This is a genomic window from Moraxella tarda (assembly GCF_035181405.1).
In the GTDB taxonomy this organism is placed as follows: Bacteria; Pseudomonadota; Gammaproteobacteria; order Pseudomonadales; family Moraxellaceae; genus Moraxella.
Genome location: NZ_JAYGGV010000006.1, coordinates 1 through 57,671 on the forward strand (window position 1 = coordinate 1; position 57,671 = coordinate 57,671).

The following is a 57,671-nucleotide window of genomic DNA, read 5'->3' on the forward strand; positions in this document are numbered from 1 at the left end:
TGCTTGTCTGCTTGAGTGGTGCGTATTATACGCTAATTTTAATGGTTGTAAAGTGGTTTTTTGGGGGAAATGGGAGAAAGTTTGTATGTTGTTGATTTTAATTAATTTTTTAATTTCAATCAAATCAACCCACTTTGCCATCATCTTATTACACCATTAATTGAGATGGTAGTCATTTTTAACTACCGTATTATAAAGACCAACATACTCATTATCTCGATGAATACCTACATATTCTAGGCTGGCATCTTCATAGCGTTTAAATTTATACACCGCATCATTCATCACACTTTCATTAAAGACATTCAGCGATACCAAAAGTGCAAAATCTGCTTGGCTAAGCCCTGTTACTCTGGTGAATAAATCAGGCTCAAGCTCGGTAATCACATCTAGCAAAGTGTGCTCACGATAATCGCTTAGATACATAAAAATTGGAATGCGAGTGGCGAACTTAACAAGCTTATCTTGAATTTGCTTGCGTAGACTTTTTTCTTTTTTCTCTTCTTCTGTCAATGCTTTTTTATCTTCTTTGGACAGCTCGCCGTCATTTTCTTTGGCTTTTTCTTTTAAGCCTTTTACTTTATCAGAGCGAGCGACAACCAACTCAATATCATCATTAAGACTACGAAATTCTTCAATTTTCATCAAAGCATCCATCGCATCTTGATTTGCCATCAAGGTTTTTAAAGTAAGGTCATCTACATTTACCAACATGGCCGATTGCCAACGGCGAGCCAATAGCGTCGCGGTAGTACCACTCATTGCCATATCTAAAAGCAATTTGGCATCCACTTGTTGCATCGCAGAACCATCATAAGCAAGCACAGGCAAAAAGGCAATGAATTCAGCAACCTTATTCTCAGGGCTGACATCCTTGGTATTTAATCGCCCTGCATATTCAGCGATTTGGCATAAGGCGCGGTTGGGTGCAAAATCAAACACATAGCATTGCTCTTTGATAATTTGGCTGTCGTTTTCGCCACGCACCACCCATGGGGTCTGCACACGAAACGCCGATTGAAAATAAGTCTCTGGGCTTGTCATGTTTCTTAACATAAAAATCCCTGTCCACGCAGGCACGCTCACGCCTGTCATAAGCTTACCACAAGACAAGGTAATCGATTTGGTCGCCAACGGATTATCGCCCATCGCCTGATTAACAGGAATTAACGCATCTGCCCCCATGCCTGCATCATTTCCTGCCGATACAATAACCTTGTAATCGTGATAAAATTTGTTATTGACAGAACCCAATAAATTCGCCATGGCAAAACAGCTTGCTATATTTGGCAAATACCAAATACTATGCAATAAGCTGTTTAATAAATTGGCATCGCTAAATGGCATGGGCGGTTTGGCATTGCCTTGTTTTAAATTGGTAACTATCATTTCATCAAGATTATCACGAATTAAATCCAGCCATTTTTGCACTTCATCTTGATATTTAAATTTGGCTTTTTTGCCTGTGCCATCGGCTTTGAAAAACTCGTTCAAATCAAATTCATTAAACTCACCACCTGTGGCAATTTGGCGGATATGCTCTGGCAGTTGATAGGTCAAAAGCATCATCTGTGGCAAGGACAAATAAGGATTGTTCTCACCCTGCCAAGTCAGCTTGGCTTTTTGTTCATCTGAATATGTCCAGTTAAAAATCTGCTCTTCAATAAATTCACCACTGGCAATCGCTCTAAATGGCGTACCCGACAAATACAAATAATGCTCTGTGGTAATGGGCAATTCATTTTCATCAAAACTTTCTACCCCAATTTCCATTTCTTGATATTCATTTTGCATTTTTGCCAATTCATCATCTTTGGCAAAAAGCGATTTGGCATTATCACGCCACGCCCCAAAATGGTATTCATCAAATACCACACAATCCCAATTTATGGTGTGTAACCATTCGTTTTTGGGCTTAATATTGCCAAATTTGTCTTTGCCAAGCACATCTTGAAAAGACGCAAAATACACCATTGGGCGATTTTTATCATAATCATCTATTTTCAATTCACTATCACGGCTGATAAATTGCCAACCATCAAAATCGCTATGGCTAACCAAATCTTCTTGCCACGCATTTTTGACCGCAGGCTTAAAAGTTAAAATCAATATTTTTTGCCAATTTAATTTCTTGGCTAATTGATAAGTGGCAAAAGTTTTGCCAAATCGCATTTTGGCATTCCACAAAAAATGTGGTGTACGATTTTGTGCTTCTTTTTTGATACAATTAAAATAATGGGCGGTTTTATTCACCGCCAATAATTGCTCTGGACGCATTTTAAAATCTTGCGTTCTTTGTTTTTCAAAAGTTTTGGCTTGCTTGATATTTAAAATGGCGTTTTTTATGGTATCAATATCGCAGTCAAACCATTCGCCTGCAATGCGGTTAATGCCCATTTTCTTTAATTCATTAAAAACAGCAAAATCTTTAAAATAACTGCCATCATCTTTAATCGCCAACGACTCAAATTCTAGTTTCCAACTTTGGCTTGGCGTAACGGTTGGATAATGCTGTTTCATTCGCTCCATAACCGTTTCTTGGGCGGTATAGCCAACTTTAAGACAATTTGGATAACGGCTGTCTGAATACACATAAATCTTTGGGGCGTGAATTTGGGCAAAGGTTGGGTGGGTCATTTTATTTTCTCAACTTTAATTCAAAAAATAATTCGGTTGCAACTTTGTATTGATAGAATTCAATAAATTCTTGGTTTAAGAATTTATATTTTTCCGACAAATAAAAAGCGTTATTTCCTTTAAAATTTTCGGAAACAACTTCATCTAATTTCTCGCCAATTTCTTTAAATTCAATAAATTCATCAATTATTTGTTTGGTTGTTGGTTTTTTGTGCCATAAATCATATTCATTATAATCAATGCCAAGATGTTCAGAAAATTTTCTACGATATTCAAATTTTAACCACATAATTGTATAACGACAAAATGAATAAAAACCAGTTTTTGCATCAGGCGGATTACCAAAATCATAAACACTAAGTTGCTCTTGATTACCTGTATTATTATCAACAATAAATAGACACTTTGTAGTATAATCTGGCGATTTTTTGACAATGAAATGGCAATTATCCAAATCAAAAATATCTAGCAATCGCTCAGATTTGTCGCAATAATCTTGAATAAAATCTTTTAAATCCAAAATATCATTATCACAATCAACCAAGCCACTTTTATTTGCTTTAGCTTTGTCATAAATGCTTTTTAGGTGCTTTTGAAAGGCTCCTTTTGTAGGAAAAGATACATTTCTTGTTTTTAACAAATGTGGAATTGCTTTACTCATCACCACTCTCCAAATCCAACTCTGATTGTACAGTCTTTTTACCACGAGATTTTTTAGGTTTTACACCAGTATCATTATCCATTGGGCGTATCATTTCTTGTATATATCTAATATCGTCATTATTAAACCCATACTTTGCAAACAACTCTTCATCTGTCCAAGATTTAGAAAAATCTTGCGTAGGTATAAGTTCATAAACTCCTCTTAATGCGTCTTGTGTATTCTTTTTTAAAGTTAGCATAAAATGAAAAAATTGTGTATTTATATAACTAATTACATTGTTGCACATCTTTTCACTTTCAAAAGCACCAATAACAATATAAGTTTCTGTACAAGCAGAATTAACCCCTGCATAGATTGGGTTAACTTTATCAGTTTTTCCATTTCCACTACCAATCGCCTTTGGTGTTAATACTTTATGCTTTAGTACCAAATCTCTATTTTTTGTTATCTCCGACATTTTTACATAGCCAATACCACTATTTTGATACAAAACAACATTTTCATTGCAATTTGCATAGGGCTTAAAATTTCCTTTAAAATTCGTTGGAAAACCAAAAGGTTTTTGTGAACTAATATTATCGCTAAAGCTTTTTTCTCCTAGACTTCTAACTTTATTTAAAATAAAAACTGCTTGATTATAACGAATAAAAATACTCATTCCTTTTTCTTTTAAAGGTCTTTTGGCTTGTGATATACAATGCCCATTTTCATAAGTAAATACTTCACAATCGCCATTATAATTTTTATCCCATAAAAAATAATTTACACCACCTTTGATTTCCACATTATCAAAACAATCTTTGGAATTGGGAAAGTCGTGAATCTCTTTAATGCGTTTATCATTTATCATACCATCTCTAAAAGAATTTAATCCCATTCCTCCTGTAAACCAACGACTTGGGGTAATCATAATTAAAAATTCAGGATTTAATTTTTTGGCTTGCTCTACAAACAAATGATATATTGGTGTTGCCTGAGCTCCGTGACCAGTAGTATTTAATTGATAAGGCGGATTGCCAATAATCACATCAAATTGCATTTTTAAAATCTCTTTAAATTCATTGTCTTTATTGCTATGAATAAACGCATAAGCGTGGTTTTCTAGCCCTTGTCTATTGCCAAAAACATCGTAACTTGCACCGCACTCACGGCATTTGCCGTTTTCAAATATATGATTGGCATTACCAAAAATGATATTGCCCATTTCATTGTCAAATTCATCACAAATGGATAATGGTGAATTGGCAGTTTTGGCACAATACACGCTACGCCGTGATAATAGGGCGGTCAATCCAGTAATGGCAATGCCAAATACTTGGTTTTTGAGAATGTGGTTGATGCGAATTTGTTTGTTTGGGATTTGTTTTTGTAAACCTTTGTCTAGGCGTTTGACGATTTCTCTTAAAAATACGCCTGACTTACACACAGGGTCTAAAAACTTAGCATTTTTATTTTGCCAAATACTATCAGGCAATAAATCCAGCATTTGATTGGCAAGCCGTGGCGATGTAAATACTTCGTCATTGGATAGACTGGATAGACAATCAAGCACATCAGGGTTATAAACTTGTTCAAAAAATGACAACTGACCTTGGTTGATGTTATCCAAATCAGGAACGATGTTGCTATCTACTTGAATGTTTTCTACTTGCATACGCTTATCCTTGTTCATATAGCGTTAAAAAATGAATCGGAAAATATTCTTTAATGGGTGTAGGAATGTAGGCCTCTTCGCCCAAATCAGAAAATAATGGCAATTCTCGATCACTGGCTTTATCAATCAAATCACGGTAAATATAATCACGGCGATTGATTTGAATGTCGTTAATGAACTCCCACTCGCTAAATATGATGGGCTCATCATTTAAATCTTTTAAAGTGAGTGCATCGCCATTGATGATGTTTTTAGTTAATAAAAATTCAGCCACTCTTATGACCTCATCATCAATATCTTTAAAATAGGTTTGATAATGCGTGCTGAATATATCCAGCAGGCGTTTTCGACATTCGTTACAATTATCCAATAACAATTCGATACCATAAATTGATGATATGGCATAAATCGCATTTCGTTCATAATGAAATTTTGAGTATTTGGGGGATTTTTGGCTTTTGTTGATTTGTGCAGATTTCAAAACAATCGCAAGTTTTCGGCTCAAAATCTCTGCCAAAAAATTGCCCGTACCGCAAGCGGGTTCCAAAAAAGTATTGGTAATTTTATTCCAAATGGTTTGGGGCAATAGATTCAGCATTGCGTTTACTTCTTTTTCGGCCGTAAACACTTCACCAAAATCCGCCACTCGCTCTTTGGATTTGGTTTGCTTGGGTTTTTTGGTGGTTTGGGCGGTGTCAGTCATTTTGCACCGCCTGTTGAGTGATTTTAGACAACAAAAAAAGCCCATGCAAAGACGGACTTTTTTTGAAAAATAGAGAATTTACACCGCTAAAAGCTTGACTTTTAGCGGTATTTAGGAATAATTTGGCTGAACGCTGAACGCTGAACGCTGAACGCTGAACGCTGAACGCTGAACGCTGAACGCTGAACGCTGAACGCTGAACGCTGAACGCTGAACGCTGAACGCTGAAGTAAGATACGATCATTTTAATGTTTGTCAATACTAAAATTACTAATAAAATCAAATTTAAACAACCAATCATTACGCCTTAATCACGAATTTTTGGCAAAAAATGTCGTCCACAATCCTGATAAGGCATAAATCACACCAATCGCCAACACCCCCACAGGAATGTCATATAGCACAATCGCCATAACAAGCACGCCCAAAATCAAAGCAACAAAAGGAACTTTTTGGCGATCAAATTCTTTAAAGCTGTAATATTTGACATTACTCACCATCAATAGCCCACAGATGACCGTCCACACCGCACAAGCGATGGCCAAGATTTGAGAAATGGCACCGATATGGTCTTTAATAACCATCACGCTTGATGCCACCAATATTGCCGCCAAAGGACTTGCTACACCAATAAAGTATTTTTTATCAACGATGTTGATTTGCACATTAAATCTGGCAAGACGAAATGCTGCACAAGCTGAAAATACAAACGCACAAGCAAGTCCAATCCGCCCCAAATCATGCAAAGCAAAATGATACATGAGTACCGCAGGTGCAAGCCCAAAGGCGATGCAGTCAGCAAGGCTATCAAGCTGTTCACCAAAAGGGCTTTGGGCATTCAACATACGAGCAGCACGCCCATCCATACCGTCCAAAAATGCCGATATAAAAATGGCAAGACTTGCTTGATAAAACCGCCCTTCACTGCTGGCGACAATAGAAAAAAATGCCGAAAGCATAGAGGCAGTGGTAAAAAGATTTGGCACAAGATACACCCCACGACTGACCTTTTTGTTGTCGCCGTCTTGCTCTGCTTCCACCACCTCAAAGGTGATGCCATCATGCTCATCAGGGTGCTTAGGATTTTGGTTTGTCATGATAATCTTTGTCGTTATTAAAAACTATTCACCCACAAGCCACTTAACCACCACCATCTCATCAATGGTCATGGCAGGGGCGTCTTTTGGTTTTAAGATGGGAGCAAGCGTTTGTAAGATATTTTTGGCGTGTTCTTCAAACTGCCAAGGTGGGTTGATGATGTGCAATCCTGTGCCATTGATACCAACCGCCACATCATTGGGATATAGATTTAGCTCGCAAATAAGCTGGCGACGAATGGCGGTTCGTTTCATTTTTTTATAAAACAGCTCAACCGCTTCTTTGTTTTTAATCGGATACCATAATACAAATGTGCCTGTTGAAAACTTTTTATGACTTGCCACAAGCAAATCCACCAAACGGCCAAAATCCTTATGTTCTTGCTCAAAGGGTGGATCAAGCAAGATCATGCCTCGCTTTTCTTTAGGTGGCAACACCGCAGGCACACCTTCAAAAGCATCTCGATGATGAATACCGATGGGTAATTGATACAACTGATAATTTAGTGCATCATACTCGTCTGCTACCGCCTCAAATGATTCAGCCCTAATGGGTGCATCGGCTGAGTGATTCAAAGCGTGGTTAGCAATCCACCAAGGCGACCCTGGATAGACATGCTCATCATAAATTTTGCGGGCGATTTGCAAGTCTAACAGATATTGAGCAATGGCCTTAGGTGGGGTTGTTAATGTGGCACGCTCCAAAGCACGAATGCCTTTATCGGATTCTGCTGTTTTATTTGCCTCATCACTGTCCAACGAATACAGCCCCCTGCCACCATAAGCATCTAGCACATAAAAAGGCTTGCCCTTGGCAGAAAATTGAGCAAGTAGCTGTAACAGCAAAATATGTTTGGCAACATCAGCAAAATTGCCAGCGTGATAAGCGTGTTTATAATTCATAATAAAAGTGCGTGTTATTTTAAATGACTTATGGTAGCATAACTGACGATTTTTGGCTATTTTTTATTTATCTGTATGATGACAGCTTTTGATATCGATTGGCACACCCTCATCAACCCAAAACTCGATGACTTTATTACCACAGGCACGATGGTCATTGATGATGTCTTTGCCACTCAAGATTTGACCATCTTGCAAGCTGAAAGTGGCTTTATTGATTACAAAGAAGCAAAACTGACACATGGTGAAAGACAAACAGAGATTCGTGGTGATAGCATTCGCTGGATTGATGAATCTTGCCCTGTGGGCATGGCATATCTTAGTGCCATTGATGAACTTGGGCGATATTTTAATCAGACGCTGTACGCAGGCATTCGCTCGTCAGAGGCTCATTATGCTTGTTATCCACCAGGCTTTGGTTATCAATGGCACTCAGACAACCCCAAGGGACGAGATGAGAGGGTTATTTCGGCAGTTTTTTATCTTAATGACAACTGGTCCAATGACGATGGTGGCCAGATTACGGTCATAAATAAAGCAGGCAACACCACACAACTGACACCACAACTCAACCGCCTTGTTATTTTTGATAGTAATTTACAACACCAAGTAGAAATCACCAACCGCCAGCGTTTTTCTATTGCTACTTGGCTAAGGCGAGATGATGGGGTCTGACAACTAAAAACCCCATGGCATTTGACTTACCCTTAGGTACTGCATGATAAGTCAAATACCAAAACAAAAAAACAGTGGGGCTTACTTGGTTTAAAATCCCCAAATCCCAGCAAGTCTCATGCCGATGTTTGGGGTATTTTGACGCATACTAAAACTTCATTTCTGCTGCCAAGCTTATATTTCGTCCTTGTTGCGGAACAAAAGGCAAAAATGAGTTGTGAATATAGATTTTTTCATTCAACAGATTATTGCCACGAATGGACCAAGTTGTATCGGTATTGCCGATACGGCGATGATAATCCAAACCTAAATTCAGCAGATTATAACCTTTGGTTGCATCTTCTTGGATAAAAATAGGACATAGACGCTCATTGCCGTATTGGTGGTGGGTACATTCGCTGTTATATTTGGCAGCAACAGAGTTGGAAGTACGGTTTTGGTCAAAAACACGGATAAACTCTAGCGATGGCGAGAAGTTGCCATACTCGCCGTTGATACGCATACCGATACGGTCAGGGGATAGACGTGGTGGGTGGCGGTCAGGGCGTGCGATGGTGTCTTGACCAATAACATCTTTACACTCATCTTCATACTCGCCATCTTCGTCTTTTAATATACACTTATAAGGCTCGCCCAAAATGTTTTTACCAACAAGCGGAGCAAAATCATATAATTTGCCACGCACCATATCGCCAAATACACTGATATTTAAATTTGGATTAAATTGATAGCCAATTTCTAGTTCTGCTCCTTTTAATTTCGCTTTGGACTGGGTAAAACGACGCAGAGTTAAATTGCCAAGTTTGTACAGATTTTCTGGGTGAATATAATTATCAAATTTATTGGCATAAATACTGCCTTTGACACGCCATTTATCGCCTTTAAAGGTTAACCCCAGCTCACCGTTGTCCGATTTTTCTTTGTCTAAATCTTTTTTGCCATATAAAAATGAATTGGTCGCCAAATGTTTACCATGATAGTAAAGCTCCATAGGCGTTGGTGTGCGTTCATTGTGCGAAAAAGTGGTATCAAGGCGAAGTTTTGGTGTAACGTCCCATATTGCCCCTACGGCATATGAAGTGGCGGTGCTTTGATAAGGTGTTAAATCGGGCAATTCTTGTTTGCCCTCACCTTGTGCGATTGCAGCATTAATTTCGTCCATGTTATATTCTATAGGAATACTGGTATGTTCACGACGTAGGGCGGTGTGGAGTTTTACATTGCCGATTTTGTATTCACTAAGCCCAAAAATGCTGTGCGTTTTTTGGGTATTTTTTACCAAAAGACGACGGTTTTCCTTTTTTTCTTTATTGCTTGGGATAAGGGCATAGGTTTTATTGTTTTGATTATCAAATCCCCAAACAAAGGATAGGCGGTCGGTAGGTGATTGGTGAATAGACAATTTTGATGTTAAACCTTTATTACCCCAATACGAAGTATTACCCTGTACAAATACCTTGCCAAAGGCAGGGTCAGGAATGTGTTTGCCGTCGTCGTATTCTTGATGTTTATAGTCGCTGTGGCTGGCTGTTAGGCGGATTTTGTCAATGCTTGGGATTGGGTGATTAATTTCGCCTTGCAGAGAAAAAGTTTTTGATGTCATATCTACCCAAGGACCTTTTTGGGTATGGTCATGAACATGTCCATAGGGGTTTTTATGGCTGTGGCCTGGGTCTGAAGTAATATCTCTTGGACAATGTACATGCAGACCCTCTGCAATAATCAAATCCTCATCACGCATTAGGTGTGGATAAGGGGATAGATATTTACGTTCAGACCCTCCCCATGTGCTGTTGGAGCTCGTGTCAGAAACATGTCCACTACATTCATCAAACTTATGATTATGCCCAACCAGTCCATATTTATCTTTGCGTTCGCTATATGCCAAGCCAATATGCCCTTGATTGCCAATATAAGACAAACCCAATGTACCAACGGTAGATTTATTATAAGAATCTGGCAAATAATTTAACACTTTACCAAAGTTAATGGCAGGCACATTATAGGGGTTGGCGTCTCGTCCCATGGCTTCCAATCTTAAAACGAGTTTGTCATTCAAAGGAGCAGAAACCCCTGCTATGGCAAGTTTTTCATCGCTCCCAGCATTAAAACGCAACATCGTCTCACCTGTGATACCTGCTGGCATTTTGTCTGGAATACGATTGTCAATGACATTAATCACACCTGCAGGCGAGGCGTTGGCGTGCATGAGTGTGGACGCACCACGCACCACTTCCACACGACTGGCAAGGAGCGTATCTACGGCAACAGCATGGTCAGGGCTAACCGTGGACATATCGGCAACTGCAGAGCCGTTTTGCAAAATCTTAACCCGCACACCTTCCTGACCACGCACGACAGGAGCAGAAGCCCCACCGCCAAACGGATTGGAATGAATGCCACTTTCAGCAGCCAAAGCATTGCCCAATGTTGATGAGCGGTGCTTGAGCTTATCCTTAGTAACTGTCATGTCGCTTGCTTTTTTACTATCATCAAAAGCATCACTAGATGATATAGTCCTGTTTAATGTGATTGCCATATGCCCCAGTTTTAAGTCGGGTTCATCAGACACCACATCGGCATAGGCTGCTTGGGCCAAAAGCGTCAATACGGCCAATGGCAAGGCCTTATAAGTTGTCATTCATATTTCTCCTATGTTATTTTGTAATATAATAACATAATGTTGGTTTACAATAAAATATTATTTTGTATATTCATCAATCTTTGTAATGCCAATGAATACAAAATGAACACAAATAGACACCTTGTTACGCTCCTTACTTTTTTCTTAGAATCTGCTACAATATATCTTTTTCAAACATTTTTTAAAATCTTTTTGCCCAATCTGTGTTATCACAGTCATTTTAATCATTAAGACCGATCATATGAGCCCCACCTTATCTTTATCTACCGCCCTATTAAAACAGCCCTCCGTTACACCCAATGACTTTGAGTGTCAAAATATTTTGGCTCATGAATTGACCAAATTAGGCTTTGAATGTGAGTTTTTATATTTTGGCGATCCTAACGATACAGGTAACAACGCCCAAATTAAAAATCTTTATGCCAAAAAAAAGGGGGCTAGCCCCACCGCACCGCACTTATGCTTTGCAGGGCATACTGATGTGGTGCCTGCTGGCGATGAAAGCCTGTGGACTTATCCACCTTTTTTGGCAACTGTCGCCGATGGCTATTTATGGGGTCGTGGTGCATCTGACATGAAGACTGCGATTGCGTGCTTTGTTGTGGCATGTAAGCATTTCATCAATAACAATCCCCATCACCAAGGCAGTATCTCTTTGTTGATCACCGCTGATGAAGAAGGCGTAGCAATCAACGGCACAAAAGAGGTGGTAAAAGCACTTGCTGAGCGTGGTGAACGCATGGATTATTGTCTTGTGGGTGAGCCATCTAGCACCAAAATATTGGGCGATGTCATCAAAAATGGTCGGCGTGGCTCATTAAGTGGCAAGCTCATCATTACAGGCAAGCAAGGGCATATCGCCTATCCGCATTTGGCGGTTAATCCCATTCACGCACTTGCACCAGCCTTAGCCGAACTCACCCAAACTCATTGGGATAACGGCAACGAATATTTTCCCGCCACCAGTATGCAAATCAGTAATATCAACGGTGGTACAGGAGCAAATAATGTCATTCCCAATAGTGTAGAGGTGCTATTTAATTTTCGTTTCTCCACCGAATCCACCGCTGAGAGCCTAAAAGCAAAAACACACGCCATCATTGACAAATATTTTGACAACAGCCAAGCACATTATCAAATACAATGGAGCTTATCAGGAGAGCCATTTTTGACACCAAAAGGCGATTTTGTTGATGCCGTGGCGTATGCCATCAAAAGCGTGACAGGCGTAGACACCCAGCTTTCTACATCTGGCGGTACATCAGATGGTCGCTTTATTGCCCCAATCATGAATGCCCAAGTAGTAGAGCTTGGCGTACTCAACGACACCATTCACCAAATTGACGAAAAAGTGGCAGTTGATGATTTGGAAAAATTGACGCTGATTTATGGAAAAATTTTGACGCAGCTGGTTGGCTAACCCACCCATCACGACAAAAAAATCCCCTAAATTTGGGGATTTTTTTATATCAATCATCATTAAGGTGCGTAATAAGTTGCCGAACCTGGTCCAACAGGTAATCCTAATACAAATACCCAAACATAAAATGCAAGCGTCCACACTGTCAAAAACGCCACCGAATATGGCAACATCATTGCCATTAAAGTACCGACGCCTGTGTCTTTTTTGTAGCGGATTGCCACCGCCATGATTAGCCCAAAATAACTAAGCATTGGCGTGATGATGTTGGTGGACGAATCGCCAATCCGATAAGCTGCTTGAATGACTTCTGGGGCATAGCCTGTCAGCATAAGCATTGGCACAAAAATAGGAGCGGTAATTGCCCATTGTGCCGATGCCGATGCCAGCATTAAATTGACAACTGTGCAAATCAAAATAAAGCCAACAAGGAGCATAGGACCTGTCAAACCAATATCTTGCAATAAAGTTGCCCCAGATACTGCCATAACCTGCCCAATATTTGACCAATTAAAAAAAGCAATAAATTGGGCGGCAAAAAACACCAGCACAATATACTGGCTAAGCGATGCCATTGACGCACTCATTGCACCCACAACATCGTTATTATTTTTAAATGAACGGGTTATCTTGCCATACACCAAACCAGGCACTGCAAAAAACACAAAAATAAACACCACAATACCCTTTAAAAATGGCGAGCCTGCTACTAAGTGGGTTTGTGGGTGGCGTAAAATACCGTCAGCTGGCACAACTGTCCACGCAAGCAGTCCACAAAATATCAACGCTGATACCCCTGCCCAAATCAGTCCCTTTTTTTCAAGATTGGTCAGTCGCTCAATTTTGTGATTTAGCACGCTTTTGTCGTCTGCATCATCAGGATTATACACGCCAAGGCTGGGTTCAACGATTTTTTCGGTAATCACATAACCTAAGCCACTAATTAAAAAAGTGCTAAATGCCATAAAATACCAGTTGGCTTCTGTGCCAACCACATAATCTGGGTCAATAATCCGTGCTGCTTCTTGGGTAATGCCTGACAACAAGGGGTCAACCGTACCAAGCAATAAATTGGCACTATAACCGCCTGACACCCCTGCAAAGGCAGCGGCAAGTCCTGCCAAAGGGTGGCGACCCAGTGAATAAAAAATCATCGCCGCCAGCGGAATAAGCACCACATAGCCAAGTTCGGCTGCCGTGTTGGACATAATGCCAGCAAAGACAACCACAAGCGTAACCAGTTTTTTTGGGGCATTTAGCACAAGCCCACGCAAAGATGCTGAAATAAGCCCAGAGCTTTCGGCAATGCCCACCCCAAGCAGTGCCACCACCACCGTACCAAACGGCACAAAGCCTGTAAAATTACTGACCAAATGCTCAACAATGCGTGCCAACCCTTCGCCATTTAGTAGATTAACTACATAAATCATACCGTCTTCGCTACGACCCTTAGCACCCATAGGGCGTGGGTCGGCAACCGACACGCCTAGACTAGCAAGCACCGCCGACAAGACAAGCATAATGACCGACATCCACACAAATAAAATCGCAGGGTGGGGCAATAGATTGCCAAGCCATTCAACGCCCTTTAAAAACCGTTGCATACGGTTATGGTTTTGTTGATTTTGTGTCATGATTGTTTCCAATTCTTAAATCTTAAACTAAATTAACAAATTAGCCATTTAAGCATGATTAAAATTGCATGACAAATGGTAATTTTTCAAGCAGTTATGCCATTTTTGCATAAGCAATACACCTGAACGAACGGCATAAATAATTTTTTACTTATAATTACAATTTAGCTCGCCCTACTATGCACAAACCATGAACAAAAAACCACACCGTGAATGGTGTGGTTTTTTATGAGTGGACTTTGCCACATCAAACAAGCAATTGCAATTATTGGTATCCTACCTTTTTCATCAGCATGATTGCTCGCTGTTGGTTTTGACCTGCGATAGAGACATTGATGAAGTCTTGTTTAAAACTTCCCCATTTTGCCACTTTTGGATCTGGTGCAATTCTAGGATTGGCAGGATATTCATGGTTTAAATCAGCAAATAGATTTTGAGCATTAGAGCTACTTAGCCACTCAATAAATTTTTGAGCCTCAGCAGCGTTATCGCTATATTTGACCACGCCAGCCCCAGAGACATTAACATGCGTACCACGACCTTTTTGGTCAGCAAAGAATACTTTTACATTAAGATCAGGGTTTTTGTCAAGCAATCGGCCAAAATAGTAAGTATTACCAATACCTACATCACATTGCCCTGCATCAATGGCTTCAAGCATACTGGTGTCATTGGAAAACGGCTTGGTTGCCAAGTTATCCACCCAGCCTTTCACTACTTTTTCGGTGGTTGATTTGCCGTGGTTGGCAAGCATCGTACCAACCAAAGATTGATTGTAGACATTGTTAGAAGTTCTTAGGCACAGCTTTCCTTTCCACTTTGGATTGGCAAGGTCGGCATAGGTTGATAACTGGCTTGGCTGAACTTTTGTTGGGTTGTAAAAAATCGTTCTAGCACGCACAGACAGACCAAACCACTGATTTTTTGGGTCTCTTAAATGTGCAGGGATATTTGCTTTTAGAGTGCTAGATTTAATTGGTTGAAACAACCCCATCTGAGCTGCCTGCCAAAGATTGCCACCATCAACAGTAATGAAAACATCGGCTGGCGTATTTTTACCCTCAGCTTTTAGTTTTTCCATCAATGGGCCTGCTTTGTCATTAACCAAAATAACTTTGGTGCCAGTTTCCTGCTCATATTTTTTGACGATAGGTTGTAAAAGCTCTTGAGAGCGTGAAGAATATACCACTAAGTCATCAGCAAATGCAGGAGTGGCCATTAGTACCGCCACACTTAGCACAGATAATTTTTTTAACATTTTTAACTCCTTAGTTTAAATTTAATAGTCATAAACCAAAAAACGATAAGCATAGGAAAAACAAACTACCGTTTGTTTTACTTTTCATAACATATCGACACTATATTAAATCATTTTAAGAATTTAAACAAGAAAAATTATCATTATTGATGTATAATGTGTCTTATTTTTACAGCATAACTCAATAGATAGCAATGAAATTTTCAAACAATTTGACAAGCAGATATTCAGCCCTAATGACTGCCAATATTTGGCTCACGCTTTGTGCTTTTTTGGTCATCATTCCACTTGGTGTTATTGTGGCATCGCTGGGGGAGTTTGATGCTGAGATTTGGGAATTTTTACTAGACTATCAGCTCCCAATTTTGCTTAAAAATACAATATTTTTAACTGTATCGGTCGCCTTTGGTGTCATTACACTCGGTACAAGCACTGCTTGGCTTGTCTGTATGTATCGGTTTCCTTTACAGCGGATATTTCGCTGGACCATGATGTTGCCACTTGCTATCCCTGCTTATGTTTTGGCATTTGTACAGTTGGGTATTTTTGAGTATTCTGGAACTATCAGTACTTTTTTAAGGCAGAGTATGGGGTTTGAAAATGGATTGCCAGATATTAGAAATGGCTTTGGTGTAGCAACCATAATGAGCTTAACTTTTTATCCTTATGTGTATTTACTTGCCAAAAATGCCTTTGATAGTATGGGGAATCGCTCTTTGGAGGTGGGGGCTTCATTAGGGCTGTCGCCATTACGCTCATTTTTTAAAATTGCCCTACCTATGGCACGCCCTTGGATTGCTGGGGGTGCGATATTGGCATTGATGGAAGTATTGGCGGACTTTGGTACAGTATCTGTTTTTGGATTTGAGACTTTTACCACCGCTATTTATCAATCTTGGTTTGGATTTTTTTCACTACAAACCGCCAAGCAGTTGGCAAGCTTGTTGATTGGCTTTGTGTTCATTTTAATCGCCTTAGAGCAACTTAGCCGTGGCAAAAAACGCTTTGAGACAACAGGTCGTGGCACTCATCACCAACAAACGACACTTACAGGCAAAGGCAAATGGCTCGCTTTTGCTTATTGCTTAACGATTTTATCACTTAGTTTTATTATACCTGTCATACAGCTTATTATTTGGGCGGTGAATACATGGCAAAAAACAGATATATCAGAACTATTTACCCAAATTTGGCATTCTATGGCAACTGGTGGTATCGCTGCGTGTTTAATTTGTGTGTTTGCGTTTGGTATTGCGTTGGCACATAGACAAGTAAAGAATACTTGGACAAATGTGCTAAGTCGCATATCTACGCTTGGCTATGCCATTCCAGGTACAGTGCTGGCGGTTGGGGTGTTTGTGCCAATCGCATGGGTAGATAATGTTTTAATAGAATACCTAGCACTTGAAGATACACAAATACTTAGGGGCACTTTATTTGCACTTTTGTTGGCTTATTTGATTCGTTTTTTGGCCTTGGGCGTATCGTCCATACAGTCAGGTATGCAACGGCTAAAACCAAGCCACATAGAAGCAGCACACACCTTAGGCTCGGTAGGAATTCACAACATCAGACGCATATACCTACCGCTTCTATCAGGTTCTATGAGTACCGCCTTATTGATCAGCTTTGTTGATGTGGTCAAAGAGATGCCTATTACCTTGATGATGCGTCCTTTTGACTGGGAGATGCTGTCGGTAAAAATATACGCCCTTACCAGTGAAGGGATTTATGACCAAGCAGCATTACCTGCACTCATCATTGTACTGATCGGCTTGATTCCTGTGATTTTATTTGCTCGTATGGAGACCTCTTAATCTCATCACAAACAAACACCACATTCAGTTAAAAACTCATTGGGATAATCTTAGCCTTAAAAAAGAAACTCGGTTGATGACACTCATAAAAACAACCAGCAAATACCCAATTAACCACCATGCCAATCAAGCATGATGGATATTTTAGGAGCGATGTCATGACACTTACTGTCAATAATTTAAGCTTGCAGTTTGGCAACAAAACCATTTTTAGCGATGTCAATTTTCATCTAGAACAAGGGCAAATTGCCTGTCTTTTAGGGCATTCTGGGTGTGGCAAAACCAGCATTTTAAGATGCTTGCTGGGGTTTGAAACCCCAAAAACAGGACAAATTGTTCTCAATGACCGCACGCTCTTTGATGAATCTATTTACATTGCTGCACACAAGCGTAATATCGGCATGGTATTTCAAGATTATGCACTGTTTCCGCATTTAACCGTTGCCCAAAATATCGCTTTTGGACTGACAAACATCAACAAAGCCGACCAACGCCAACGAGTATCCGAACTGCTTGAGTTGATAGAAATGACAGGCTTTGAATCTCGATATCCACACCAACTATCTGGCGGTCAGCAACAAAGGGTGGCGTTGGCAAGATGCCTTGCCCCCAAACCAAGTCTCATTTTGCTAGATGAACCATTTTCCAATCTTGATGTGGATTTAAGAATAAGCTTATCTCACCAAGTCAAAGAACTGCTAAAATCTCAAAATGTCATTTCCATCTTGGTTACGCATGACCAAAATGAGGCATTTTGTATGGCAGATATGGTAGGAATCATGTCTGATGGTAAACTACAAGGTTGGGATACGCCGACCAATTTGTATTATCGCCCTGCCAACGAGCAAATTGCCAAGTTTATTGGTAATGGGGTCATTGTCACACTTGATGATTATGCCCAGCATTGTCAAAGCATCGCCACCAATCCTAACGGCAAAAAACTACTCATTCGTCCAACACAGACATCATTTTGTAGCCATACAGCCCAAGGAGCACTGCAAGCCACCATTACCGACAAATCATTTATTGCAGGAGATTGGTTATACAGACTAAGTCATGTTCAAAACCAAAAAACCACCTTTTTTCTTATTCAGACACAAGGTCCTATGGCGACACATCAAGTCGGTGATGAAGTTCATTTTGTCATCAATGAAGGTACTGTTGTCTGATGACTATTAAAAGCAAGTGAATGGTTTTTTAACACCATACAATGTGAATGTCAGTGATGAGTATAAAGCAAATACATAGTATGTACTAATAAAAACAAACAACACAAAGCAGCACAGGATATCACAACAGTTATGATATCCACATTACCAAAGCACCAACGAACAAGTTAGAATCAATCTAACTCATCAAGCCACGCCATTTGAATGGCTTCTAAGGTGGCTTCGTTGGATTTGTCAGGGTCGCCCACAAAGCCGTCAAGCTCACACACATAGCGGTGCAAATCGGTAAAGCGAATGTATTGCACATCTTCATCGGGGTATTTGTCGCACAAGGCAATGGCGATATCAAGGGTGTCGTGCCAGTCTAGTTTCATATAAAAGCCTTGGTTAAGCTAAAAGTTAAAGTAAGATAAAAATTGCTAAAAATCAATGACTCATGCAGGCAAATTTTAGCAAATTTTTCTAATCAATGCTATAATATCTGTTTACTGATATCAACGCAAAAGACTGTTATGACTGTACACACCCACACGGCCAATAAAGCCCAAATCGCCAAAGCCGACCCAACAAATCCACACCTGACACCGATTGACCGCCCAATTTTGACCCCACCAAATGGACACAAAAAGGTGCTTTTGCATTCGTGCTGCGCCCCTTGTTCGGGCGAAGTGATGGAGGCGATGATTGCCAGCGGTATTGAATTTACCATTTATTTTTATAATCCCAATATCCACCCCAAAAAAGAATACGACATTCGCAAAAACGAAAACATCGCCTTTGCCGAAAAACACGGCATTCCCTTTATTGATGCAGACTATGATATGGACAACTGGTTTGCTCGTGCCAAGGGTATGGAACAAGACCCTGAGCGAGGTCGTCGTTGTACCATGTGCTTTGATATGCGTTTTGAACGCACTGCCTTGTATGCTTATGAGCATGGCTTTTCGGTGATGACCAGCTCTTTGGGGATTAGTCGCTGGAAAAATATGTCCCAAATCAACGACTGTGGTCATCGTGCGGCCGCTCCCTATGAGGGGCTTGAGTATTGGGATTTTAATTGGCGTAAAGGCGGTGGTAGTAGTCGTATGATTGAAATCAGCAAACGAGAGCATTTTTATCAGCAAGAGTATTGTGGTTGTGCTTATTCTTTGCGTGATACCAATAATTTTCGTCGCAGCCAAGGGCGTGAACCCATTAAAATTGGGGTTAAATACTATGGCGATGATGAGGAATGAACCCCAAAATCATAAGACCGCTTACTTTGGCGGTCTTTTTTTTATGTTGATATATTGACATCTTTATAGATCAGTTTTCTAAATAAAAAACTATTTTTTCAAGTTTAGTAAATTTAAAATTTAAATCAAAAAATTAAAAATAATATATTTTACTAATTAAAATGTGATATCTATAATCTCTTACAGACATTTAATCTTAGTTAAATGTTTTCATTCATATATTTGTATTTATCAGCCAACCAAAAAGAAGGTAAGCATATGAGTAACCCAAACACCCCCCAAGACATCGTCCTAGACGAACTCAACGACAGCCAAAAGCCCTTTGCCCCACAGCACGGTGGCGGTTGCCCATTCCACGGTAGCAACACCAAAGACGGCGAAACGCCAATGGCGTGGTGGCCCAAGGCACTAAACCTTGATATTTTGCACCAACACGACAAAAAAGTAAACCCACTGGGCGAAGATTTTGACTACGCCCAAGAGCTTAAAAAACTGGATGTGGACGCCCTAAAAAAAGACTTAGAAGAAGTTTTGCGTAACAGCCAAGACTGGTGGCCTGCTGACCACGGCTACTATGGCGGTTTGATGGGTCGTTTGGCGTGGCACTCAGCAGGTAGCTACCGTGCGGCAGACGGTCGTGGCGGTGCCAACACAGGCAATATCCGCTTTGCCCCCCTAAACTCTTGGCCAGACAACGCAAACCTTGACAAAGCACGCCGTCTATTACAGCCTATCAAACAAAAATACGGCAACAAAATCTCGTGGGCGGATTTGATTGTACTGGCTGGCACAATGGGCTATGAAGCGGCGGGTCTTAAAACTTTTGGTTTTGCCTTTGGTCGTAAAGACATTTGGCACCCAGAAAAAGACACTTATTGGGGTAACGAAAAAGAATGGCTTGCCAAAACAGGCTCAGAGGGCAACCGTTGGTCTGGCGACCGTGATTTGCAAAACCCACTGGCAGCGGTAATGATGGGTCTAATTTACATCAACCCAGAAGGCGTGGACGGCAACCCTGACCCAATCGCCACCGCGCGTGATATGAAAATCACCTTTAAGCGTATGGGCGTAACCGTAGAAGAAACCGTTGCCCTTGTGGCAGGTGGACACACCATCGGCAAACAGCACGGCAACGCAGACGCCAGTAAAGTCGGTGCAGAGCCTGAGGGTGCGGACATCGCCAATCAAGGCTTGGGCTGGAAAACCGATGCCAAAGATGTTGCCAAAATCACATCAGGTATTGAAGGGGCGTGGACAACCAACCCTGACCGTTGGGACAATGAGTTTTTTAAATTACTCTTCAAATACGAAGACAAATTTGTCAATGTCAAATCGCCAGCAGGGGCTCATCAATGGGAACCGTCTGAAATGGACGAGGAAGATATGCCTGTTGACCAAAACGACCCGTCTATCAAACGCAAAATCACGATGAATGATGGCGATATGGCACTTATCAAAGACCCAGAATACCGTGCGATTTCTGAAAAATTCTTGAACGACCAAGCGGCGTTTGACGATGCCTTTGCGCGTGCGTGGTTCAAACTGACCCACCGTGATATGGGACCAAAATCTCGCTATCAAGGACCACTTGTGCCAAGCGAAGACTTGATTTGGCAAGACCCAATCCCTGCCCCCAAATATGTGCCAACCACTGATGAGATTAACTCTTTAAAAGAAAAAATCTTGGCATCTGATGTAAGCATTGGCGAGCTTGTGGCAACTGCTTGGGACAGTGCTCGCACTTTCCGTGGGTCGGACTATCGTGGTGGTGCCAACGGTGCACGCATTCGCCTAGCACCCCAAAAAGACTGGGCAGGCAATGAGCCAGAGCGTCTACAAAAAGTGCTAAGCGTACTTGAGGGCATTCAAAAAGCCTTTGCTGATGACAACGGTGGCAAAGAAGTCTCAATGGCGGATTTGATTGTATTGGCAGGTACAGCAGCCGTTGAAAAAGCGATTAAAGACGCAGGGCTTGATGTAGCAGTGCCATTTGATGCAGGGCGTGGCGATGCAGTACAAGAGATGACCGATGCCGAGAGCTTTGAGTACTTAAAGCCAGTTCATGACGGTTTTAGAAACTTCCAAGAAGCCCACTATGCCCCACAACCAGAAGAGCTTTTGCTTGACCGTGCACAGCTTTTGGGCTTGACAGCGGTGGAAATGACCGTGCTTGTGGGTGGTTTGCGTGTGCTGGGTGCTAACTTTGAGGGTAACAAGCACGGCGTGTTTACCGACAAAGTGGGCGTATTGACTACCGACTTTTTCCGTAACCTTGTGGATATGAACTACACTTGGGAGCCAACAGGTCGCAACAGCTACAACATCAATGAGCGTAAATCTGGCGAAACCAAATTTACCGCCACTCGTGTGGACTTGGTGTTTGGCTCAAACTCAATCTTGCGTGCCTATGCTGAGCTATACGCCCAAGACGACAGCCGTGAGAAGTTTGCCCGTGACTTTGTCAAAGCGTGGACAAAAGTAATGAACGCCGACCGTTATGACCTAGGCTACAATTGCTAATTGCGTTACCGTTAGTTTGTTCTAAAAAAACACTCTCAGAAATGGGGGTGTTTTTTATTGCCTAAAATCTTGTCTTTTGCGTTTAAATGGTTTAAAATACAATCAAAAGTTGTAAAACAATCATAGGTTGTATTATGAAGATATTAAAAGAGCTAAGACAGGCTTATAAATTTACCCAAAAAGACATTGCAATTCGTCTAAAAGTAACCCAGCAAACCGTTGCAAAATGGGAAAATGGAAAATCCGAACCCAGTATTGCTCATTTACGAGATTTGGCATTGCTGTACGATACTAGCGTTGATGAATTAACTAGAGAAAAGATAACGATTGATACAATACGGAGTAATCGTTATCATTATACAGGCAGGAATGATAACTGCTTTTGGGGTCATATTGGGCTTGGCATTCCCAGCCAAGAAAAGTCCATTTGGTATCCAATTAGCTTAAAAACCGCCAATCAAGTCATTAGCAATTTAGATGACGGATTTTCTGATTTTATTCATATCGACACAATCAATAACCGAACTTTGTTTTTTAATAAAAACCACTTATCACACATTCATATATTGGACGATAATGCTGACTACCCAGAGGATGATTGGGAGTTAGGGTGGGATAGTTATCAAGGTTTGCCTGCTGAAATATACCTTGCTTTATCAGATTATCTCATAGAAGGTAGTCTTGATTCAGAAAATTATTCTTCAACTTTTATTGAAAATGTTAAAGCAGTTTTAAACGAATATCCTAATATATCGCAAGAAGATATTAGTGATAGCAAGGTTTATACCTTATCAAAAAAATATCAATATTATATGGATACAGACTGCTTTGAAAATTTTATGTGTTTGGATTATGCAAATGATAAAAATGATAGCGTGTGGTTAAATATGAAAAATTTTGGTCTTGGTATGGATACTTTTATATCCAGTCATCAGGTTGTTTTGATTGATGTGCCAACGCATTTGTTTAATAGGCATTTATTGAGTTGAGTATATGCCAATTTATTAAATGGTTTATCTAAGGGCTAATTTGGAGAATACAAAGATGGCGGATATGAAAATTATTGACAACATCAATCATCTATTGGGAGATGACTTAAAAGAGCAATTAATCAATCGGCAAAATACACGCCTAAAAATTGCTTCGTCTTATTTTTCTATTTATGCGTTTTCAATGCTAAAAAATGAACTTCAAAAAATTGAAGAGCTGCAATTTATCTTTACTTCTCCTACTTTTTTGGCACAAAATTCACTTGATAACATAAAAAAAGAAAAAAGAGAATATACCATTTTTGAAAACAAAACAAACGATGCAGAAGACAAGTTTTGTGGTTCGGTTTTTGAATTGCATCTAAAAAATAAACTTACCCAAAAATCGATTGCCAAAGAATGTGCAGAATGGATAAAACAAAAGGCAACATTTAAATCCAATCTTAGTAATGCCCCAATGCAAGAATTTTTGCATATGGGTAATAAGAATCAAAGTTTTGTATATATGCCCATTCAAGGATTTAGTCCTGTTGGCTTGGGCTATCAAAAAAGCAATGCCATCTCCAATTTGGTCAATCGTTTTGAAAGTCCTTTTGCCGAACAGTATTCACATTTATTTGACCAAATTTGGCAAGACAATCAAAAGGTTGAAGATATTACCAATGCCATTATTGAGCATATTTCATCGGTATATCAAGAAAATCCACCACAAAAGATTTATTTTTTGATACTTTATCATATTTTTAAGGAGTTTTTGCAAGATATCAATGAAGATGTGTTACCCAATGATTTGACTGGATTTCAAAACACTTTGATTTGGCAAAAGCTGTTTAATTTTCAAAAAGATGCCGTTAAAGGCATTATCAATAAATTAGAAACTTATAATGGCTGTATTTTGGCCGATAGTGTTGGTTTGGGCAAAACTTATACCGCTTTGGCGGTCATTAAATATTATGAACTTCGCAATAAAAGTGTATTGGTATTATGCCCCAAAAAACTTGCCCAAAACTGGACAACTTATAACACCAATGTACTTACCAATGTTTTTGTCAAAGACAGATTTAATTATGATGTGCTTTATCATACCGATTTGTCTCGTCAAAGCGGAGAAACACTAGGCATTGATTTGTCCAGGATAAATTGGGGCAACTATGATTTGATTGTAATTGATGAATCACACAATTTTCGTAATAAAGATTATTATAAGGATAAGCAAACACGCTATGACCGCCTAATGAATCAAGTCATTCGTCAAGGGGTAAAAACCAAAGTGTTGATGTTGTCCGCCACGCCTGTCAATAACCGTTTTAATGATTTAAAAAATCAGCTGGCATTGGCATATGAAGGCGACAGTCAAAACCTAGACAATAAATTGGACACCGAACGAGACATTGAGACCATCTTTCGGCGAGCACAAGCCAGTTTTAATGCGTGGGCAAAATTACCGCCCGAAGCACGCACCACGACTGCCATTTTAAACTCATTGGATTTTGACTTTTTTAAATTACTAGACAGTGTAACCATAGCGCGTTCTCGCAAACACATTCAAAGTTTTTATGACACCACAGACATCGGGCAGTTTCCGACACGCCTGCCCCCATTGTCCTTTAGAGTACCGATTTTTATTGGCGACACCCTTTCAATCAACCATTTGTACCAAAAATTGTCATTGATTAAAATGGCGGTTTATGCTCCTGTTGCTTATATTCTAGACAGTAAACTTGCAAAATACGAAGCGATTTTTGATACTTTGACCGAAGGTGGGGGTAAATTTCGTCAAGCCGACCGTGAAAAAAGCCTGCAAGCCTTGATGAAGGTCAATCTATTGAAACGCTTGGAAAGTTCTGTACACGCCTTTGCTTTGACACTTGGGGTATTAAAAACCAATATTGAACAGATTTTGAGTAAAATTGACGATTATCAACAGCGTAAAATAGATGATGAAGTCAGTTTGTCGCCTGATTTTGGCTATGATGAAGAGGAAAATGACCAAGCACTCAATGACGAAAATTTGATTGGTAGAAAACTTAAAATTCATCTTGAAGATTTGGATTTGCTGAGTTGGCAAGAGGATTTATACCACGACTTGACCGTTATTAATGACATTGTGTCTGCCATCGCCCCAATCAATGAGCAGGCGGATGCCAAATTACAACACTTATATGACCATATTTGCCAAAAAATTAACAATCCTATCAATCCAAATAATCAAAAAATGATTGTATTTACTGCTTTTGCCGATACCGCCAATTATTTGTATCAATACATTGCTCCTTTGATGATACAACAATTTGGCATTCATACTGCGTTAATTACAGGCTCACAGCATAAATCCACGCTAGGCAAAACAAAAGACGGTCGTCAAAGTTATGATATACAAGGTTTATTGACGCTGTTTTCGCCAATATCCAAACAAAAATCGCTGATTTTCCCCAGTGAAACTCGCCAAATTGATTTACTTATTGCCACCGACAGTATCTCTGAAGGGCAAAATTTGCAAGACTGCGATTATCTTATCAATTATGACATTCATTGGAATCCTGTGCGTATCATTCAGCGGTTTGGGCGGATTGACCGCATTGGCTCGCCCAACAAGGTCGTGCAACTTGCCAATTACTGGCCCGACATTAGCCTAGACGACTACATTCGTTTGCGTGAACGGGTAGAAAATCGGATGGTGATTGTGGATGTGGCAAGCACAGGCGATGATAATGTATTGTCCAGCAAAGACAATGACATTACCTACCGCCTTGAACAGTTAGAACGCTTGCAAAGCGAAGTACTGGACTTAGAAGACACCCATACAGGTGTGGCGATTACCGACTTGGGGCTAAATGATTTTCGTATGGATTTGCTTGGCTATTTGGAGCAAAATCCAAAGCTACCACGCCTACCCAAAGGACTGCACGCTGTCGTTCCTGCTTGTCCCCAAAACGGTTTGCCAGCAGGGGTAATTTTTGCCTTGCAGGTACAAGAGTCGCAACACACAAATCTTGCCAACCGCCAAAATGCCCACTTTCACACCAACCGCCTTTATCCTTATTTTTTGGTGTACATCAATGAAAAAGGGGAGATTATCAATGATTATAGCCAGTGCAAGACTTTGCTAGACAAAGCCAGAAAAGCAAGTCGCCAGTTTGACACGCCCCTGCCATCTGTTTATGAAAAATTTAATGAACTAACCAAAGACGGCAAAAATATGACGCATTATTCAGATTTGCTTGACCAAGCCGTTGCCAGCATTCAAACCATCAAATCTCAAAAAGATATTGACAGTCTATTTGCCAGCTCCACCACCAGTGCATTGGTGAATGATGTGTCAGGGATTGATGATTTTGAATTGATTGGTTTTATTGTGCTAATTGATATGGCATAGGAGCGATAGAATGTTATTGAATTATCCTATCAGTGCCAAAGTAGATAAACTCATTGCCAAAACCACTTTTTATCAAAAAGGCAATGCCAATCGCCATATAGAACGCTTATTTGTAGAACAAATCCAAAGCATTCATTGGGCGTATAAGTTGTCTGGCGACACCATTAATCTGTCCAGTACAGATAAAATGCCTGAAATACAAATTTTTGTGATAAATAGCCGTGTCGCAGATTTGTCATTAGAGATTTTGGCATTTATTGATAAGCTCATACCATCTTGCATTATTTTTGAAATTGTATATCAAGATAAAATCAAAGTTATTGCTACCAATAAACGCCCAAACGAAAACGACCCACAAAAAGTGGTTTTGGGAGCGTATTATGCCTCCGACTGGCAAATGCCAAATACTCGTCAGGATTTGCCAATGGTTTTGACTTTGTCCGCCTTGTATGAATGGATGATTGAGCAATTATTGATAAATGCGTCTGGACTGTCTGGCAAGCAGCTGTCGCCAAGCGACCCAAAGACAAATTGGACGATTGATGATAAAATACAGCAAGCCCAAAAAATTGCAACCTTAACCAAAGAAATCCAAGCCTTACAAAACAAAATCCATAAAGAAAAGCAGTTTAATAGGCAAGTTCATATGAATTTGGTGTTGCAGAAACTCAAAAGGCAGTTAAATGATTTAACGAGTGTGCTATGATTTTACCAAAAGAAATTTTAGACTTATTTGATGTATTGCGTGAATTTGGCGAAACCGATACCCTAGAAGCAAAAAAGACCAATCAAGCGATTGGCGATTCGGTAATGCAGACTATTTGTGCCTTTGCCAACACCGCAGGGGGATATTTGCTACTTGGTGTGTCTGAGCCTGACGAAAAACACGATGAATTTTGGGCATCGGGCATTAGCGATACCGACGAGATGCTTGGTCAAATCCAAAACAACTGTCGTACCCAATTCAACCAAAGCATTGCCATTGATATGGGATTGGCTACGATTGATGGTGAGACGGTCATTGCCATTAAAGTTGATGAACTGCCAAACACCAATAAGCCTTGTACCTTTATTGCCAAAGGCAAAAATGGCAAAAACTTTACCAAAACAGGGGTTTGGCTTCGTGGTGTTAATAACGATTATGAAGCCACTTTTGATGAATTAAAACCCTTGCTTGTGGCGTCAGCTGGATTGTCTTATGAGCAAATGGTGCTAGATGGTGTTGGTTTTGATGACATTGACCCCAAACACTTAGAACGCTATCGCAAACTTAGAAAACAAGTCAAACCAAACGCCACCGAGCTTGAGTTTAATGATGAAGAGCTATTATTAGCCTTAGATGTTGCTGTCAAAAAAGATGGCAACATTTATCCCAATGTGGCAGGGCTTTTGTTGTTTGGTTGTGATATGGCATTAAGGCGGTTAATGCCAATGGCAAGGGTGGATTATATTCGCCACGCAGGTACGGTTTGGGTAGAAGATAGCCAACAGCGTTTTTTGCATACCAATGATTTGCGTGAAGCGATTATCACAATGATACCCAAGTTAGAAGCAAACATTATTGATGATTTGCCCAAGCATTTTTATTTACCGCCCAATTCTTTAAGCCGTGCCGATACACCCATATTGCCCCAAGCGGTTGTGCGTGAAGCGGTGGTCAATATGCTAATGCACCGTGATTATGCCACCAATCGCCCTTCTCAAATCAACAGATTTAGCGACCGCATTGAATTTACCAATGCAGGCTATTCACTCAAACCCGTGGCACAAATCATTGAAGGACAAAAAGGCTCAGAGCTTAGAAATCCCATCATCGCCCAAGTGCTGTATGATTTAACCTTTGCCGAAACCAAAGGCAGTGGCATTACCATTATGAATCGTGGTCTACAAAATGCAGGACTTAGCCCCATTGTTTTTAAAAGCGTGCGTAAATACAATGAATGCGAAATCGTACTACGCCTACAAAAACTCATTGATGAAGAGGATATGGCGTGGCTTAAACGCTTTGGGGTTTTGACGGACAAAGAAGCCGAAGTGTTGATTCTTGTCAAAAAAATGGGGCAAATCACCAATAAAGACATTCAAATCAACATCGGACTAGAAACCCTAAAAGCAAGCAGTATTTTAAAGAAATTCTGTGCCAAAGGTCAGCTTATCAAGCACGGTAAGGGCAATGCAATGTCCTACACCTTGCACCCTAGCTTGACAGATAACACCCCAAACACTGGCCTTAACGAGCCCAGCACTGGTCTTAATGAGTCTAACACTGGGATTAGCTTGGCAGGTAACGAGTCTAGCTTGATAGATAATAACCCAAGCTCAACAGGTAACGAGCCTAGCTTGGCAGGTAACGGAGAGTCAGCTCCACAGGTAATCACTGATTTATCTATATTACCTACCGAGCTACAACAAAAATTTATTGAGATTACAAAGCCCGCCAAAGACAAAAAACGCTTAAAGCCAGAACTTATGCAAACTTTAATCATAGAGCTATGTTCAAATCACTACCTAACAAGCAAGATTTTGGCTCAACTGCTTGATAGAAATCAGCAGTTTTTGCGAGCGGATTATTTGTTGCCAATGGTAAAAAATGGCAAGCTAATGCTCGCTTATCCCAACCAACCAACCCACGAAAACCAAGCCTACAAATCCACCCAAAAGGAAACACCCCAATGACCGCCCCAAAAATGCACACCCCAAACTTCACAGATGAAAACATCAAACAGCTTGCTACGCTGTTTCCCCATTGCGTGTGTGAAACCCAACAAATCGATGACAATGGCAAGCCCCTTTTTGACAAAGACGGCAAGCCCATCATCACTCTTGGCGTGGATTTTGAGCTACTCAAACAAGAGCTTAGCCATCATATTATAGACGGCAGTCAAGAGCGTTATCGCCTAGACTGGGTGGGCAAACGAGCGTCCATACTCACCGCCAACAGCCCCATCACCAAAACCCTACGCCCAAGCCGTGATGAAAGCGTGGATTTTGACAACACCGCCAATCTATTTATTGAAGGCGACAATCTAGATGCCCTAAAACTACTCCAAAAAAGCTATCAAGGGGCGGTCAAGATGATTTATATAGACCCACCCTACAACACAGGCAATGACTTTATTTATAATGACGATTTTAGTGAAGACACCGACCGCTTTTTGGAGCGGTCTGGGCAAACAGACGAAGACGGCAACCGCCTAGTTGCCAACACCGAGAGCAATGGGCGTTTTCATAGTGATTGGCTGTCTATGATGTATAGCCGTCTTAAGATTGCCAAAAATCTATTAAGCGATGATGGCGTGATTTTTATCAGTATTGATGACAATGAAGTGCATAATTTAAGAAAAATTTGTGATGAGATTTTTGGGGCTAGTCATTTTGTTGGTCAATTTCCTTGGCGAAAAAGAACCGCAAAATCTGATGTGCCTTTTGGCGTATCATCAGATTATGAATACATTTTAACATTTGCAAAATCAGATAAATTTATCGCAAGTATTGAAGGTAAAGAAAGAAAATACTTTGAAACGCCCGATTTTCCAAACCGCCCTTGGCGAGTTCACGATTTAACTAAGCAAACAACTGCAACGGAACGCCCTAATAGTTTTTTTGACTTAATTGACCCTAAAACAGGTAAAGCATATCCAGCAAACCCATTAAGAACTTGGGCTATTACCAAAGAAACATTTGATGAATATTATAACTTAGGAAAAATTGTTTTTCCAGATGATTATGATTTTCTAAACATCAAAAATCCCGTAATGCGTTATTTTAAAGATGATGATATGAAAAAAGCAGGGGAAAGTTTTGGGAGAATTGCAGTTAGCACAAAATTAAATGATGACATTGGAATGTCTTTAAATGGCACAAAAGAAATTACAGAAATTTTTGATGGTAAAATTTTTAGCTTTCCAAAACCTGTAAATTTAGTTAGGTTTTTTGCCGAAATTATTTTTGACAAAAACGCCCTAATCCTAGACTTTTTTGCAGGGTCAGCCACCACCGCCCACGCCGTAATGCAACTAAATAGCGAAGACGGTGGCAATCGCAAATTTATTATGGTACAACTGCCTGAACAAACCGATGAAAAGAGCGAAGCCCATAAGGCAGGTTTTCACACCATTAGCGAGATTTCCAAAGAACGCATTCGCCGTGCAGGGGCAAAAATCAAAGCGGATAATGTGGATAAAGACGGTATAGATACGCTAGACACAGGCTTTCGTGTGCTAAAAATAGATAGTAGCAATATGACCGATGTGTACTATCGCCCCAATGAATACAGCCAAGATTTGCTAGATGGTTTGGTGGATAATATCAAAGCCGACCGAAGCGATGAAGATTTGCTGTTTGGCTATATGCTGGATGTGGGCGTGCCGTTGTCTTTGCCCATAGAGCGTACCCATATTGACGGACACACCGTCTATCAAGTAGGCGGTAATAGCCTTGTGGCAAGCCTTGATTATATTGACACTCAGATGATTGACAAGATTGCCAAGCTAAATCCTGTGCGATTTGTCAGCAGTGAGCGAGCGATTGCCACAGACAGCGATAAGACCAATATCATTGAGCGGTTTAAACAGCTTAGCCACTCTACCGATGTCAGATTTATTTAGGAGGCGTTGATGAAAATTGTATTTAAGCCACTTAATTATCAATTACAAGCGGTCAAAGCGGTGGTGGATGTTTTTGCAGGACAAGAACAGCTTATAGGCACAACCCGCTATACCCTAGACCGTGGCACAGCACCGACACCGCCAAAGCAAGGTTCGCTTTATTCTGATGATGATTGGGACGATGTGGGACTTGCCAATGCCCCTTTGTTTGATACCAATGAAATCCTAAAAAATATCCAAAGGGTGCAAATTCATCAAGGCTTGATAAAATCAGACACGCTTATCACAAGCGACAGCAGTCAAGGCAAAAATCTGACAACCAGTCCACTCAATCTAAATATAGAAATGGAGACAGGCACAGGCAAGACTTATACTTATTTACGCACGATGTTTGAACTTCATCAAAAATACGGCTGGTCAAAGTTTATCATCGTTGTGCCAAGCATTGCCATTCGTGAAGGGGTCAATAAAAGTATCCAAATGATGGCGGATGATTTTTTGGCAGAATATGGCAAAAGACCCAAGGCGTTTATTTACCATTCCAAATCCTTGCACCATTTGGAGAGTTTTAGCTCGGACGGCGGTATCAATATTATGATTATCAATGTTCAAGCCTTTAATAGCACAAGCAAAGACAACAGACGCATTTATGAGATACTTGATGATTTTAATTCACGCCGTCCGATTGATGTGATTAGTAAGAACCGCCCCATTTTGATACTGGACGAACCGCAAAAAATGGGGGCGGACAAGACTTTGCAAAGTTTGGCAAATTTTAATCCGCTCTTTATTTTGCGTTATTCTGCTACGCACAAAAAAGACTACAATTTGGTGTATCGCTTGGACGCATTGGACGCTTACAACCAAAAATTGGTCAAAAAAATCACCGTCAAAAGCATTGAGGCACAAGGGTTTTCAGGCACAAGCGGTTATGTGTATTTGCAAGAAGTCATCGTGTCGGCACAAGCGCCCATTGCTCGTTTGGAGTTTGAAATCAAATCCAAAAAAGGCACTTTTCGCCGTGAAATCCGCCAAGTCAAAAAAGGCGATGATTTGTATGTAGTGTCAGGCGAGTCCGAGCAATACAAAGACCGCTATGTGGTGAGCAATATCACCCATCAAAGCATAGAGTTTGCCAATGGCATTCGCCTTGGCGTTGGACAAGGCAATCTTGATGACACCGATTTACGCCGTATCCAAATCCGTGAGACGGTGCGGTCGCATTTACAAACCGAACAAAGGCTGTTTTATAAAGGCATTAAGGTGCTAAGTTTGTTTTTTATTGATGAAGTTGCCAGATACCGCCAATACGACACCGATGGCAAGGCAGTCAATGGCAACTATGCCCAAATGTTTGTGGACGCCTATCAGGCGGAAGTGGCAAACTATTTGGATTTGAACTTAGAAAACGACCCTTACCAAAACTACCTAAAATCCATTGATGTGAATGACACGCACAACGGCTATTTTAGTGTGGACAAAAACCGCCATTTGGTCAATCCAACCACCAAAAATGTCAAAGATGAAGAACTGGGCAAAAGTGTGGCGGTGGCGGACGATGTGAACGCTTATGACTTGATTTTAAAGGACAAAGAATCATTGCTTGCCTTTTCTGAGCCACACGATGATGAAATGACCAAAAAACGCAAAAATGTGCGGTTCATCTTTTCGCATTCTGCGTTGCGTGAAGGTTGGGACAATCCCAATGTTTTTGTGATTTGTACACTCAAACATTCTGACAACATCATCTCACGCCGTCAAGAAGTGGGGCGTGGACTTCGCCTAGCGGTGGACAAATTTGGCACACGAATGGACAGTGGCTATTTGCCATTGGGTGAAGTGCAGGTTTTGAATAATTTGACCGTGATTACCAATGAAAGCTATGCCAATTTTGTGGGCGGACTACAACAAGAACTCAAAGACAGTCTAAAAAGTCGCCCAAATCGTGCCAATCCACAGTATTTTACAGGCAAAGTATTATTAAGCGATTTGGGTGGGCAAATGGTGGTCAATAGCGATACCGCCAATCAGATTTATAAATATTTACTCAAAAATGAGTATCTTGACGATGACGACAATTTGCTTGCCAAATTCCAAGATGATAAGGACAATGGCAACTTACCAACACTGCCTGAAGACTTAAAACCCTTTACCCACAGCATTATCAATCTCATTGACAGCGTGGTAAATACCAAGTTGCTGGCAGGGATGATTGATAATGGCAATAAACCCAAAAACCGCCTAAACCCAACCAATATAGCACGCAAAGAATTTCAAGCCCTATGGCGACGCATCAACCAAAAAGCCATTTTTCAAATCAATCTAGACAGTCAAATCTTGATTGAGGCAAGCATCAAAGCGGTGGACAACACAAGCCGTGATAAGGGCGGTAAATTTGTGCCGTCTTTGACTTATACCATCAAAACCGCCGAGCAAAAAGACCAGCTTGATTATGATACGCTAAATGCAGGCGAAGGCTTTGAAAAAGCCAATACACACTACAAACGCTACGCCATCAATGTGCATACGCCCATTACTTATGACCTTGTCGGACAAGTTGCCAAATCAACCAAACTAACACGCCGTACGGTGGTGGCTATTTTAAAAGGCATCAACAAAGCGGTGTTTGCCCAATTTACACACAATCCAGAGACTTTTATTGGCGAGATAAGCCGTATTATCAATGAAGAAAAAGCCAGATTGATTGTGCAAAAAATCAGCTATGAACTAACCGCCCAAAGTTATAACAGCAACGAGATTTTTGTGGACAATGTGCCACTGCCTGACAATGCCACGCCTGCCACACGCCATATTTATGATTTTGTGCCGACCGATTCTAAGATTGAACAACATTTTGTCAAAGCCCTAGAAGAGGCGGTGGACGATGTGGTGGTCTATGCCAAATTGCCCAAAAACTTTGAAATACCCACCCCTTTTGGCGGTTATAATCCTGATTGGGCGATTGCTTTTAATCAAGACAAAGCAGGGCAAAAAATTCGCAATGTCTATTTTGTTGCCGAGACCAAAGGCGGTATGAGCCAAAGCGATTTAAGAGACAGTGAAAAACACAAAATACAAAGTGCCAAATTGTTTTTTGAAAAACTTGGGCAAGCCCAGTCACAAGACGACACGCTACTCACCCAAGACAAACAATCAGGTGTGGATAGTGTGCCGATTAGCTATCAGGTGGTGGATAGTTTTGAGCGGTTGATACAGATTGTGCAATAGCGTGTAAGCACAAACCCTTACAAAACCCAACAATCTTAGCACCCAAATAATGTTATAATCAATTTTTAACCCTAGCCATCGCCAAGGATTTTTATGACAGACAAAAAAGCTATGAAAGACAACAAAATGACAGACAACAAAACCAACACGATTGACCCCCAAACGCTTGAACCACAAGACGCCCACAAAGCCGTTTGCCCTGTTACCCACCTGACACGCCAAAACGGTGCGCCTGTGGTCTCAAATCAAAACAGTATGACCGCAGGGGCAAGAGGTCCTATCCTACTGCAAGATTTGTGGCTTAACGAAAAACTTGCCGACTTTGCTCGTGAAGTCATTCCAGAACGGCGTATGCACGCCAAAGGCTCTGGGGCGTTTGGTACTTTTACAGTAACCCACGACATCACAAAATACACCCGTGCCAAAATTTTTAGCCAAATTGGCAAAAAAACCCAAATGTTTGCACGCTTCTCAACGGTGGCAGGCGAGCGTGGGGCGGCGGATGCCGAGCGAGACATTCGTGGCTTTGCCCTAAAATTTTATACCGAAGAGGGCAACTGGGATATGGTGGGCAACAACACACCTGTGTTTTTCTTGCGTGACCCCCTAAAATTCCCTGACCTAAACAAAGCGGTCAAAAGAGACCCACGCACCAATATGCGTAGTGCCACCAACAACTGGGATTTTTGGACGCTACTGCCAGAGGCTTTGCACCAAGTAACCATCGTGATGAGCGACCGTGGCATTCCCAAATCCTACCGCCATATGCACGGATTTGGTAGCCATACTTACAGCTTTATCAATGACAAAAACGAACGCTTTTGGGTCAAATTCCACTTTCGCACAAAGCAAGGCATCCAAAATTTGACGGATAGCGAAGCAGAGGCGGTAATTGCCAAAGACCGTGAAAGCCACCAAAAAGATTTGTACGAAGCCATTGAACAAGGCGATTTTCCCAAATGGACGATGTTTATCCAAGTTATGCCAGAAGAAGAGGCTAACAGTGTGGATTTTCATCCCTTTGACTTGACCAAAGTGTGGTCAAAAAAACAATTTCCTTTGATTGAAGTGGGCGAGTTTGAGTTAAATAAAAATCCTGACAACTACTTTTTGGATGTGGAGCAAGCCGCCTTTGCCCCAAGCAATCTGGTGCCAGGTATTAGCGTATCGCCTGATAGAATGTTGCAAGCACGCCTTGTCAATTATGCCGATGCCGAACGCTATCGTTTGGGCGTAAACCGCCATCAAATTCCTGTGAATGCCCCCCGTTGCCCTGTGCATACCAACCACCGAGACGGTCAAGGGCGAGTGGATAGCAATTATGGTAGCCGTCCGCATTATGAGCCAAACAGCTTTAATCAATGGCAAGAACAGCCACAATTTGCCGAGCCACCCTTAAAAATTGACGGACACGCTGCGATTTTTGATTTTCGTGAAGATGACAATGATTATTTTAGCCAGCCACGCGCGTTGTTTAATCTGATGAACGACACGCAAAAGCAAGCCTTGTTTGACAATACCGCAGCGGCGATGGGCGATGCCTTAGATTTTATCAAATACCGCCATATCCGCAATTGCCACTTTTGCGACAAAGCTTATGGCGAGGGCGTTGCCAAAGCACTCGGCATGAGTGTGGATGAGGCGATACAAGCCTATAACAGCGACCCTGCCAAACACTTGGCGAGCTGTCTAAATCCCAAAGATTTTGCGTAAAATTAAAAAATATGTTGCGTAAAATTAAAAAAACCACTCTTTATGGGTGGTTTTTTATGGTTCAACAAATTAAAATAGATAAAATTTAAAGGAGGCTTTATGAAAAAATATCTTATCATTGCGTTCATGCTTGCCACACCTGCTTTTGCTAGTGATTGGGTGCAGACAGGCGAAACCAAAGATTTTAAAGATTATTTAGACAAAGACAGCGTGCGTGTCGAGTCTTTTACAGGCGGTGGGCGGTATGTCAGTGCGTGGGTACGATTCGATTTTAAAACCGCTCAAAAAGAAGCAGGTGGCAAAACCTATTGGCAAATCAAATCTCTTTACCATTTTGACTGCACCCATCAAAAACGGGATTTTAGTAGCGCGGTGCTTTATGACAAGCAAGGCAACAGCGTATGGAGCGAAACCTATCCCATTAGCTTTTATAGTTCGCAAAATTGGGATGATGTAATCCCAGATTCGGCAGGCGAAGTCAATTTTAAGATGGTGTGCCAGATTGGTGGGCTGTGAGAGCGATCCTATCCGCCACTTGCCAAGCTGTTTAAATCCTAAGGATTTTAAATAAAAGTATTAGCAATTTTTTATAGATGTTTATAGTGATAAAAACCGCCTTTTTTTGGGGGCGGTTTTTTTTGGAACACGCAAAAACCTCACAACCCATAAGCCAGCCTGCAAATGCACAAAACATAAGAATTGGTAATTTTAACTTTGTATTTTGACAAATTTTACCTATAATAAAGTAAGTTAGTTTGAATAATTTGGAAAATTGTCATGTATTTTTTATTATCTCCTGCCAAGAATCTAGACGAAAAAACACCCATTCCAGTCAGTCTTAATCGTCAATACAGCCAGCCTGCTCTTATTGAACACGCCATCGAGCTGATGAAAACTCTAAAAACCAAAGATGTGCTAGATTTGCAAGAGCTCATGCATATTTCTGCCAAAATTGCCGAACTTAATGTCGCACGCAATCAAATTTGGGCGTATCCTTTTGATGATAATGCCAAACCTGCCGCTTATTTATTTGATGGCGATGTCTATACAGGGCTTGATGCCTATTCACTCAATGAGACACAAATCTTGTATCTAAACAAGCATTTGGGCATTTTGTCAGGACTGTATGGATTGCTCAAACCACTGGATTTAATGCTCCCTTATCGTCTTGAAATGGGCACAAAATTCAAAACGCCTCACGCTGATGATCTATATCAATATTGGGGTGATACAATCACCAACCTGATTAACGAACGCATTGTAAATAGCGGTTCTGATGTTTTAGTCAATTTGGCGTCTAACGAATATTACGGTGCGGTTAAGCCCAATAAAATCAACGCCAGCATCATCACACCAAAATTCCTTGACCAAAAGAATGGTCAATACAAAATCATCAGTTTTTATGCTAAAAAAGCTCGTGGCATGATGGTAAACTTTGCCACCAAAAATGCCATCACCGACCCTGAGCAATTAAAAAACTTTGATGTTGATGGCTATTATTTTGACGAACTGGCAAGCACAGACAAAGACTGGGTATTTAAAAGAGATGAGATAAAAGCATAAATGTGTGATTGGCATAGCCAAAAACCATCTTTTACGATAAAATAGGACGATTTTTTACTAAGCCATCAAACAATGCTCACCTGCCCAATCTGCCAAACCGTTCTAGATTTACAAGGCAAAACTTATACTTGTCAAAACCGCCACAGCTACGACATCAGCAAGGACGGCTATGTCAATTTACATATCGTTCAGCACAAAAATAGCCATCATGCAGGCGACACACCAGAATCGGTACAGGCTCGCAGACGCTTTTTATCAGGTGGGCATTATCAGCCACTGCGTGATGAAATTGCAAGTATCATCAACAAGCTGTCGCCCAAGACGATACTTGACATCGGTTGTGGTGAAGGCTATTACACAAGCATCTTGGCAGATGATGGCAGACAAGTGATTGGCTTAGATATTGCCAAAACTGCCATCATTACCGCCTCAAAAACTTATAAAAATCAAGATATTCACGGCGGTATTACTTGGGTAGTTGGCACAGGAGTGGTACTGCCTGTGGCTGATGGCGATATAGATATTTGCACGAGTTTTTTTAGTCCTTTACCAAAAGCTGAAATGCTCAGAGCTTTAAAAACTGGTGGCCATCTACTCATCGCCACGCCCGCTCAGCAGCACCTTTATGCCATGCGTGAACAGTTATTTGGTGTGGTCAAGCCACACGACCCCACCAAGTTCATCACTCAACTGTCACCAGAGTTTACACTCATTGACGAATGGTGTATTGATGCCCCACTGATGCTTGATGGTCAAAGTTTGGCTGATTTGATTGACATGACCCCTTACACCTACAAGGCCAAACTTGACCGCAAAACAGCCCTAAAAATGCAAAGTGATTTTAAAGTAACAGCGTCTTTTTGTATTTATTTATTTAAAAAAACCAATTAAAATCTACACCAGCTTAAAGACAGATCAGATAAGTAGACAACCACACTCGGTCAGTTATTTTTAAAATGAAAAGCCATAAAATTTTGGGTCATTGCCATTAAAGTAGCAAGCACATTTTTACCTTTATGATTATTCTTAAAATAAAAAACAAGGCAATCACAGACTGCCTTGTTTTTTTTATTCATCTGATTATTTACCAAATGGATTAGGTAATGGCGTGTTCGGATTTGATGGTGGTAAGTGTGGGTATTGCAGTTTTGGCTGGTCGCCTGTTAAGGTTTTTAAAAATGCCACAATATCAGCCGTCTCTGCCTCAGTAAAATCTTTATTCAGCTGAATTTTACCCATGATTTTCACCGCTTCTTCTAGTGAATTTACTTGACCGTCATGGAAGTACGGATAGGTCAGCTCAATATTACGAAGCGTTGGTACTTTAAAGAGCATTTTATCCTCTGGTTTGCCAGTTACCGCAAACCGACCTTCAGATAAATTTTTGGTGGTATATTGCTCAAATACACCAAACTTTTGGAATGAACCGCCACCTAGCAATTCACCATTATGGCATGCCACACAGCCTGATTGCTTAAATGTTTTATAACCACGCAATTCTTGTTCATTAATTGCCTTATCATCGCCAGCAAGCCACTTATCAAAACGGCTGTTTGGCGTAACCAGCGTATCCTCAAAACTTGCTAATGCACGAGTTACCTGTTCAATAGTGATGGCATCTTGATAATCACTAAATGCCTTTTTAAATTCATCTTGGTACGCAGGAATACTATTTAATACTTTAACCACATGGTCATGAGTAGATGCCATTTCAAGTGGATTTTCAATTGGCCCGCCCGCCTGCTCTTTTAAGGTATTAGCACGACCATCCCAAAACTGAGCAATAGCAAGACCGCTATTTAACACAGTAGGAGAGTTAATTGGACCCTCTGCCCACTTATGCCCAATAGAAGTTGGCATATTATCCGTACCACCCATCGCAAGATTGTGGCACGAATTACACGACAAACCGCCAGACTTAGATAAGCGGGTATCAAACCACAGTTTTTGACCAAGTGCAACCGCCTTCGGGTTGTCAATATTGGGTAAAGCAATCGGTTTAATCGGCTCATCTGGGCGAGTACTGACCAGCGACTCTTGACTTGCTTGTTGCTCGTCTTGGGCGACTGGCTTGGTGGCAGACTCTGGACGAGCAAACTGTGTCAAAGCAAGCAATCCAACAAACACAACAGCCAATATCGCAATCAAAGTAGAAAACATCATTACTGATAAGCCAAAACGCTTCATGGCAAACTCCAAAATTGATTAGTAACAACTAGAATAGATATGTAACAAAATAAACACATAATATTATTATGGTTTTAATATAAATCCATACTCTTAAAATGTATATTAGATAAAATCAATACTCTAAATCAAAATAATTTATAACCAAGTGTTATGGTTGTAATTCACCAAAATTTATGTGGATTTAGCCATACAAAAAAAGCCTGCTCATCGGCAGGCTTTTTTATTCAAAATCAATCATTAAAAATTGCTTAAAATACTGGCATTACGCCTCTATCCATTTACCATCTCGCCACACCAAGGCAAAGCGTGTTGCCTTGCCATCTTTTTCTGAGCCAATATATTGTTCGGCATTCTTACGAGACCAGCGAAGAATGGTTGGATTGCCTTTATCATCAGCATCTGGCGCATCAAACAAATAGGCAAACTTTGGTTCCAGCTCATCTTTAATCGGACGAAGCTCACTAAGTTTTGGTGGGCGAGTCTCACGAACTTTGGGAAATTTGCTGGCCGCCAAAAATAAACCTGCAGCTCCTTCACGAAGTACATAATGATCATCAAATTTCTGTGAGCGTAGATTTGGCATACTGATCGCAGTCATGCGTGGTGGTGCAACTTCACCATTTTTTAGCACCTTTCTGGTATTATCACAGTCATTACAGGCAAAATAAGCACCAAAGCGACCTGTTTTTAAAGTCATCTGCCCATCACATTTATCACAAGAAATGGCAGGCACATCTTTGGTATTTTCTGTTGCCGCCAGCTCAAAAACACCTCGTTCAAGCATATAGCCATCACAGTCAGGATTATTGCCACAGATGTGTAATTTTAAGCCACCATCAACGATACAAGCCTCCATTGCTGAGTTGCATTTTGGACAACGCTTTTTCTCCATCAAGGCATTCACCTCTGCCGAATCATCATCAACATCAAAAATAAGGGCCGATGCTGATACGAGGTTTTTTGTACCTTTACAGCGTTCTTTTGGTGGTAGATTATAGCCTGTGCAACCTAAAAACACACCAGTTGAACCTGTACGAATTTGCATGGGGCGATGACACAAATCACAGTGAATGTCTGGCACATTGGTTGGGTCATTAGGACGCATGCCGTCTTTACCTTTGGCGGTGTCAAGTTTATTCTTAAAATCGCCATAAAAATTATCCAACACTCGCTTCCAATCTTGATGACCCTCAGCGACTTCGTCCAACTTATCTTCAAGACCTGCTGTAAATGCATAATCCATCAAATCAGGAAAACTTTCTATCAGTCGTTCGGTTACGATATCACCCATTTTTTCAGCATACAGGCGTTTATTTTCCAGTCGGACATAGCCTCGCTCTTGAATGGTAGAAATGATGGAAGCATAGGTTGATGGCCTGCCAATACCACGACTTTCAAGCTCTTTAACAAGACTTGCCTCAGAATATCTGGCAGGCGGCTTGGTAAAATGCTGGCTAGGCTCAATGCTAATGAGTGGTAATTTTTCACCTACTTGTACATTTGGCAATAGCACATCATCACTTTTGGTGGGGGATTGAACCTTAGTATAGCCATCAAAGACCAGTTTACGCCCCTTGGCTCTGAGCTCTACACCATTGGCATCTACAATAAGACTGACCGAACGATAACGGGCAGGCACCATCTGACACGCCACAAACTGTCGCCAAATCAATTCATAAAGCCGCTGTGCATCTCGCTCCATTGCTGTCAGCTGGCCAGATTTGATGGCAACGCTGGATGGGCGAATCGCCTCATGAGCCTCTTGGGCATTTTGCTTATTACCATAATGATTAGGCTTTTCTGGCAGATATTCTTGACCAAACGCCTTGCCAATGTAATCACGCACCGCTGTTAAAGCATCTTGACTTAAAAAAGTTGAGTCGGTACGCATATAAGTAATAAAACCTGCTTCATACAAACGCTGGGCAAGAATCATGGTTTTTTTGACCGAAAACCCCAAGCGAGTACTCGCAGCTTGCTGTAAAGTTGATGTGATAAAAGGTGCGGACGCTTTAGATTGAGTAGGCTTTTCATCAATGCTAGACACAACAAAATCAGCATTACTTAAAATACGAACGATCGCATCAGCATCGGCTTGGTTGCCAAGTTCTAGGTTTTTTCCTTGAAATTTGGTTGCCTCTAGGCGTATCGTATCACCAATCACTTGGTTATTGGTATGAATTTCCCAATATTCCACAGGCACAAAGGCACGAATCTCTCGTTCACGCTCTACCACCAGACGAGTTGCCACTGACTGCACTCGCCCTGCTGACAGCCCACGAGCCACTTTCGCCCATAATAATGGCGACACCATAAAGCCCACCACACGATCAAGAAATCTTCGTGCTTGCTGAGCATTCACTCGGTCAATATTTAGCTTACTTGGATTTTTAAAGGCATTTTGCACGGCGGTTTTGGTAATTTCATTAAACACCACTCGGCTATATTTATCATCATTGCCACCAATCACCTCTTTTAGGTGCCATGCAATCGCTTCACCCTCTCTGTCCAAGTCCGTTGCCAGGTAGATGGTGTCTGCCTCTTTTGCCAACGCTTTCAACTCTCGAATCACTTTGGTTTTGTTTGGCAAAACCTCATACACCGCATCCCAATCATGCTCAGGGTCTACGCCCATACGACGCACAAGTGCACGCTGTGCCTTTTGCTCACGAGACAGCCCTGTTTCATCGCTTTTTTCTTTGGCTCTATCCTTACCAGACACAGGCAAATCACGCACATGACCGACACTAGAACGCACAATAAAGCCATCGCCTAAGTATTTATTAATCGTCTTGGCTTTGGCAGGTGATTCTACAATAACCAGTGATTTACCCTCAGTAGGCGATTTAGGTTTGGCAGCTTTACTGATTTTTTTGGTGGTTGCTTTCACAGCCATGAAGTTACCTTTTTATATTGGTTTTTATTGGATTGTCCACTAAAATGGACAAAATTGACCAGTCAAAATACTATTTTATAAAATAGCACACAATCGCCCATCATGACAAGATGGCAATCATGATTGATGATAATTATTAACAGCCAACCGCATCATTTGCGTGCATTGACAAAATCACCCAATACGTTGAGTGCCTGACACAGCTTTTGCAAATCCATTTTGGCAGTATTTATATCTAATTGATGCATACCTTGTGATGACTGATAATGAGCATCTGCCCAATACAATGCTACGCTGTTGGCTTTAAATTGCAATCCCACCGCATGATCTGTGATGGTCTTTGGCATATTCTCAATCAATGTGGCAAGTTCATCATCAGCCCCCTGCCACACACCATCAACACGAACAAAACGCACCATCGGCAATCGCCAATCATCACGCACCATGGCGTACATTGCCACAAAATCAGTCTTAGCGGTATGATGATTTTGTTTTTGAGGCTTGGCAGGTAGCCAGTTTGGGCGAGTGATAAGCTTAGGATTAATGCCAAACTGACGAGCCAACAGGCGAAAATCTGCCGTCCTCACCTCATAAGCTTTGGGTTTTAGGGCAAAAATATTACCCAATAAAAAACCCAAAATGCCCAATGCCACAATGATGGGCAAATAACCATGTAAATCCATATCAACCTACATCAAAATCTGACGCTTGCCACTGTGATCTGCTGCACTGACCACCCCTCGCTCTTCCATCACATCAACAATGCGTGCAGCACGATTATAGCCAATACTAAATTTACGCTGTAAGGCAGAAATAGAGACCTTACGAGTCTCCAAAATGTGCGATACCGCCAAATCAAAATACTCATCATCACCGCCTGCACCGCCATCGCCAGAGCCCTCTCCTTCAAAGGTATAGCTTTCGCTTAAATCGATATAATCAGGCACGCCCCTTTCACGCCAAGCATCCGTTACACGATTTACCTCATCATCTTTAACATACGCCCCATGCACACGCTCAGTCTCAATCGCCCCTGGTGCCAAAAACATCATATCACCATGTCCAAGCATATTCTCCGCCCCAGATTCTTCGATGATGATGCGACTGTCGGTTGCAGAGTTCACACGCAAAGCAACACGAGAAGGAATGTTGGACTTGATAAGACCAGTAACCACATTTGCCACAGGTCTTTGGGTTGCCAAGATTAGATGAATGCCTGCCGCACGAGATTTTTGGGCAAGTCGAACAATCGGCTCCTCGGCAGTTTTGCCAAGTTGCATGATCATGTCGGCAAATTCATCTGCCACAACGACAATTTTTGATAATGGTTTTAGCTTAGGCACACCATCACTCACATGATCAGAAGCATGCCACAATGGATCTAAAATTGGCTCACCAGCTTCATTTGCCTCGGCAATCTTCTGGTTAAAAGCGGCCAAATTGCGTACACGTAGCTTGCTCATAAGAAGATAACGGCGTTCCATCTCGGTAACGCACCAATTAAGTGCAGAGGTCGCTTCCGCCATATCAGTGATGACAGGGGTCAGCAGATGCGGAATATCGACATAATTAGCCAGTTCAAGCTGTTTTGGATCAATCAGCATCAGTTTGAGCTCGTCTGGCGTATATTTTAACAGCATAGACATCAAAAACGAATTCACCAGTACCGATTTGCCCGAACCTGTCGTACCTGCCACCAGCATATGTGGTGCTTTGGCAAGGTCAGCAATCACAGGTTTGCCATTAATATCTGCCCCAATAGCAATGCTGATGCCAGCATTTGGGTTTTTATAGTCATCAGTATCCAAAAGCTCAATCAGACCAACCTCTTGGCGATTACGGTTTGGCACCTCAATGCCAATATAGGATTTGCCTGCAATCACAGGAATCACCCGCAAAGAAGTCATACGCATGGAGCGTGCCAAATCCTGAGAAATCTTGCTGACCCGACTCGCCTTGATGCCTGCCGCCAAGTCCACCTCAAAGCGAGTAACCACAGGCCCCACCATCGCCGAAATCACACTGGCTTTGATGTTAAATTCTTGTAATTTGATTTCAAGCAATTCTGAGAGTTCTTGGAGTTGGCTTGGGGTATAAGTGATGAACTTTTTAGGTTTTGGGTCTAAGATATCAAGCGTAGGCACAGGACTTAGACTCATGCGATATTCCAATGTACTCATGGCGTGTGATTTTGGTCTCTCAACACCGCTTGGCATGGATTTTGGCATGATATTATGCACAGGTGTTTGCTCTACTTTTGTTGACTCCGCCATTTGAAAGTCATCAGGCTGAAAGGCATCAAACTGAGGGGCATTAGGCAACTCAAACGATCCAACATCGTTATTGACCGCCAAATCACCCAAATCCAACCCCTTTAAATCCACTTTTGTTTTTGGCAAGCTCATTTCTTGCAAGTTTGTTTCTTGCAAATCAGGCAAAATCACCTCATCAAAACCCACCTCATGAGAAACATCGCTGTCATTGATATCCGACAACACCACTGATTGCTCAATAGAATCATCAAAAGCGGTCGGTTCATCAGCCTGATGGGGTGCATTAGCATCCACAACGCTCATTTCGCCTACGACATCATTGGGCAAATTCTCATAGTTGGGCTGAGTATGCGTCTCATAGATTGGCATGCTACCTGTATGATCTTCTGCAAGCTTACTGTCCAATTCCGCCTGTTTTTTGGCGATCAACTCCTCACGCAAACCAGAATTTACCAAAAAGCTCTCCAGCGTGCCTTCGTGATTGTGTGGCTGATAATTAGGAACTATTGGGCTGTTTTGACTGATGATGAATTTATCATGATAACTACTTTCATCACTCATCATATCTTTTGTATCAACTTCATCAACCCCCGCCTTGCGGTAACGCTTTTGCCAAAATGCCAGCCAAGGAATGTCAAAAGTCAAAACCGCCACAACCAGCCCAACAACACCCAAAAATCCGATTGTAGCCATCACGCCTAACACCCCCACCAATGATGCCATCAGCTCATGCCCAAGCACGCCACCAAAGATGGTTGATTTATTCCCCCACCATGTACCAATTTGTGCACAAAGTGCACTTACGCACGCCAATAAGAACACATAAGCAAAGAATCGTAATAGCCAAAAAACAGAAGTACGCTCCCACCACAAATGCACCAACTCATACACAATCACCAGCAAGATAAACCACGCACCAAATCCAAAAAACACAAGCAAAATATCTGCTGTCCATGCCCCCAAACGACCGCCAATATTGGTAATGTCTTGATGAGCACCCACATAAGACCAAGCAGGGTCGGTAGGGTCATAAGAAAACAAAGAGACGAACAAAAATGCAAATAATGCTACAGCAACCACACTAAAAAACAAGCGTTTAATAGTAGGCAGCTGACCGAGCATTTGATTGACAAAATCGTGTTGTAGTAGTTTATTCATGGTATGATGCTTTATGGTAGGCGGTCAAAAATTCAAACTCTACATTATATAGGATAACGCTTTGATATACCAAAAGTTTTATCATGATTTTGCAAAAAATTTTTAATAGGCTGGATACTATTCTCTAAATTTACTTTTGTCAATCATGACGATTTGCCAGATTTGTCTTGCAATCTTTACTAATTTTCCCATATACTAGAAAAATTTATATAGATATTAGATTTAATCATTGGGATTTTTCATGACACATCACAAACTGATCATTTTGGGTTCTGGACCTGCTGGCTATTCAGCCGCCATTTATGCTGCTCGTGCCAACCTAAACCCTGTCATCATCACAGGCTTGACTGTGGGTGGGCAGTTGACCACCACCACTGAGATTGACAATTGGCCAGGTGGTCGCCACGGCCTAACGGGCACAGCACTTGTTGAAGAAATGAAAGAGCACGCCGAACGATTTGGCACACAGCTTATTTATGACCACATTCAAGATGTGGATTTACAAAATCGCCCATTCACACTCATGGGTGATAAACAAAGTTACACTTGTGATGCACTCATCATCGCCACAGGGGCAACCGCTCAATATCTAGGGCTTGAGAGCGAATCTAGATTCATGGGTCGTGGTGTGTCAGCTTGTGCAACTTGTGATGGATTTTTTTATAAAAATCAAAAAGTTGCGGTTATTGGTGGTGGTAATACTGCTGTTGAAGAGGCCTTGTACCTATCAAATATTGCAAGCCATGTAACGCTGGTGCATCGCCGTGATGCCCTGCGTGCTGAAAAAATCATGCAAGAACAATTATTTGAGAAAGTCAACAATGGCAATATTTCTATTGAATGGAACAGCACCATCAAAGAAGTTGTGGGTGATGAGATGGGCGTTACTGGGGTGGTCATTGAAAACACAGACGGCACAAGCAAAACACTTGATGTAACAGGAATGTTTGTTGCCATTGGACATACACCAAACACTGCCATGTTTGGTGGTAAAATCAACATGAAAGATGGCTATATCACAGTCAATAGCGGATTAAATGGCGATGCCACCGCCACCAGCGTACAAGGCGTGTTTGCCGCAGGCGATGTCGCCGACCACATCTATCGCCAAGCCATCACATCGGCAGGAACGGGCTGTATGGCAGCACTAGACGCTGAAAAGTATTTAGACGGTTTGTAATTTTTAAACCAATCAAAGGGCGATGAATTTTTCGTCCTTTTTGACTTGGCTCATTGGTCATTACCGCAATCATTCAATATTTTGATTTTGTCGATATCATCTGTTGTTTTGATAAACTTTTGCTGTCATTGGTTATAAACAATATCCATGTAGTACTTAGCAACAATACGCCATTAACATCATGCAAATTCTTAGTCTTGCCGACCTACACGCCATTGCTGACCGCTCTGTGTTTAATTTCTCTAACATCATTGATGTAGCAGACGAAGACGGCTTTATTGGTGCAGGAGCTGACTTATCCATCGCCACGCTATTAAATGCCTATCGTGTGGGGGTCTTTCCTTGGTCTAATGATGGCGACCCAATTTGTTGGTGGTGTCCACCTGTTCGCTGTGTGCTACACCCCCACGATTTTCAACCGTCTAACAGCCTTGTCCGCACTGCCAAAAAATCCACTTGGCAAATCAGCACAAATACCGCTTTTAAGCGTGTTATTCACGCCTGTGCCAAACCTCGCCTTTATGCTGATGATACTTGGATAACCACTCAAATGATAGATGCTTACACACGCCTGCATGAAATAGGCGTGGCGATTAGCATTGAGATTTGGGAAGGCGAACCACAAATCAGCGAGCTGATTGGAGGGCTGTACGGTTTACAACTTGGTGCAGTATTTTGTGGTGAGAGTATGTTTCACACTCGTACAGACGCATCAAAAATGGCATTTTGGGCAATGAATGTGATTGCAAAACACAAAAATATACAACTGATTGATTGCCAATTAGAAAACTCGCACCTAATGAGTCTTGGAGCAACTTTAATCCCAAGGGCAGACTTTCTTGCTCAAATCAGCATACTAAACCATACCATCACACCACAATTAAATGGCAGAATGCCTGTTAAAGAATTGGTGGCTTTTACTGATCAATGATAGGAAAAAATATTTTGCCCAGCGAGGCTGGCAACCAAAGTGCTTACCAATCTGCTCCCACTGCCTCGCTACACACATAAGCACTCGCCCAAGCCCACATGAAATTAAATCCGCCCAAATGTCCTGTCACATCAAGCACTTCACCAATAAAGTACAATCGTGAACACAGCTTGCTCTCCATCGTTTTACCTTTCACCTCATCTGTATTGACGCCACCTCGGGTTACCTCCGCCACCCGATAGCCTTCCGTGCCTGACGGCTTAATTTGCCAAGCATTGATGTTTTTACCAATATCCACCAAGTCCTTATCTTTGACATTGGCAAGCTCAATATCCTGCCATTTTTGCCAAAAAACACTCTGCAAAACCGCCAATAATTTTTTGGGGAAATAAGGTGCCAAAATAGTACGAATATACTGTTTTGGGTATGTTCTTTTTGCATCAATCAGCAGCCGTCCTACATCATGCTCAGGCAATAGATTGATACTAATCATCTCTCCTAATTGCCAATAATTAGACAGCTGAAGCATTGCAGGCCCAGACAAACCCCGATGAGTAAAAAGCATGGGCAGGGTAAAACTTGCCTTATCATTAAAAGCAACCACATCAAGACTGATGCCCGCCAACGACTTAGTCAGCTCGCCTACTCGGTCAGTAAAAGTAAATGGCACCAAGGACGCTTCAGTGGGCACAATGCTATGTCCAAACTGGACTGCGGTTTGATAACCAAAGCCACTAGAACCAAGTGTCGGAATTGACAATCCGCCTGTAGCGATAATCAAATGACGACAAGATAATTCATAAGACTTGCCATTTTTTGGCAAGACAGACAGCTTAAATTCGTCCGTATGATTTTTAACAATCTGATCAATACTTGTATTTAAACGAATATCCACACCTGCCATATCACACTCGCTGATGAGCATATTTAAAATGTCTTTAGATGAATCATCACAAAACAGCTCTCCGTGTGATTTTTCATGATAAGCGATGCCATGTTTTTGTACAAGTTTGATAAAATCATCACTTGTATAGCGGCTCAAAGCAGATTTTACAAAATGGCAATTTTGACCGATGAACGCATTAGGTGCAACCGACATATTAACAAAATTGCAGCGACCACCACCAGACATGAGAATTTTTTTGCCTGCTTTATTGGCATGGTCAAGCACCAAGACACGCTTGCCATAAAGAGCAACATGAAATGCACAAAACAACCCAGAAGCACCAGCACCGATGATGATGGCATCAAAATTCTCCGACGGTTTTAATACACCATCACTCATCAGTACCCTCTTTTGAACGAATGCTTTTATTTAAATGATCATGCCCATGATTATATTTGGCATCATAATCTGCTTTTTGCAAGCGATAAATTTCAAATACACACAGTTCATCGCAACCATTATTACAACATTCATAATCTTCTGGTGGCTCTGGTGGCAAAGGAATATTGGTTAAATCGGTCATTTTTTCTCACAGATGTCTTGTTAATCAATAAAGTTGATGCTTTTTGTCGCAAATACTTGTATTTATTTTGACTTTTATTATAATGAAATCATCACAAAAATACACGCATACTCTTTAATACAAATCATAGCACAAAATCGTTAAAGTCTGTTTTTTAAAATATCATAAAAACGATTAATACTGATAAACTTTAAGGAAATCAATGAATACACCGACTGCTAACGCCATCTTAGATGCCATACAACAACTTAACCCAACCTATGTCATGCTTGACAACGAAAGCCATAAACACGCAGGATATTTTGATGGCAAAGAAAGCCATTTTAAATTAGTCATAGTCAGCGATGCTTTTGTAGACAAACGACTGATTGCTCGCCATCAAATGATTTATGCTCTTACACAATCACTCATGCAAATCAATGGTGGTACGATTCATGCATTCGCCATTCATGCCTACACGCCCGATGAATGGACAAAACAAGCAAAAGCCCCAGACAGCCCCAACTGTGCTGGACAAAATAAATAAAACAAAAGTTAATGGCCATAAAGTATCACAGAGTATAAAGATTGTACTTTTGCACAAAAAATCAAAATTTATGGCAAAAACAACACGCTTTTTTAAGCAGTATCAAAAATCTTTTAAATTAAGTGGTTCATTTAACGGCTCATTTTTTATACCCTTTTTTTTGCGTTGAATAATAATGTCTATTTTTCCCCATTGGCTGACTACTTTAAAACAACAACCCAAACTCATCATTAGCGAATTGACCGCAGGCTTCATGATGGCGGTACTTGTCATTCCTCAAAGCCTAGGCTACGCAGCATTGGCAGGGTTGCCACCCATCATGGGACTGTACGCATCTATTGTACCAACCTTGGTTTATGCTTACATAGGTTCAAGTAGTGTCAGTGCCCTAGGTCCTGTGGCAGTAACAGCCGTAATGACTGCCAGTGCTTTATCTGATTATGCCACAGGCAGTATGCAGTACATCATGCTATCTATCACATTAGCATTCATGGTGGGAGCGATTTTATGCCTAGCAAGCGTATTGCGACTTGGTTGGATCATGCAATTTGTCAGCCGTGGCGTCGCCAGTGGCTTTGTCAGTGCAGCCGCCGCACTAATCATCATCACGCAGTTCAAAAATCTAATAGGTGCACCCATCGTTGGTGGCAGTCTAACCGACATCATCAAAAATCTGGCTCATGGTAGCTTTTACATTCAGCCAAGCACTGCCCTGCTTGGTGTGGCAACTTTTGCTATTTTATTCGCCAATCGCTATGTCGCAGGGCTTTGGTCGTGGCTGCCCAAATCCAGTGCCGATTTTGCCAAGCGTATGCTTGTTATCATCATCACCATCATCACCATCATTTTGGCAAACCAGCTACATTGGCAAGAGCTTGGCATACACCTACTTGAGCCGCTACCAACGGGCTTTCCAACGCTTAGTTTGCCACCATTATCTATCAGCACTCTCTTGGCTATGTTGCCATCTGCATTACTTATTGCACTCATCGCTTTTATTTCAAGCTCAGCAGTGGCAAGTAATTATGCACGCATTCATAAAGAGTCATTTGATAATAATAAAGAGTTGCTTGGTTTAGGATTTGCCAACATCGCCAGCAGTATGTCAGGTGGTTTTGCAGTGACAGGTGGCATTTCTCGCACCAGCCTAAATATCGGACTTGGTGCAAAAACACCTTTGGCATCGGTCATGTGTGCTGTGGGCATTTTGCTAATTTTGCTGTTTTTTGGGCAGTTTTTGACAGGATTGCCATATGCGGTTTTATCCGCCATCATCGTCATTTCAGCAATTTCAATGGTGGACTTTGACACCCTAAACAGTGCCCTAAAACACGACAAAGCAGATGCACTATGCTGGATAATCAGCTTTATTGTAGCGATTGGATTTGGGCTAAATGTTGGATTGATTGCAGGGATATTATCTAGCTTTGCACTGATGATTTATCGTTCACATCGAGTGAATATCGCCACCATCGGACAGATTGGTGATAGCGGACATTTTCGCGACATCACACGCCACAAAACAACTACTTTTGACAACTTACTCTTGCTAAGAATTGATGAAAGTTTGTATTTTGGCAATGCCACCACCATTCACAACACCTTAAGGCGCCGTTATTATGACCACCCAAAAGCACACGACATCATTATTATTATGACCGCCGTCAATCATCTGGATTTAACCGCCCAAGAAATGTTGATTGATTTTAATCAAGAAATAAAAAGTCAGGGCAAACGCCTGCATTTTGCAGAGATTAAGGGGGGGTGTCATGGATATTTTAAAAGACAGCGAACTGCTTAATAAGCTTTCAGGACAAGTATTTTTAAGTACCAAACTTGCCGTAGACAAACTAAAACATCAAAGCAAAGATTGGCATGATATGTAATTCATGCCAAAAAATCTGATTTTCTTGTAATTTTTAAAATTTTAGAATATGCTTATTTCCAAATCAAAGTTGAATCATGACAAAAATTTCGCTAAGATAGCTTTGTTTTTTAAGCAGCCTAAACAGACATTGGAACGGTAATATGAACAAAAAGCACATCACACTTTATAAACAAATCCACCCTTGCCAATGCCAAGTTTTATCAAAATTGGGTTTTAAAAGTCTCATCAATCTGCGTTTTGATGATGAATGCGACAATCAACCAAGAACTGACGATTTGAACAAAATCGCAACCAGTGCAGGTCTACAATATCGTCATTTGCCCATAGATAGCGAGAGCTTGTCTTTTGATGTGGTTGAACAATTTGCCAAACTCTTAAATGAGCTTCCTAGCCCTGTGATGGTCTTTTGTGGTACAGGCACTCGAGCCAAACGCATTTATCAAAGTGCGGTGGTAAGCGGTCTGATTTAATCATGGATACAATAAAAAAACCTTCTTTGCTTTAAAACAATAAAGAAAAATAGAGATTGAATAACAATACTTTTTGCTTTTTTAATGTTTTTCATACTAAGAATACTAAGATAAGTACAGCTTATCTGCATACAAATTTTAACCTTGGCATCACTTGACCTCAAAACGGCACATCACTTTGCCAATCCATCCACACACCGTGCACTGGGTGCTTTAACCGCAATTTATGAGCGTGTAAGTTCAGTCTTGGTGCAAGTTCTAGTGCAGTATTTTGAGCATAGATTGGATCACCAATCATCACATGGCCGATATGCACCATATGCACACGCAACTGATGGCTACGACCCGTGATAGGCCTTAAAGCCACACGAGTTACAGGGTGCGCCTTACCTTGGGTATCTGTGCGTAATTCGTGATGCAAGATTTCATAGTGAGTCAGCGCTTTTTTTGACCAAGCAGGATCGACAATATGGCGAGGTTTTGTGGTTGGCTCATAACGAACAGGTATGTCAATCACCCCTGTTTTGCCATCATGACAAACAGTACCAAAAACCACCGCTTGATATTCTTTTTGAGGTAATCGGTCTATAAACTGCTTGGAAACATGACTTTGGGCGTACTCATTTTTGGCAAAGATGATCAATCCCGATGTATCCATGTCCAGCCGATGGATAAGTTTGATGTTTGGATTTACCCTAAGTAAGCGTGATTGCAAACTGCCCTTCAATGTTCTGCCATCTACACTCAAAAGTCCCGCTGGCTTATCTCCCACCCAAATATCATCATCTTCATAAATTGTGATAGACTTGATGAAATTGGCAAAAAACTCTTGTGGCTTTGCCAACTCATCGGCATTCATACGAGCTATTTTATCATCAGTCAAGCGGTCTTGACGATTGGTATTTTTATTCATATCTTTAACACAATTAATTTGGACGATTGACAAATTCAATGACAAAAAATCTGTCTTTTTCTAAAAATTTTGCTATTATAACACAATTAACTTGATGGCTTTTATTTATTGATTATCCATCAATACCCAGACCAACTCTTTATAAAGTCTGTTAAGCCGTCTATCATATTTCATTCACAACCCAAACAAAAAAGGCGAAAATATGTCAATCATCAATACCACCGATGCAAATTTTGAACGAGATGTCCTACAATCTGATAAGCCTGTACTTGTGGACTTTTGGGCACCGTGGTGCGGTCCTTGTAAAGCCATTGCACCAACCCTAGAAGAGCTGGCAAACGATTATGAGGGTACTGCCCACATTGTCAAAGTTAATGTTGATGACAACCCAGAAATCGCTGCACGCTTTGGCATTCGTAGCATTCCTACTTTATTTGTTTTTAAAAATGGCGAAAAGGTTGATACTGTTGTTGGCAGCCGTCCAAAATCAGAATTTGCCGAGTTGTTAGACAAGCATCTATAAATCTAACGATTCTAATAATCTAATAAAAGAGTAAAAGAGGCTTGTTTTTTGCAGGTCTCTTTGTTTTTTTGCTTGATTTTATGAGCAAAAACTCGTATCATTACGCACCGTTGCACATTCTTTTTCAATCCGCAACGCACCTTTTCTCATAATATATTTTGCCAGTCTGATTATCTCTATCACAGAGCTGACAGCATTTCTCATGACCAATCTTTGCAAGACCTACCCATGAATCTGACCGAACTCAAAAGAAAATCCGTCTCTGAGCTGCTTGCCATTGCAGAACAAATGGGACTTGAAAATATGGCACGAAATCGAAAACAAGACATCATTTTTGCCATCTTAAAGACTCACGCACGCAATGGCGAGCCTATTTATGGTGATGGTGTACTTGAAATCCTTCCTGATGGATTTGGGTTTTTGCGTTCAAGTGAAGGCTCATATTTAGCAGGCCCTGACGACATCTATGTCAGCCCAAGTCAAATCCGTCGTTTTAACCTACAAACAGGCGATTCCATCGCAGGTCAAATCCGCCCACCTAAAGAACAAGAGCGTTACTTTGCACTATTAAAGGTCAGTCAAATTAACTTTGATACGCCAGATCGCAGTCGTCATAAATTAATTTTTGAAAATCTGACACCACTTTTTCCTACCCAACAACTCACGCTAGAGCAAGGCAATGGCACAACCGAAGACTTAACAGGGCGAGTCATTGACTTAATCGCCCCTATTGGCAAAGGTCAACGCTCCATCATCGTTGCCCCACCCAAGGCGGGCAAAACCGTTTTACTACAAAGCATTGCTCAAGCCATTGCCAAAAATCATCCAGAATGCTATCTGATCGTTTTGCTGATTGATGAACGCCCAGAAGAAGTAACAGAAATGCAGCGGACTGTGCGTGGTGAAGTGGTGGCATCAACTTTTGACGAGCCACCATCTCGTCATATTCAGGTTGCCGAGATGGTCATTGAAAAAGCCAAACGATTGGTTGAACATAAACAAGATGTTGTCATCTTGCTAGATAGTATTACTCGTCTGGCTCGTGCTTATAATACCGTCATTCCATCAAGTGGCAAGGTGCTAACAGGTGGTGTAGATGCCAATGCACTAGAACGCCCAAAACGCTTTTTTGGTGCAGCACGCAATGTTGAGGAAGGTGGCAGCCTGACCATCATCTCAACCGCTCTTATTGACACAGGCTCAAAAATGGACAGTGTGATTTTTGAAGAATTTAAAGGTACAGGCAACCAAGAAATTACTCTTGAACGAGACCTTGCCGAGCGTCGCATTTTCCCCGCAATCAATATTAAAAAAACCAGCACTCGCCGTGAAGAACGCTTGCTTGATGAAGAAACACTACGCCGTGTTTGGGTATTGCGTAAACTGCTTCAACCCATGGATGACTCGCAAGCCACAGAATTTTTACTTGACCGATTAAAAGACTCCAAAACAAACGACGAATTTTTTCGTAACATGACTAAAAAAGCAACAGGATAAAAGCCATCCCACCACCTAATTGATGGTTTAGAAAATAGACGGCTTAGAAAAATTGTAAAAATCATCGTACGACATCTGCACAAAATGAAATTTGTGAATATGACAAAACGCTTGGTCAGGATTTTGAGCAATCTAAACCATCAAGCAAGTTAATTGAAATAATTTGTTACAATTTTTCAGTTAAATCAAAAAATTTTGCTTTTCATTTGCAAAATTTTAGGTATAATTATGCACCGTAGTATTAAAGTATGATAAGGATTTTGTCTGTGGTAAATACAGCATATGTATCTGCCTAGATTTTTTCGTTTCCATACAATATTAACTTACTATTCTTACGGAGATTTACCATGAAAACCAAACTAGCTCTATCTGCTCTAATCGCTTCTCTAGCTCTAACTGCTTGCTCAAAGCCAGCTGAAGAAGCTCCAGAAGCTGCTCAAGCTGCCGCTGAAGCTGCTGTAGAAGCACAAGAAGCTGCTGCTACCGCACCTACTGATGCTGCTGCTCAAGAAGCTGCTGCTACTGCTGATGCTGCCGCTGCTACTGCCGCTACTGCTGCTCAAAACGCTCAAGTAACTACTGGTGCTGCCGCTGAACACGCTGAAGCTGTTGCAGAAAATGCACAAGAAGCTGCTGAACAAGCTGCAGATGCTGCTAAAAATGCTGCTAACGGTGCTGTTGCTGGTACTGCTACCACAGACAAGAAGTAATCTACTTTTTAGATCACTGATGTTAATAAAAAAAGCCCATTCTGGGCTTTTTTTATTAACAACTTAACAACAAACTAAAAGCAGTCGTAAAAAAAGACACCCTGTTCATGAAGGGTGTCTTTTTTCATTAGATTTTATTTATCAGTTGGTACATCGTCATCGACTGACTCAATGATTAGTTCAGATGCCCCTTCATCCGCTTTCTCATGCGAAGGGGTGCTGACACCCTCTTCTTTGGCATCAGCAGGTTCGGCGGACATCGGAACAATTTGCACCTCAGTTTGTATTACTACAGGTTGCTCCTCTCGTTTGGTACACGCCGACACCATGATAACGGTTATGAGCATCAAGCAAAGTGGCTTTATCATCATACCTTCCATTAATATCCACAAATTTGAACGCAGATAACTAATAAGTACTGAATGAAAATAATGATCTTGGCTAGACAACTTTACCATGACATTGTTTGTATTTTAAGCCACTGCCACATGGGCATGGCGCATTACGATTGGTACCTGTTGGAATCGCAATGTCCTCTATATCCCCTACTGCCGTATGTTCGGCCTGTTCAGTATTTTCGCCTACTGCACCTAAAGTCAATGTGATATTTTGTCCTGATGCTTGGCCAGATTCAGATTGCTCTTGCTCCTCGCCCAGCTCATGACGATCAAACTGCATTCGCATGGCTTCAATCTGACGGCGACGCTCCTCTTCTAAGGCGGCCAGTTCTTCTGGTGTTGGCACATGCACTCTAGATAAATCTTGTACAATATCAGATTTTACCGCACCGAGCATGGATACAAAAAGCTCAAATGATTCTCGCTTATATTCTTGCTCTGGATTTTTTTGAGCATAACTACGCAAATGAATACCCTTTCTAAGTTGATCCATTTGGGTTAAATGCTCTTTCCAATGCCTATCAAGACTTTGTAAAACAAAGTGGCGTTCTAGCTGGGCAGCACTTTCCTTGCCCATTTGCACGCGTCTGTCCTCATAACGAGCAATGGCCGTCTGAATAATTTTAATGCGTAAACCCTCTTCGTCTAAGCGGCGGTCAGCATCTAACCAGTCATTAATTGGCATATAAAAACGAAATGCTTCTTCAATCTCATCTTCTAAACCATCAATATTCCACTGATCATCAACCGAACCTGGCGGAACAAATTGACTGATAAGAGCATTGTACACCTCATAGTGCATATCCTTAATGGAGTCTTGTAAGTCTGCTTGCCCCAGCAAATCATCACGCTGAGTGTAGATGACCTTTCGCTGATCATTGGCAACATCATCATATTTTAACAAACTCTTGCGTGCATCAAAATCTCTTGCCTCTACCTTGCCTTGGGCGTTCTCGATAGAACGAGACACCATCTTATGTTCAATGGCCTCATCTTCTTTTAGCCCCATCGCACGAAACATGCTTGTCACACGATCGCCTGCAAAAATACGCATCAAATCATCTTCTAATGACAAAAAGAACCTTGACTGACCAGGATCGCCCTGTCGCCCTGCTCGCCCACGAAGCTGATTGTCAATACGGC

The 57,671-nt window shown here is 41.2% G+C and carries 43 protein-coding genes and 1 pseudogene (1 of these 44 running past the window's edge); 24 read left to right on the plus strand and 20 right to left on the minus strand.

Annotated elements, in window-relative coordinates; translation table 11 throughout:
- Positions 1-156: 156 nt before the first annotated feature.
- From U9670_RS07480 to U9670_RS07510, 7 genes are all read right to left on the minus strand, one after another.
- Complete coding sequence (locus U9670_RS07480) at positions 157-2,637, minus strand: DEAD/DEAH box helicase (protein WP_323842109.1); 2,481 nt, start codon at positions 2,635-2,637, stop codon at positions 157-159.
- Position 2,638: 1 nt separating this feature from the next.
- A complete protein-coding gene (locus U9670_RS07485; protein WP_323842108.1) occupies positions 2,639-3,298 on the minus strand; it encodes a hypothetical protein in 660 nt (219 codons plus the stop codon).
- Entirely contained in the window at positions 3,291-4,955 is a 1,665-nt protein-coding gene (locus tag U9670_RS07490) for an Eco57I restriction-modification methylase domain-containing protein (RefSeq protein WP_323842107.1), read from the minus strand. The genes U9670_RS07485 and U9670_RS07490 overlap by 8 nt, the downstream gene beginning before the upstream one ends.
- Positions 4,956-4,959: 4 nt before the next feature.
- The gene (locus U9670_RS07495) at positions 4,960-5,658 is read right to left on the minus strand and encodes a restriction endonuclease subunit M (RefSeq protein WP_323842106.1); all 699 of its coding nucleotides are present in this window, start codon (positions 5,656-5,658) and stop codon (positions 4,960-4,962) included.
- Entirely contained in the window at positions 5,651-5,902 is a 252-nt protein-coding gene (locus U9670_RS07500) for a hypothetical protein (RefSeq protein WP_323842637.1), read from the minus strand. Before U9670_RS07500 ends, U9670_RS07495 begins: the two co-directional genes overlap by 8 nt.
- 67 nt (positions 5,903-5,969) lie before the next feature.
- A complete protein-coding gene (pssA, locus tag U9670_RS07505) occupies positions 5,970-6,755 on the minus strand; it encodes a CDP-diacylglycerol--serine O-phosphatidyltransferase (RefSeq protein WP_323842105.1) in 786 nt (261 codons plus the stop codon).
- Between the two features lie 24 nt (positions 6,756-6,779).
- Positions 6,780-7,658 (minus strand): 23S rRNA (adenine(2030)-N(6))-methyltransferase RlmJ, encoded by an 879-nt coding sequence (locus U9670_RS07510; protein WP_323842104.1) that lies wholly within the window; start codon positions 7,656-7,658, stop codon positions 6,780-6,782.
- Positions 7,659-7,736: 78 nt separating this feature from the next.
- Between U9670_RS07510 and U9670_RS07515 the strand changes: the two genes are divergently transcribed.
- Positions 7,737-8,333, plus strand: coding sequence for a 2OG-Fe(II) oxygenase (locus U9670_RS07515; RefSeq protein WP_323842103.1), 597 nt, complete (start codon positions 7,737-7,739; stop codon positions 8,331-8,333).
- Positions 8,334-8,481: 148 nt separating this feature from the next.
- Here the strand turns inward: U9670_RS07515 and U9670_RS07520 are convergent, their stop codons facing one another.
- Positions 8,482-10,974: a TonB-dependent receptor gene (locus U9670_RS07520; RefSeq protein ID WP_323842102.1), complete on the minus strand. Its 2,493-nt coding sequence runs from the start codon at positions 10,972-10,974 to the stop codon at positions 8,482-8,484.
- Positions 10,975-11,218: 244 nt separating this feature from the next.
- Here U9670_RS07520 and dapE point away from each other — a divergent pair, with 244 nt between their 5' ends.
- The gene (gene dapE, locus U9670_RS07525; protein WP_323842101.1) at positions 11,219-12,397 is read left to right on the plus strand and encodes a succinyl-diaminopimelate desuccinylase; all 1,179 of its coding nucleotides are present in this window, start codon (positions 11,219-11,221) and stop codon (positions 12,395-12,397) included.
- Positions 12,398-12,456: 59 nt separating this feature from the next.
- Here the strand turns inward: dapE and U9670_RS07530 are convergent, their stop codons facing one another.
- Complete coding sequence (locus tag U9670_RS07530; RefSeq protein ID WP_323842100.1) at positions 12,457-14,031, minus strand: AbgT family transporter; 1,575 nt, start codon at positions 14,029-14,031, stop codon at positions 12,457-12,459.
- Between the two features lie 265 nt (positions 14,032-14,296).
- Positions 14,297-15,289 (minus strand): extracellular solute-binding protein, encoded by a 993-nt coding sequence (locus U9670_RS07535; RefSeq protein WP_323842099.1) that lies wholly within the window; start codon positions 15,287-15,289, stop codon positions 14,297-14,299.
- Between the two features lie 194 nt (positions 15,290-15,483).
- Between U9670_RS07535 and U9670_RS07540 the strand changes: the two genes are divergently transcribed.
- The gene (locus tag U9670_RS07540) at positions 15,484-17,106 is read left to right on the plus strand and encodes an ABC transporter permease (protein ID WP_323842098.1); all 1,623 of its coding nucleotides are present in this window, start codon (positions 15,484-15,486) and stop codon (positions 17,104-17,106) included.
- A 158-nt stretch (positions 17,107-17,264) separates the two neighbouring features.
- Positions 17,265-18,275, plus strand: coding sequence for an ABC transporter ATP-binding protein (locus tag U9670_RS07545; RefSeq protein WP_323842097.1), 1,011 nt, complete (start codon positions 17,265-17,267; stop codon positions 18,273-18,275).
- Positions 18,276-18,448: 173 nt separating this feature from the next.
- Here the strand turns inward: U9670_RS07545 and iscX are convergent, their stop codons facing one another.
- Positions 18,449-18,649 carry a Fe-S cluster assembly protein IscX gene (gene iscX, locus U9670_RS07550; protein WP_323842096.1) on the minus strand — a complete coding sequence of 67 codons (201 nt, stop codon included), beginning with the start codon at positions 18,647-18,649 and terminating at the stop codon, positions 18,449-18,451.
- Between the two features lie 138 nt (positions 18,650-18,787).
- On the opposite strand from iscX, the gene U9670_RS07555 reads away from it, so the two are divergent.
- The 12 genes from U9670_RS07555 (at position 18,788) to U9670_RS07610 (ending at position 38,397) form a co-directional block, all read left to right on the plus strand.
- Entirely contained in the window at positions 18,788-19,510 is a 723-nt protein-coding gene (locus U9670_RS07555) for an epoxyqueuosine reductase QueH (protein ID WP_323842095.1), read from the plus strand.
- Between the two features lie 258 nt (positions 19,511-19,768).
- Positions 19,769-22,030, plus strand: coding sequence for a catalase/peroxidase HPI (gene katG / locus U9670_RS07560; protein ID WP_323842094.1), 2,262 nt, complete (start codon positions 19,769-19,771; stop codon positions 22,028-22,030).
- A gap of 134 nt (positions 22,031-22,164) precedes the next feature.
- Entirely contained in the window at positions 22,165-23,019 is an 855-nt protein-coding gene (locus U9670_RS07565) for a helix-turn-helix transcriptional regulator (RefSeq protein ID WP_323842093.1), read from the plus strand.
- Positions 23,020-23,083: 64 nt separating this feature from the next.
- Entirely contained in the window at positions 23,084-26,395 is a 3,312-nt protein-coding gene (locus U9670_RS07570; RefSeq protein WP_323842117.1) for a helicase-related protein, read from the plus strand.
- 10 nt (positions 26,396-26,405) lie between these two features.
- Positions 26,406-27,101, plus strand: a complete 696-nt coding sequence (locus U9670_RS07575) for a DUF4391 domain-containing protein (RefSeq protein WP_323842092.1) — start codon at positions 26,406-26,408, stop codon at positions 27,099-27,101.
- Positions 27,098-29,071, plus strand: a complete 1,974-nt coding sequence (locus tag U9670_RS07580; RefSeq protein ID WP_323842091.1) for an RNA/DNA-binding domain-containing protein — start codon at positions 27,098-27,100, stop codon at positions 29,069-29,071. Before U9670_RS07575 ends, U9670_RS07580 begins: the two co-directional genes overlap by 4 nt.
- Positions 29,068-31,002, plus strand: a complete 1,935-nt coding sequence (locus U9670_RS07585; RefSeq protein WP_323842090.1) for a site-specific DNA-methyltransferase — start codon at positions 29,068-29,070, stop codon at positions 31,000-31,002. The genes U9670_RS07580 and U9670_RS07585 overlap by 4 nt, the downstream gene beginning before the upstream one ends.
- Before the next feature lie 9 nt (positions 31,003-31,011).
- A complete protein-coding gene (locus tag U9670_RS07590) occupies positions 31,012-34,230 on the plus strand; it encodes a restriction endonuclease (protein WP_323842089.1) in 3,219 nt (1,072 codons plus the stop codon).
- A 126-nt stretch (positions 34,231-34,356) separates the two neighbouring features.
- On the plus strand, positions 34,357-35,943 hold the full coding sequence (locus U9670_RS07595) for a catalase (protein ID WP_323842116.1): 1,587 nt from the start codon (positions 34,357-34,359) through the stop codon (positions 35,941-35,943).
- 99 nt (positions 35,944-36,042) lie between these two features.
- A complete protein-coding gene (locus U9670_RS07600; protein ID WP_323842088.1) occupies positions 36,043-36,459 on the plus strand; it encodes a surface-adhesin E family protein in 417 nt (138 codons plus the stop codon).
- A 261-nt stretch (positions 36,460-36,720) separates the two neighbouring features.
- Positions 36,721-37,506, plus strand: a complete 786-nt coding sequence (gene yaaA / locus U9670_RS07605; protein WP_323842087.1) for a peroxide stress protein YaaA — start codon at positions 36,721-36,723, stop codon at positions 37,504-37,506.
- A 72-nt stretch (positions 37,507-37,578) separates the two neighbouring features.
- Positions 37,579-38,397, plus strand: a complete 819-nt coding sequence (locus U9670_RS07610) for a putative RNA methyltransferase (protein WP_323842086.1) — start codon at positions 37,579-37,581, stop codon at positions 38,395-38,397.
- Positions 38,398-38,586: 189 nt separating this feature from the next.
- Here the strand turns inward: U9670_RS07610 and U9670_RS07615 are convergent, their stop codons facing one another.
- From U9670_RS07615 to U9670_RS07630, 4 genes and pseudogenes are all read right to left on the minus strand, one after another.
- Positions 38,587-39,693: a cytochrome-c peroxidase gene (locus tag U9670_RS07615; protein WP_323842085.1), complete on the minus strand. Its 1,107-nt coding sequence runs from the start codon at positions 39,691-39,693 to the stop codon at positions 38,587-38,589.
- 265 nt (positions 39,694-39,958) lie between these two features.
- Positions 39,959-42,592, minus strand: a complete 2,634-nt coding sequence (gene topA, locus U9670_RS07620) for a type I DNA topoisomerase (RefSeq protein WP_323842084.1) — start codon at positions 42,590-42,592, stop codon at positions 39,959-39,961.
- A gap of 152 nt (positions 42,593-42,744) precedes the next feature.
- Positions 42,745-43,275, minus strand: coding sequence for a hypothetical protein (locus U9670_RS07625; protein ID WP_323842083.1), 531 nt, complete (start codon positions 43,273-43,275; stop codon positions 42,745-42,747).
- A 6-nt stretch (positions 43,276-43,281) separates the two neighbouring features.
- Positions 43,282-45,939 (minus strand): annotated as a pseudogene (locus tag U9670_RS07630) (DNA translocase FtsK); the annotation flags it as partial.
- Positions 45,940-46,264: 325 nt separating this feature from the next.
- On the opposite strand from U9670_RS07630, the gene trxB reads away from it, so the two are divergent.
- Positions 46,265-47,203, plus strand: a complete 939-nt coding sequence (trxB, locus tag U9670_RS07635; RefSeq protein WP_323842081.1) for a thioredoxin-disulfide reductase — start codon at positions 46,265-46,267, stop codon at positions 47,201-47,203.
- Between the two features lie 181 nt (positions 47,204-47,384).
- Positions 47,385-48,134 carry a leucyl/phenylalanyl-tRNA--protein transferase gene (gene aat, locus U9670_RS07640; RefSeq protein WP_323842080.1) on the plus strand — a complete coding sequence of 250 codons (750 nt, stop codon included), beginning with the start codon at positions 47,385-47,387 and terminating at the stop codon, positions 48,132-48,134.
- Positions 48,135-48,177: 43 nt separating this feature from the next.
- Here aat and U9670_RS07645 read toward each other — a convergent pair whose 3' ends face one another.
- Together U9670_RS07645 and U9670_RS07650 are read right to left on the minus strand one after the other, a co-directional pair.
- Positions 48,178-49,419: a BaiN/RdsA family NAD(P)/FAD-dependent oxidoreductase gene (locus tag U9670_RS07645; RefSeq protein ID WP_323842079.1), complete on the minus strand. Its 1,242-nt coding sequence runs from the start codon at positions 49,417-49,419 to the stop codon at positions 48,178-48,180.
- Complete coding sequence (locus tag U9670_RS07650; RefSeq protein WP_323842078.1) at positions 49,412-49,603, minus strand: oxidoreductase-like domain-containing protein; 192 nt, start codon at positions 49,601-49,603, stop codon at positions 49,412-49,414. Before U9670_RS07650 ends, U9670_RS07645 begins: the two co-directional genes overlap by 8 nt.
- A 202-nt stretch (positions 49,604-49,805) precedes the next feature.
- Between U9670_RS07650 and U9670_RS07655 the strand changes: the two genes are divergently transcribed.
- The 3 genes from U9670_RS07655 to U9670_RS07665 all read left to right on the plus strand — a co-directional run bounded on the left by U9670_RS07655 (position 49,806) and on the right by U9670_RS07665 (position 52,487).
- A complete protein-coding gene (locus U9670_RS07655; RefSeq protein WP_323842077.1) occupies positions 49,806-50,129 on the plus strand; it encodes a BolA family protein in 324 nt (107 codons plus the stop codon).
- 175 nt (positions 50,130-50,304) lie between these two features.
- Entirely contained in the window at positions 50,305-51,930 is a 1,626-nt protein-coding gene (locus tag U9670_RS07660; protein ID WP_323843769.1) for a SulP family inorganic anion transporter, read from the plus strand.
- A gap of 227 nt (positions 51,931-52,157) precedes the next feature.
- A complete protein-coding gene (locus U9670_RS07665) occupies positions 52,158-52,487 on the plus strand; it encodes a protein tyrosine phosphatase family protein (RefSeq protein WP_323842075.1) in 330 nt (109 codons plus the stop codon).
- Between the two features lie 160 nt (positions 52,488-52,647).
- On the opposite strand, the gene U9670_RS07670 is transcribed toward U9670_RS07665, so the two are convergent.
- On the minus strand, positions 52,648-53,400 hold the full coding sequence (locus tag U9670_RS07670) for an RluA family pseudouridine synthase (protein ID WP_323842074.1): 753 nt from the start codon (positions 53,398-53,400) through the stop codon (positions 52,648-52,650).
- Positions 53,401-53,602: 202 nt separating this feature from the next.
- Between U9670_RS07670 and trxA the strand changes: the two genes are divergently transcribed.
- The 3 genes from trxA (at position 53,603) to U9670_RS07685 (ending at position 56,130) form a co-directional block, all read left to right on the plus strand.
- Entirely contained in the window at positions 53,603-53,923 is a 321-nt protein-coding gene (gene trxA, locus U9670_RS07675; RefSeq protein ID WP_323842073.1) for a thioredoxin, read from the plus strand.
- Positions 53,924-54,151: 228 nt separating this feature from the next.
- A complete protein-coding gene (gene rho / locus U9670_RS07680; RefSeq protein WP_323842072.1) occupies positions 54,152-55,420 on the plus strand; it encodes a transcription termination factor Rho in 1,269 nt (422 codons plus the stop codon).
- Between the two features lie 347 nt (positions 55,421-55,767).
- On the plus strand, positions 55,768-56,130 hold the full coding sequence (locus U9670_RS07685; protein WP_323842071.1) for a hypothetical protein: 363 nt from the start codon (positions 55,768-55,770) through the stop codon (positions 56,128-56,130).
- Positions 56,131-56,264: 134 nt separating this feature from the next.
- Here U9670_RS07685 and U9670_RS07690 read toward each other — a convergent pair whose 3' ends face one another.
- The gene (locus U9670_RS07690; RefSeq protein ID WP_323842070.1) at positions 56,265-56,498 is read right to left on the minus strand and encodes a hypothetical protein; all 234 of its coding nucleotides are present in this window, start codon (positions 56,496-56,498) and stop codon (positions 56,265-56,267) included.
- Positions 56,499-56,571: 73 nt separating this feature from the next.
- Positions 56,572-57,671, minus strand: the 3' portion of a protein-coding gene (secA, locus tag U9670_RS07695) for a preprotein translocase subunit SecA (RefSeq protein WP_323842069.1). The gene runs 1,693 nt beyond the window's last position; 1,100 of the gene's 2,793 nt are visible here — the last part of the coding sequence; its start codon lies off the right edge, out of view; the stop codon is at positions 56,572-56,574.

Excerpts from the sequence above, each read along its gene's own strand:
- U9670_RS07480 (WP_323842109.1), bottom strand. The coding sequence starts at position 2,637 with ATGACCCACCCAACCTTTGCCCAAATTCACGCCCCAAAGATTTATGTG.
- U9670_RS07485 (WP_323842108.1), bottom strand. The coding sequence starts at position 3,298 with ATGAGTAAAGCAATTCCACATTTGTTAAAAACAAGAAATGTATCTTTT.
- U9670_RS07490 (WP_323842107.1), bottom strand. The coding sequence starts at position 4,955 with ATGCAAGTAGAAAACATTCAAGTAGATAGCAACATCGTTCCTGATTTG.
- U9670_RS07495 (WP_323842106.1), bottom strand. The coding sequence starts at position 5,658 with ATGACTGACACCGCCCAAACCACCAAAAAACCCAAGCAAACCAAATCC.
- U9670_RS07500 (WP_323842637.1), bottom strand. The coding sequence starts at position 5,902 with ATGATCGTATCTTACTTCAGCGTTCAGCGTTCAGCGTTCAGCGTTCAG.
- pssA (WP_323842105.1), bottom strand. The coding sequence starts at position 6,755 with ATGACAAACCAAAATCCTAAGCACCCTGATGAGCATGATGGCATCACC.
- U9670_RS07510 (WP_323842104.1), bottom strand. The coding sequence starts at position 7,658 with ATGAATTATAAACACGCTTATCACGCTGGCAATTTTGCTGATGTTGCC.
- U9670_RS07515 (WP_323842103.1), top strand. The coding sequence starts at position 7,737 with ATGACAGCTTTTGATATCGATTGGCACACCCTCATCAACCCAAAACTC.
- U9670_RS07520 (WP_323842102.1), bottom strand. The coding sequence starts at position 10,974 with ATGACAACTTATAAGGCCTTGCCATTGGCCGTATTGACGCTTTTGGCC.
- dapE (WP_323842101.1), top strand. The coding sequence starts at position 11,219 with ATGAGCCCCACCTTATCTTTATCTACCGCCCTATTAAAACAGCCCTCC.
- U9670_RS07530 (WP_323842100.1), bottom strand. The coding sequence starts at position 14,031 with ATGACACAAAATCAACAAAACCATAACCGTATGCAACGGTTTTTAAAG.
- U9670_RS07535 (WP_323842099.1), bottom strand. The coding sequence starts at position 15,289 with ATGTTAAAAAAATTATCTGTGCTAAGTGTGGCGGTACTAATGGCCACT.
- U9670_RS07540 (WP_323842098.1), top strand. The coding sequence starts at position 15,484 with ATGAAATTTTCAAACAATTTGACAAGCAGATATTCAGCCCTAATGACT.
- U9670_RS07545 (WP_323842097.1), top strand. The coding sequence starts at position 17,265 with ATGACACTTACTGTCAATAATTTAAGCTTGCAGTTTGGCAACAAAACC.
- iscX (WP_323842096.1), bottom strand. The coding sequence starts at position 18,649 with ATGAAACTAGACTGGCACGACACCCTTGATATCGCCATTGCCTTGTGC.
- U9670_RS07555 (WP_323842095.1), top strand. The coding sequence starts at position 18,788 with ATGACTGTACACACCCACACGGCCAATAAAGCCCAAATCGCCAAAGCC.
- katG (WP_323842094.1), top strand. The coding sequence starts at position 19,769 with ATGAGTAACCCAAACACCCCCCAAGACATCGTCCTAGACGAACTCAAC.
- U9670_RS07565 (WP_323842093.1), top strand. The coding sequence starts at position 22,165 with ATGAAGATATTAAAAGAGCTAAGACAGGCTTATAAATTTACCCAAAAA.
- U9670_RS07570 (WP_323842117.1), top strand. The coding sequence starts at position 23,084 with ATGAAAATTATTGACAACATCAATCATCTATTGGGAGATGACTTAAAA.
- U9670_RS07575 (WP_323842092.1), top strand. The coding sequence starts at position 26,406 with ATGTTATTGAATTATCCTATCAGTGCCAAAGTAGATAAACTCATTGCC.
- U9670_RS07580 (WP_323842091.1), top strand. The coding sequence starts at position 27,098 with ATGATTTTACCAAAAGAAATTTTAGACTTATTTGATGTATTGCGTGAA.
- U9670_RS07585 (WP_323842090.1), top strand. The coding sequence starts at position 29,068 with ATGACCGCCCCAAAAATGCACACCCCAAACTTCACAGATGAAAACATC.
- U9670_RS07590 (WP_323842089.1), top strand. The coding sequence starts at position 31,012 with ATGAAAATTGTATTTAAGCCACTTAATTATCAATTACAAGCGGTCAAA.
- U9670_RS07595 (WP_323842116.1), top strand. The coding sequence starts at position 34,357 with ATGACAGACAACAAAACCAACACGATTGACCCCCAAACGCTTGAACCA.
- U9670_RS07600 (WP_323842088.1), top strand. The coding sequence starts at position 36,043 with ATGAAAAAATATCTTATCATTGCGTTCATGCTTGCCACACCTGCTTTT.
- yaaA (WP_323842087.1), top strand. The coding sequence starts at position 36,721 with ATGTATTTTTTATTATCTCCTGCCAAGAATCTAGACGAAAAAACACCC.
- U9670_RS07610 (WP_323842086.1), top strand. The coding sequence starts at position 37,579 with ATGCTCACCTGCCCAATCTGCCAAACCGTTCTAGATTTACAAGGCAAA.
- U9670_RS07615 (WP_323842085.1), bottom strand. The coding sequence starts at position 39,693 with ATGAAGCGTTTTGGCTTATCAGTAATGATGTTTTCTACTTTGATTGCG.
- topA (WP_323842084.1), bottom strand. The coding sequence starts at position 42,592 with ATGGCTGTGAAAGCAACCACCAAAAAAATCAGTAAAGCTGCCAAACCT.
- U9670_RS07625 (WP_323842083.1), bottom strand. The coding sequence starts at position 43,275 with ATGGATTTACATGGTTATTTGCCCATCATTGTGGCATTGGGCATTTTG.
- trxB (WP_323842081.1), top strand. The coding sequence starts at position 46,265 with ATGACACATCACAAACTGATCATTTTGGGTTCTGGACCTGCTGGCTAT.
- aat (WP_323842080.1), top strand. The coding sequence starts at position 47,385 with ATGCAAATTCTTAGTCTTGCCGACCTACACGCCATTGCTGACCGCTCT.
- U9670_RS07645 (WP_323842079.1), bottom strand. The coding sequence starts at position 49,419 with ATGAGTGATGGTGTATTAAAACCGTCGGAGAATTTTGATGCCATCATC.
- U9670_RS07650 (WP_323842078.1), bottom strand. The coding sequence starts at position 49,603 with ATGACCGATTTAACCAATATTCCTTTGCCACCAGAGCCACCAGAAGAT.
- U9670_RS07655 (WP_323842077.1), top strand. The coding sequence starts at position 49,806 with ATGAATACACCGACTGCTAACGCCATCTTAGATGCCATACAACAACTT.
- U9670_RS07660 (WP_323843769.1), top strand. The coding sequence starts at position 50,305 with ATGTCTATTTTTCCCCATTGGCTGACTACTTTAAAACAACAACCCAAA.
- U9670_RS07665 (WP_323842075.1), top strand. The coding sequence starts at position 52,158 with ATGAACAAAAAGCACATCACACTTTATAAACAAATCCACCCTTGCCAA.
- U9670_RS07670 (WP_323842074.1), bottom strand. The coding sequence starts at position 53,400 with ATGAATAAAAATACCAATCGTCAAGACCGCTTGACTGATGATAAAATA.
- trxA (WP_323842073.1), top strand. The coding sequence starts at position 53,603 with ATGTCAATCATCAATACCACCGATGCAAATTTTGAACGAGATGTCCTA.
- rho (WP_323842072.1), top strand. The coding sequence starts at position 54,152 with ATGAATCTGACCGAACTCAAAAGAAAATCCGTCTCTGAGCTGCTTGCC.
- U9670_RS07685 (WP_323842071.1), top strand. The coding sequence starts at position 55,768 with ATGAAAACCAAACTAGCTCTATCTGCTCTAATCGCTTCTCTAGCTCTA.
- U9670_RS07690 (WP_323842070.1), bottom strand. The coding sequence starts at position 56,498 with ATGATAAAGCCACTTTGCTTGATGCTCATAACCGTTATCATGGTGTCG.